The organism is Propionispora sp. 2/2-37 (genome assembly GCF_001298735.1).
Classification (GTDB): Bacteria; Bacillota; Negativicutes; order Propionisporales; family Propionisporaceae; genus Propionispora.
The window spans coordinates 1-53,739 of record NZ_CYSP01000023.1 but is presented as its reverse complement, the minus strand read 5'-3'; the positions used below and the strand labels follow the sequence as shown (position 1 = coordinate 53,739).

General features: G+C 43.7%; 51 protein-coding genes, 4 tRNA genes and 2 riboswitches. Of the genes, 8 read left to right on the top strand and 47 right to left on the bottom strand.

Features of this window, described 5'->3' with window-relative positions; all coding sequences use genetic code 11:
- A partial coding sequence (locus P22_RS18665; RefSeq protein ID WP_156319058.1) for an IS3 family transposase occupies positions 1-365 on the top strand: 365 nt, incomplete at its 5' end.
- Between the two features lie 57 nt (positions 366-422).
- Here P22_RS18665 and P22_RS18660 read toward each other — a convergent pair.
- A complete protein-coding gene (locus P22_RS18660) occupies positions 423-1,562 on the bottom strand; it encodes a two-component system sensor histidine kinase NtrB (protein ID WP_054261745.1) in 1,140 nt (379 codons plus the stop codon).
- A 783-nt stretch (positions 1,563-2,345) separates the two neighbouring features.
- Here P22_RS18660 and P22_RS18655 point away from each other — a divergent pair.
- Entirely contained in the window at positions 2,346-3,041 is a 696-nt protein-coding gene (locus P22_RS18655) for a DUF421 domain-containing protein (protein WP_054261744.1), read from the top strand.
- Here P22_RS18655 and P22_RS18650 read toward each other — a convergent pair.
- The 3 genes from P22_RS18650 to P22_RS18640 form a co-directional block, all read right to left on the bottom strand.
- On the bottom strand, positions 3,038-4,129 hold the full coding sequence (locus tag P22_RS18650) for an S-ribosylhomocysteine lyase (protein ID WP_054261743.1): 1,092 nt from the start codon (positions 4,127-4,129) through the stop codon (positions 3,038-3,040). The genes P22_RS18655 and P22_RS18650 overlap by 4 nt on opposite strands.
- Positions 4,129-5,037: an acyl-CoA dehydratase activase-related protein gene (locus tag P22_RS18645; RefSeq protein WP_054261751.1), complete on the bottom strand. Its 909-nt coding sequence runs from the start codon at positions 5,035-5,037 to the stop codon at positions 4,129-4,131. The genes P22_RS18650 and P22_RS18645 overlap by 1 nt, the downstream gene beginning before the upstream one ends.
- Positions 5,038-5,113: 76 nt before the next feature.
- The gene (locus tag P22_RS18640) at positions 5,114-5,725 is read right to left on the bottom strand and encodes a DUF2238 domain-containing protein (protein WP_054261742.1); all 612 of its coding nucleotides are present in this window, start codon (positions 5,723-5,725) and stop codon (positions 5,114-5,116) included.
- Positions 5,726-5,903: 178 nt separating this feature from the next.
- On the opposite strand from P22_RS18640, the gene P22_RS18635 reads away from it, so the two are divergent.
- The gene (locus P22_RS18635) at positions 5,904-6,380 is read left to right on the top strand and encodes a hypothetical protein (RefSeq protein WP_054261741.1); all 477 of its coding nucleotides are present in this window, start codon (positions 5,904-5,906) and stop codon (positions 6,378-6,380) included.
- A 541-nt stretch (positions 6,381-6,921) separates the two neighbouring features.
- Here the strand turns inward: P22_RS18635 and P22_RS18630 are convergent.
- The 25 genes from P22_RS18630 to P22_RS18515 all read right to left on the bottom strand — a co-directional run bounded on the left by P22_RS18630 (position 6,922) and on the right by P22_RS18515 (position 33,054).
- Positions 6,922-6,997 (bottom strand) — tRNA-Arg (locus P22_RS18630).
- Between the two features lie 22 nt (positions 6,998-7,019).
- Positions 7,020-7,093: transfer RNA gene (locus tag P22_RS18625), tRNA-Gly, on the bottom strand.
- A gap of 18 nt (positions 7,094-7,111) precedes the next feature.
- A tRNA-Pro gene (locus P22_RS18620) sits at positions 7,112-7,188 on the bottom strand.
- Between the two features lie 198 nt (positions 7,189-7,386).
- Complete coding sequence (gene sdhB / locus P22_RS18615; RefSeq protein WP_054261740.1) at positions 7,387-8,145, bottom strand: succinate dehydrogenase iron-sulfur subunit; 759 nt, start codon at positions 8,143-8,145, stop codon at positions 7,387-7,389.
- Between the two features lie 18 nt (positions 8,146-8,163).
- Positions 8,164-9,915, bottom strand: coding sequence for a succinate dehydrogenase flavoprotein subunit (gene sdhA, locus P22_RS18610; RefSeq protein ID WP_072169830.1), 1,752 nt, complete (start codon positions 9,913-9,915; stop codon positions 8,164-8,166).
- Positions 9,916-9,984: 69 nt separating this feature from the next.
- Positions 9,985-10,605 (bottom strand): succinate dehydrogenase/fumarate reductase transmembrane subunit, encoded by a 621-nt coding sequence (locus P22_RS18605; RefSeq protein WP_054261739.1) that lies wholly within the window; start codon positions 10,603-10,605, stop codon positions 9,985-9,987.
- Positions 10,606-10,662: 57 nt separating this feature from the next.
- Positions 10,663-11,220 (bottom strand): Fe-S-containing hydro-lyase, encoded by a 558-nt coding sequence (locus P22_RS18600; RefSeq protein ID WP_054261738.1) that lies wholly within the window; start codon positions 11,218-11,220, stop codon positions 10,663-10,665.
- Positions 11,221-11,234: 14 nt separating this feature from the next.
- Complete coding sequence (locus tag P22_RS18595; RefSeq protein ID WP_054261737.1) at positions 11,235-12,077, bottom strand: fumarate hydratase; 843 nt, start codon at positions 12,075-12,077, stop codon at positions 11,235-11,237.
- Between the two features lie 352 nt (positions 12,078-12,429).
- Positions 12,430-13,674, bottom strand: coding sequence for a diaminopimelate decarboxylase (locus P22_RS18590; protein WP_054261736.1), 1,245 nt, complete (start codon positions 13,672-13,674; stop codon positions 12,430-12,432).
- A gap of 126 nt (positions 13,675-13,800) precedes the next feature.
- A riboswitch (Lysine riboswitch) is annotated at positions 13,801-13,977 on the bottom strand.
- An 81-nt stretch (positions 13,978-14,058) separates the two neighbouring features.
- Positions 14,059-14,532, bottom strand: a complete 474-nt coding sequence (locus P22_RS18585; protein ID WP_054261735.1) for a metallophosphoesterase — start codon at positions 14,530-14,532, stop codon at positions 14,059-14,061.
- Positions 14,529-15,125: an XTP/dITP diphosphatase gene (locus P22_RS18580; RefSeq protein ID WP_054261734.1), complete on the bottom strand. Its 597-nt coding sequence runs from the start codon at positions 15,123-15,125 to the stop codon at positions 14,529-14,531. The genes P22_RS18585 and P22_RS18580 overlap by 4 nt, the downstream gene beginning before the upstream one ends.
- Positions 15,122-15,862: a ribonuclease PH gene (rph, locus tag P22_RS18575; protein WP_054261749.1), complete on the bottom strand. Its 741-nt coding sequence runs from the start codon at positions 15,860-15,862 to the stop codon at positions 15,122-15,124. Before rph ends, P22_RS18580 begins: the two co-directional genes overlap by 4 nt.
- 14 nt (positions 15,863-15,876) lie before the next feature.
- Positions 15,877-17,193 carry a histone deacetylase family protein gene (locus P22_RS18570; protein ID WP_054261733.1) on the bottom strand — a complete coding sequence of 439 codons (1,317 nt, stop codon included), beginning with the start codon at positions 17,191-17,193 and terminating at the stop codon, positions 15,877-15,879.
- Between the two features lie 14 nt (positions 17,194-17,207).
- A complete protein-coding gene (locus tag P22_RS18565; RefSeq protein ID WP_054261732.1) occupies positions 17,208-18,866 on the bottom strand; it encodes a hydantoinase/oxoprolinase family protein in 1,659 nt (552 codons plus the stop codon).
- Between the two features lie 113 nt (positions 18,867-18,979).
- Positions 18,980-19,654, bottom strand: a complete 675-nt coding sequence (locus P22_RS18560) for a coenzyme F420-0:L-glutamate ligase (RefSeq protein WP_054261731.1) — start codon at positions 19,652-19,654, stop codon at positions 18,980-18,982.
- 12 nt (positions 19,655-19,666) lie between these two features.
- Positions 19,667-20,215, bottom strand: coding sequence for a hypothetical protein (locus tag P22_RS18555; RefSeq protein ID WP_054261730.1), 549 nt, complete (start codon positions 20,213-20,215; stop codon positions 19,667-19,669).
- Between the two features lie 117 nt (positions 20,216-20,332).
- Positions 20,333-21,139 carry a glutamate racemase gene (gene murI, locus P22_RS18550; RefSeq protein ID WP_054261729.1) on the bottom strand — a complete coding sequence of 269 codons (807 nt, stop codon included), beginning with the start codon at positions 21,137-21,139 and terminating at the stop codon, positions 20,333-20,335.
- A gap of 41 nt (positions 21,140-21,180) precedes the next feature.
- The gene (locus P22_RS18545) at positions 21,181-21,594 is read right to left on the bottom strand and encodes an acyl-CoA thioesterase (RefSeq protein ID WP_054261728.1); all 414 of its coding nucleotides are present in this window, start codon (positions 21,592-21,594) and stop codon (positions 21,181-21,183) included.
- A 759-nt stretch (positions 21,595-22,353) separates the two neighbouring features.
- Positions 22,354-22,521 (bottom strand): hypothetical protein, encoded by a 168-nt coding sequence (locus tag P22_RS20810; protein ID WP_156319057.1) that lies wholly within the window; start codon positions 22,519-22,521, stop codon positions 22,354-22,356.
- 182 nt (positions 22,522-22,703) lie between these two features.
- Positions 22,704-23,741 (bottom strand): glycosyl hydrolase family 18 protein, encoded by a 1,038-nt coding sequence (locus tag P22_RS18540; RefSeq protein WP_054261727.1) that lies wholly within the window; start codon positions 23,739-23,741, stop codon positions 22,704-22,706.
- A gap of 13 nt (positions 23,742-23,754) precedes the next feature.
- Positions 23,755-25,620, bottom strand: a complete 1,866-nt coding sequence (locus P22_RS18535) for a polysaccharide deacetylase family protein (RefSeq protein ID WP_054261726.1) — start codon at positions 25,618-25,620, stop codon at positions 23,755-23,757.
- Positions 25,621-25,623: 3 nt separating this feature from the next.
- Positions 25,624-27,279 (bottom strand): glycosyltransferase family 2 protein, encoded by a 1,656-nt coding sequence (locus tag P22_RS18530; RefSeq protein ID WP_235814722.1) that lies wholly within the window; start codon positions 27,277-27,279, stop codon positions 25,624-25,626.
- 306 nt (positions 27,280-27,585) lie between these two features.
- Positions 27,586-30,228: a polysaccharide deacetylase family protein gene (locus tag P22_RS18525; protein ID WP_054261725.1), complete on the bottom strand. Its 2,643-nt coding sequence runs from the start codon at positions 30,226-30,228 to the stop codon at positions 27,586-27,588.
- Positions 30,229-30,239: 11 nt separating this feature from the next.
- Positions 30,240-31,562 (bottom strand): nucleotide sugar dehydrogenase, encoded by a 1,323-nt coding sequence (locus P22_RS18520; RefSeq protein WP_054261747.1) that lies wholly within the window; start codon positions 31,560-31,562, stop codon positions 30,240-30,242.
- A gap of 25 nt (positions 31,563-31,587) precedes the next feature.
- On the bottom strand, positions 31,588-33,054 hold the full coding sequence (locus P22_RS18515) for an S-layer protein (protein ID WP_172675877.1): 1,467 nt from the start codon (positions 33,052-33,054) through the stop codon (positions 31,588-31,590).
- 89 nt (positions 33,055-33,143) lie between these two features.
- Positions 33,144-33,230: riboswitch (cyclic di-GMP riboswitch) on the bottom strand.
- Positions 33,231-33,603: 373 nt separating this feature from the next.
- Between P22_RS18515 and P22_RS18510 the strand changes: the two genes are divergently transcribed.
- Entirely contained in the window at positions 33,604-34,260 is a 657-nt protein-coding gene (locus tag P22_RS18510; protein ID WP_054261723.1) for an HAD family hydrolase, read from the top strand.
- Between the two features lie 66 nt (positions 34,261-34,326).
- Here P22_RS18510 and P22_RS18505 read toward each other — a convergent pair whose 3' ends face one another.
- Together P22_RS18505 and P22_RS18500 are read right to left on the bottom strand one after the other, a co-directional pair.
- Positions 34,327-35,247 carry an aldo/keto reductase gene (locus P22_RS18505; RefSeq protein WP_054261722.1) on the bottom strand — a complete coding sequence of 307 codons (921 nt, stop codon included), beginning with the start codon at positions 35,245-35,247 and terminating at the stop codon, positions 34,327-34,329.
- Positions 35,248-35,294: 47 nt separating this feature from the next.
- Positions 35,295-36,476 carry an iron-containing alcohol dehydrogenase gene (locus tag P22_RS18500; protein ID WP_054261721.1) on the bottom strand — a complete coding sequence of 394 codons (1,182 nt, stop codon included), beginning with the start codon at positions 36,474-36,476 and terminating at the stop codon, positions 35,295-35,297.
- 133 nt (positions 36,477-36,609) lie between these two features.
- Between P22_RS18500 and P22_RS18495 the strand changes: the two genes are divergently transcribed.
- Positions 36,610-37,023: a MerR family transcriptional regulator gene (locus P22_RS18495; RefSeq protein WP_054261720.1), complete on the top strand. Its 414-nt coding sequence runs from the start codon at positions 36,610-36,612 to the stop codon at positions 37,021-37,023.
- A gap of 225 nt (positions 37,024-37,248) precedes the next feature.
- Here P22_RS18495 and P22_RS18490 read toward each other — a convergent pair whose 3' ends face one another.
- Complete coding sequence (locus P22_RS18490) at positions 37,249-37,836, bottom strand: nitrogen regulation protein NR(II) (RefSeq protein ID WP_054261719.1); 588 nt, start codon at positions 37,834-37,836, stop codon at positions 37,249-37,251.
- A gap of 214 nt (positions 37,837-38,050) precedes the next feature.
- Here P22_RS18490 and P22_RS20185 point away from each other — a divergent pair, with 214 nt between their 5' ends.
- Positions 38,051-38,224: a YjfB family protein gene (locus P22_RS20185; RefSeq protein WP_082378561.1), complete on the top strand. Its 174-nt coding sequence runs from the start codon at positions 38,051-38,053 to the stop codon at positions 38,222-38,224.
- A gap of 53 nt (positions 38,225-38,277) precedes the next feature.
- Here P22_RS20185 and P22_RS18485 read toward each other — a convergent pair whose 3' ends face one another.
- The 7 genes from P22_RS18485 to P22_RS20180 form a co-directional block, all read right to left on the bottom strand.
- Positions 38,278-39,642, bottom strand: coding sequence for a sn-glycerol-1-phosphate dehydrogenase (locus P22_RS18485; protein ID WP_054261718.1), 1,365 nt, complete (start codon positions 39,640-39,642; stop codon positions 38,278-38,280).
- A 24-nt stretch (positions 39,643-39,666) separates the two neighbouring features.
- Entirely contained in the window at positions 39,667-40,482 is an 816-nt protein-coding gene (locus P22_RS18480; RefSeq protein ID WP_054261717.1) for a PTS system mannose/fructose/sorbose family transporter subunit IID, read from the bottom strand.
- A gap of 2 nt (positions 40,483-40,484) precedes the next feature.
- Positions 40,485-41,258 carry a PTS mannose/fructose/sorbose/N-acetylgalactosamine transporter subunit IIC gene (locus tag P22_RS18475; RefSeq protein WP_054261716.1) on the bottom strand — a complete coding sequence of 258 codons (774 nt, stop codon included), beginning with the start codon at positions 41,256-41,258 and terminating at the stop codon, positions 40,485-40,487.
- A gap of 27 nt (positions 41,259-41,285) precedes the next feature.
- Complete coding sequence (locus P22_RS18470) at positions 41,286-41,759, bottom strand: PTS sugar transporter subunit IIB (protein ID WP_054261715.1); 474 nt, start codon at positions 41,757-41,759, stop codon at positions 41,286-41,288.
- A 30-nt stretch (positions 41,760-41,789) separates the two neighbouring features.
- Positions 41,790-42,197 carry a PTS sugar transporter subunit IIA gene (locus P22_RS18465; RefSeq protein ID WP_054261714.1) on the bottom strand — a complete coding sequence of 136 codons (408 nt, stop codon included), beginning with the start codon at positions 42,195-42,197 and terminating at the stop codon, positions 41,790-41,792.
- Positions 42,198-42,492: 295 nt separating this feature from the next.
- Complete coding sequence (locus P22_RS18460) at positions 42,493-45,186, bottom strand: sigma-54-dependent transcriptional regulator (protein ID WP_216598113.1); 2,694 nt, start codon at positions 45,184-45,186, stop codon at positions 42,493-42,495.
- Between the two features lie 501 nt (positions 45,187-45,687).
- The gene (locus P22_RS20180) at positions 45,688-45,852 is read right to left on the bottom strand and encodes an Arc family DNA-binding protein (protein WP_082378560.1); all 165 of its coding nucleotides are present in this window, start codon (positions 45,850-45,852) and stop codon (positions 45,688-45,690) included.
- A gap of 127 nt (positions 45,853-45,979) precedes the next feature.
- Here P22_RS20180 and P22_RS20805 point away from each other — a divergent pair, with 127 nt between their 5' ends.
- Positions 45,980-46,138, top strand: a complete 159-nt coding sequence (locus tag P22_RS20805) for a CopG family transcriptional regulator (RefSeq protein ID WP_156319055.1) — start codon at positions 45,980-45,982, stop codon at positions 46,136-46,138.
- 315 nt (positions 46,139-46,453) lie between these two features.
- On the opposite strand, the gene P22_RS18455 is transcribed toward P22_RS20805, so the two are convergent.
- The 8 genes from P22_RS18455 to rpe (P22_RS18420) form a co-directional block, all read right to left on the bottom strand.
- A tRNA-Arg gene (locus tag P22_RS18455) sits at positions 46,454-46,528 on the bottom strand.
- A gap of 107 nt (positions 46,529-46,635) precedes the next feature.
- Entirely contained in the window at positions 46,636-47,955 is a 1,320-nt protein-coding gene (locus P22_RS18450) for an MFS transporter (RefSeq protein WP_054261713.1), read from the bottom strand.
- Positions 47,956-48,078: 123 nt separating this feature from the next.
- Positions 48,079-48,594 carry a transcription repressor NadR gene (locus P22_RS18445; RefSeq protein ID WP_054261712.1) on the bottom strand — a complete coding sequence of 172 codons (516 nt, stop codon included), beginning with the start codon at positions 48,592-48,594 and terminating at the stop codon, positions 48,079-48,081.
- 184 nt (positions 48,595-48,778) lie between these two features.
- Positions 48,779-49,957 (bottom strand): ROK family transcriptional regulator, encoded by a 1,179-nt coding sequence (locus P22_RS18440; protein WP_235814721.1) that lies wholly within the window; start codon positions 49,955-49,957, stop codon positions 48,779-48,781.
- 232 nt (positions 49,958-50,189) lie between these two features.
- On the bottom strand, positions 50,190-50,867 hold the full coding sequence (locus P22_RS18435; protein WP_054261710.1) for a transaldolase family protein: 678 nt from the start codon (positions 50,865-50,867) through the stop codon (positions 50,190-50,192).
- A gap of 48 nt (positions 50,868-50,915) precedes the next feature.
- Positions 50,916-51,587, bottom strand: coding sequence for a ribulose-phosphate 3-epimerase (gene rpe, locus P22_RS18430; RefSeq protein ID WP_054261709.1), 672 nt, complete (start codon positions 51,585-51,587; stop codon positions 50,916-50,918).
- A complete protein-coding gene (gene rpiB / locus P22_RS18425) occupies positions 51,587-52,042 on the bottom strand; it encodes a ribose 5-phosphate isomerase B (RefSeq protein WP_054261708.1) in 456 nt (151 codons plus the stop codon). Before rpiB ends, rpe (P22_RS18430) begins: the two co-directional genes overlap by 1 nt.
- A 20-nt stretch (positions 52,043-52,062) precedes the next feature.
- Positions 52,063-52,731 (bottom strand): ribulose-phosphate 3-epimerase, encoded by a 669-nt coding sequence (gene rpe / locus P22_RS18420; RefSeq protein ID WP_054261707.1) that lies wholly within the window; start codon positions 52,729-52,731, stop codon positions 52,063-52,065.
- A 237-nt stretch (positions 52,732-52,968) separates the two neighbouring features.
- Here rpe (P22_RS18420) and P22_RS18415 point away from each other — a divergent pair, with 237 nt between their 5' ends.
- Positions 52,969-53,712 (top strand): GntR family transcriptional regulator, encoded by a 744-nt coding sequence (locus tag P22_RS18415; RefSeq protein ID WP_054261706.1) that lies wholly within the window; start codon positions 52,969-52,971, stop codon positions 53,710-53,712.
- Positions 53,713-53,739: the final 27 nt, after the last annotated feature.

Here is a 53,739-nt window from a genome sequence, read left to right as displayed (position 1 = left end):
TTTTCGGACAAGTAATGGACATGTTGGACAAAGCCTTTGCTAAGATACCTGATGATACAAGTCTTATTTTTCATTCAGATCAAGGATGGCAGTATCAACATAAGCAGTACCAGTTTCGCCTAAAGCAAAAGGGAATACGGCAAAGTATGTCCAGAAAAGGGAACTGTTTAGATAATTCTGTAATGGAAAACTTCTTTGGATTATTAAAATCAGAACTGCTTTATCTGAGGAAATTCAGTTCTATGAACGAATTTAGAGTCGAATTAGAAAAATATATTGATTACTATAACAACAAACGGATTAAGAGCAAACTAAAAGGACTGAGTCCTGTACAATACAGGATTCAATCCTCGTTAGTTGCTTAACGTCAATTTTTGTCTAACTTTTTGGGGTCAGATCATGCTTGCCGGTTTCTTTTTACTTTACTGTAAATTGAGCATCTGTTGATGCACTACTGTTAAACGGCGGATACGGTCATCGACAATCGGCAGATAAATATGAACCCTTGTTCCCCCCTGCTCGTCCACATTAATATTGATAAAGCCTCCATGTTCACTGATAATCCGGTGAGCAATAGGCAACCCAAGCCCCATGCGGTCTAGTTTTGTCGTATAAAACGGTTCAAAGATGCGAGATAAAATCTCAGCGGGAATTCCGCTGCCGGTGTCATAAATACCGATTACCAGCATATTTAACTCTGAGTTCAGCCACGATTTTAAAGTAAGCATTCCCTCACCCGGCATGGATTCAAAAGCATTCTGCAAGACGTTCACAAAAGCCTGTTCAATCAAATTGCGATCCACATTCAGTTTGGGTAAATTTCCGGCCAGTTGTTTGTTAATCCCGATTTTCTCTCCGCCCAAATCTTTAAAAGACAATAATAGCGCATTATGTAAGATTTTATTGATATCTACCTCCGGTTCCTTCTTAACCGGCGGTTTAGCGAACAGTACCAGCTCTTTTACTACATCGTTAATATAGGATACTTCTTCCAACAATACTTCCAGCGTATCACGTCTTACGGTATATTGATCATCCTCCAAACGCCCCAGCATGACCTGCAAATAACCACTTAAGGTGGTAAGAGGCGTCCGCACATGGTGTGCCACCCCGGCAGCCAGCTCGCCGAGCGACACCAGCATCTGGGTGGTTTGAATTTGTTTGATGGCGGCCCGGACAGCAGAAACATCCTGCAAAATCACAATAATACCGGCCAAATCGCCTGTATCACCAACCAGTTTTAAAGCATTGATATGCAGATAAAGCGCTTGATCATTGACATTAATTTTAAGGTTTGTCGCATAGACGCTTTCCTGTTCGCTGAGATCAAAAATTCGCATAAATTTGTGACCCAATCCCTGAAAGACGTTCTCTGCTTTTCTGCCCAGCGCTTTCGTTCGTTCAATTCCGCAAATTCGCTCCGCTTCCCGGTTAAGGTTTTTCAGCCGCAACGACCGGTCAAGATATAAAATACCGGTAGTCGTCGTCTCAAAGTATTCTTTATATTCATCTTCGCGAGCAAAACTCACCAATCTTCCCGCAGCAGCCTCTGCTGAATACATGATCGCGCACCTCATCTCAAATATTGAAATGCTTATAACATTCTTGTAAAATATTGTATTTCCTGCTTTTTTTGTCCAGTTACTTTTCGTAAAAAACCGACAGAAAACTGCTTAAGCTTCTGCTAAATGTCGAAATAAAAACTACCGTTTTTACGGAGAACCAATAATAAAGCATTTATATTTTACAACTTTTAACATTTATTGAGGCGTATAGTTTCCTTAACTTTTCTTTTGTACCATTTTTTTACATTTATTATATTATTTTACGGATACTGCCATTTTACGTCAATTAGTTCCTGTCGGTTTTCGCAGGTCCTTCTCTATTCATATAATCAAAACACTCCAACCCGGAAGCACCCCGAACTTCCCGGCAGGGAAAATTTCTGCTCTTAAAGCGCATAGCTTTACAACCATAAGGAAATTGTCTGTCCCAGGTAATATAAAAATGACAACATGAGTAACATAATACCGCTTTGCTGCTCATAACAACCTTCCCTTTTCCCTATTCTCCCGAGATGTACATTAATAAGTATAGCATGTTCAACTCTGATTTGTGCAACCTAATTTCCAGGAACAATTTTGTCTGTTTTTTGCAAAAAGGAGAATATCTTTTAGTAGCTTCCTTATCCTATATTAATGTACAATCTGTGTTAAGGAGGATATGTTTTAAGGGTCCTCATACAGCTTGCAAAATAATCAGCAATGCCAAGCGAAACAGGATGTACTCTGTAATTCTAGTTTTCTTTTTGCTTTATTAACACAAAATTAATTTGAGGTGACATTATGAACTGGAGCGAAATATTACGCGATACCTGGCAGACCGCATTGGTCTTTGTCAGTTTACTGGCTTTTACCCGTTTCTTAGGCAATACTCAGATTGGCCAGCTGACCTTTTATGAGTATATTAGCGGTATCACTATCGGCTCGATTGCCGGCAACGTAGTCGCCAGCGACCCGGATAAGGTGGCCAGCCACTTTTATGACCTGATTTTATTTATTATTCTTACTTATTTTGTCTCCTATATTACCATACGAAGCCGTGCCTTACGTAAAATCATCGACGGTTCTCCGACGGTTGTGATCGAGAATGGACAAATTTTAGCCGAAAACATGCGCAAACTGCGCTATGACCTGGATGAACTAAATGGCCAGTTACGACAGCAAGGTGTACTGGACCCGGGGGAAGTACAATATGCTATCATAGAAACTTCCGGAAATCTCAGCGTGATAAAAAAATCCGACTATCAGCCTCTAACTAAAAGTGATTTAAAGTTAAAGTCGGCAGACCCTTCTTTTCCCCTGGAACTGATCATGGACGGGGAACTGATTGAGCAAAACTTGCAAGGACAGTATTCTGAAAGCTGGTTAAAAAATCAACTTTTTCTACAGGGTATAACCGACTTATCCGAAGTAATCTACGCCGCAATTGACTCCAAGGGACAATTATTTGTTAATCACAAAAATTCCGATCATAATTAATCGTAGTTGTTTTGCCTCCTGCCTCTTCGGTAATGTAACAAATCCACGAAAGCTTCCAGCCTGGTCATGATACCGGCTTCGCCCGACTGTTCATCAAAAGCCAACGATAATACGGGAATACCGGTTTCCTGGGAAACCCGGGGTAAAATATTCTGCGCAATCACCTCCGGCATACAGGAAAAAGGGAAAATATGAATCATGCCATCGTATTCTTCGCGGGCCAGACTTACCGTATGTGCAATGCTTTTTAAGGCATGACCACCCACATAATGTCCCAGATAGGGCTGTGCCAATGTTGCAAGTTCGCGGAATTTTTTCAAATATTTTTGTTTACGAAACAAATGTCCCTGCACATAATCACTAAGTTGCATGGTTTTAAACACTTCTACTCCCATATTCCCCAGTTGTCTTTCTAAATCCAAATTAACGTAAGGTTCCAACATAACATATAATTCACCAATAATGCCAATCCGTACCGCTTTAAACCCGGGACGTAAAGAAATACGCTGTAACCGATCGTCTGCCTTGTGACAAACAGCATGCAATTTCTCTAGTGTATCAGCACCATCTATCTCTCGGACTGCATCCCGCCAGACAGTATCTGCCGATCCCCGCTCACTTTCGCAGGGGCGAATGCCATACACCTTTCTGCGTAGCGTATCCAGGGCATTCATTTTACCAATCGCCAGGCAAAAAGCATCATATATCTTTTTCAGATTGCAGCCAGGACCGGCAATGCGCCGCAAAGCATGTACAACATCATTCAAACGCGCTTCAACGACAAGCATTTCAAAATTATACCCTAAATCATACAAAATGCTACGCTGTACCTCGGCGTAATATCCTAAACGGCAAGGTCCGATTCCCCCGCAAGTAACAAGGGTGTCGGCTCCCTGCTCCAAGGCCTCAATAAAATTTCCCAGCATCACTTTAAAGGGCAAACAGACCGCCTCCGGTGCATAGATGTTCCCTAACGCCAAAGTTTGTTTCGATATCGGCGGCGGAGTTATCACTTGCCGACCCAGTCCAGTGAACAGGGCTTTTAAAACAATATTCATATCACCCATATGAGGGAACGAAACCAGCATTACAAATTCCTCCGTAACAACATATCCGTAAAAGCTTCCACTCTTGTAACCAAACCGGCTTCAGCCGTGTGTTCATCAACCGATAACAGCATGCAGGGGACCCCCAGTACTTTGGCTCTCCGACTGATCACTTCACCAACCAGCGTATCCTGCCCACAGGCAAATGAAGTCATAATAACAATCCCGTCTACTGTCCGGGGCTGTTGCATCAGCCAAAAAGCGGCACCTGCCAAATGACACCCGCCAGACCAAAAAATTTCCTTTCCAACCTCTTTAGACATTTCCGCCGCCTGTGCCGTATTTACCATTTGAGGTGTGATTACCTCCGTCCCGCTATTACGCAGCCTGTCAATAATATCCATGCTGATTAGTCGGTCGTAAATAACATACGGATGTCCAATCAAACCAATCCGGCACTGCTTATTGTCAGCAAGGGGGACATGCAGCGGGGACCGCTGTCGTTGTCTGCAGGCCAGGCACCAGGCTAAAAGACTGGCAGACCTCCCGTATCCTAATGCAGACCCAATTTGTATGATAGCCTGATACAGACTTACTTTATTCCGGCGGAGATCAATGCTGACGTCTAGTACTGCCGGCAATGGACTAAGATTACTCCGGATCAGGTCCGGTATACCGATAATTTCCGGACAAGTGTATTGTCTGGACGCAACGCTGATGATTCGGGGAATAAACAAATAATCCACTTGACCGCATAATTCACAAACATGACCAAAAAAAACTTTGACCGGCAGGCAGACTCCATCCAGTCTACAACCACGGTTTAATGTCATTTTGGAGGTTTCAGACGAAACTACAACCTCTGCCCCTAGTTGTTGAAAAAAATTTTTCCATTGTGTACCGTATTGAAAATACAGTAGTCCTCTTGGTAACCCAATTCGTATTGCCAATACCATCACCATTCCTTAAAAGGCACCGGTTAACTATGCCGACTCCAGAAGATAATTCCTGCACAATGTCGCAAGTCTATCTTTTCATTAATGAATTACCTTCAGCCAAATATTGCATAATCTTAACATCCAATTTCCCCACAGCAAGATGGATAGCCGCAAACAGCGCGCCAATCGTATCCGCCAGTAAATCAAGATCTGTATCTAATAATCCTGCCTGACCACGAATCGCCGGCTGCGCCGTATAATCTACAAAAAACTCTAATAATTCATACAGCGTGCCAAAACTTATCCCCAGAAGAACAATAAAAAGATAGGCAAAGGATCTGTTCAGTGGTTTTTTTAATAATAGTTGAATGACTAAAAAGTAAAAAAATAAGGCAAAAGAATAGGTGCCGAAAATATGCAGTATTTTATCAAAAACACTCGAGGTGATGTAGTACTCTAAATAGTAGCCGAAAAAACTGTCACAAATAATAGAAAGCATCACCACAACGCGTATATAATTGCTCATATAAAGGCCATATTTCATTTCTATTGCGGTGTAGACAACCCATAAACAAGTCGTCATTGCCGCACTGCGCAAAAACTCGAGTTCTTGTTTAGCTGCCAAACCAAACATAATAGCGCTTTGAATGGCAATAAACAAAACGGTGAGAATTATCCCCCATTTTTTTGTTTGCTCCATAGCCGCTTCTCCTCTCTGTCACGTATACACGTTTGCCTATTCTTCGCTGCTCTTTAGTCTGCCCTAATTTATGAAAATTACTAATCCTATACTTTTAGAAATCCGGCATCATAAAGGGAATACCGGTCTTACCTGCAGGACATACTATTGCAAAAGCAATCCCGGGAGGAGTAAGTTCATGGATTTGGTAACCCTTTTATTCTACCCGTCCTATTTATTGATCATGTTTATCTTCACGCTGATATTTATACCGAAAAAGGATTACAAAGAATTTTTCATCTACGGCCTTCTGATAGGTGCACTCGGGGATATGTTGATAGTAGGTCTAATGCAGAACTTTCTTCAGGTCATGTGGTTTAAGAATATGGCTATTTTTGCTGTACTGGGACAAAATCTTCTTTCTCCCCCCAGCTGGCTTGTTACCGTCATGCTCTTTCTCCGCTTTTTGCCCCATCGCCGCTGGTTCCGCTATCCGTATATCTTTACGTTTGCCTGCACCAGCGTCGCCTATGGCCTCCTCGTAAGAAACGCAAATCTGTATGACTTTCAGGCATGGCTCTATCCCATCCCCGCTTTTTTTATATTTCTAGGCTGGTGGTCTCTTGCCGCTTATCTATTTTTAAAAACAAGCTCTCTGGCCAAACAGGAGAATTAAAAAAAGCAGACCACATGATCTGCTTTTTTATGCTTTTTATACATTTATGCCTTACGATGCCGGTAAATCAAACATCCCCCCGGGGGCGGAAAGAATGTTCCATTGCAAAAAATACATAATTATATAAATAATCGCTATTAGCAAGAACAAGGCATTTATCCTACTGTTTGCCATATGCTCACCCTGTTTTAGCATATCATGTTCTATTGTTCTTTGTATTAATTTTATGTTATGAATTGGTTAAGAAAGATGAATAACGACGCTAGCCAGCAAAACTGCCATAAACAAATTCATGGCTGATGATGATACGATCCTTTTTTTCATTATCGTCACAGCAAGGATTGCCTCCATTATCAAAATGTCCAGAGTGTCTCTGCCATGCACTTAGTATGTACTACCTTCTATTATTCTTCCAAATTAGATAACGTACAGACTGTCTGCTATGAAAGCCCTATTATCCATAGGGCTTTCATCACATACTAAAAGCAAGAGAAAAGAAAAAGGATTCCAATTTCTCGGAATCCTTAAATTTACTATATTATGGCGCGCCTGGCACGATTCGAACGTGCGACCAACCGCTTAGAAGGCGGTTGCTCTATCCTCTGAGCTACAGGCGCACTAGCCAGCCTCTAAAAAATATGGAGCGGGTGAAGGGAATCGAACCCTCGTAGCTAGCTTGGAAGGCTAGTGCTCTACCATTGAGCTACACCCGCAGCAATTGGAGATCCATATGGTCGGAGCGGCAGGATTTGAACCTGCGACCCCCTGGTCCCAAGCCAGGTGCTCTACCAAACTGAGCCACGCCCCGTTAACCACAAGATACATTATATTATATTTATAGCAAATTGTCAATGTTTTTTTGCTACCATTTCATTTTTTATGTAAATTGAACGAACATTATATCAAGCTCTATTATGTTAGCATACGATCGAATCATTTGTCAATTGTATCTCCCAACATATTGATTAGAAAAAACGCCATCCTCTCATGAGGATGGCCGTCTATTCTACTTATCGAACATGTTACGTAAAGCTTGCTTGTTTACGTCTCGATTTAATTTAGCAATGTAATCCGTTAATTTAATATCTTTCGGGCAGGCCTGCACGCAGTTTTGGCTGTTACCGCAGCTGCCGATACCACCCTTTTGCATTAATGCACCTAAGCGTTCTTCTTTATGGTATTCACCGGTAGGATGAAGGTTAAAGAGATGGGCTTGCACCATAGGGGCTGGTCCGATAAAATCTGAGCCGGAGTTTACATTTGGACAAGCATGCATGCAGCAACCGCAAGTCATGCAGCGGGAAATTTCATAAGCTGTATCAGCAGTTTTGGGATTCTGACGCGGAGCATCATTATGAACTTCCCAGCTTCCATCTACTTTTACCCACGCCTGTACACGCTTTAAGCTTTCAAACATTACCGAACGGTCAATCATAAGGTCGCGGATAACAGGGAAAGTTCTGGCAGGAGCCAATCTGATCGGTTGTTCAAGATGATCAATCAGGGCTGCGCAAGCTTGTTGTGCCTTGCCGTTGATGACCATCATGCAGGCGCCGCATACTTTTTCGAGACAGTTGCATTCCCAAACAACGGCAGTTGTCTTTTTGCCGTCTTTTGTTACAGGGTTCTTTTGAATTTCCATAAGAGCTGCAACCACATTAAGTGCAGGGCGGTAGTCAACTTCAAACTCTTCTGTATAAGGTTGGGAAGTAGGACCATCTTGTCTTTCTATAATAAAATGTACTTTTTTCTTTGTTTCTGCCATAATTATTTTACCTCCTTCTTACTCTTTTTTAGCAACAGCGTAGTTACGAGGACGGGGCTTAACCAATGAATGATCAAAATCAGCATAGCTGATCTTAGGTTCTTCTGTTGCCGGGTCGTACTCAGCGATTGTTATTTTCATGAAGCGCTCATCATCACGCTCTGGAAATTCGCGTTTAAAGTGCGCCCCACGGCTTTCATCACGCATACGTGCTGCTTTTGTTACAACTAGAGCGTAAAGAATCATATTGCGGAGTTGTCTTACGAACATAGCTTCCTGGTTGGCCCAGTCTCTTCTATCGGATAAACCGATATTATTCCAACGCTCGAGAATTTTCTTGACTTCCTCGAAACAATAATCCAGGTCTTTGTTCACACGTTCAATGGTAACGTATTTGTTCATTAAATCGCCAAGTTCATGGTGGAGTTCATGCGCATTTTCCGATCCATCCATTTTTAAGATAGCTTCATATTCATCGCGACACTCTTTTGCTGCTCTCGCCAAATCTTCATCAGTAAGTTCTGAGCCTTTTTCTCCTTCTTTGGCCCAACGCATGGCTTCCGGACCGGAAACAGTACCGGAATAAGCAGCGGAAAGAAGCGAGTTTGCGCCAAGACGGTTTGCACCATGATATTGATAGTCACATTCACCAGATGCCATAAGGCCAGGAATGTTTGTGTTATGTTTTGTATCTACCCAGATGCCGCCCATGGAATAATGGACAGACGGATAAATCTGCATCGGAACTTTACGGGGGTCATCGCCAACGAATTCCGAATACATTTCCAAAATACCGCCTAGCTTACGTTCAAGATATTCTGCCGGAATGTGCGAAAGATCAAGATATACTTTATTTTCGCCATTAATACCTAGTTTTTGATTTACGCATACATCGTAAATAGCACGTGATGCCACGTCACGAGGTACAAGATTGCCATATGCAGGGTACATTTCTTCTAAGAAGTACCAAGGCTTACCATCTTTATATACCCAAACCCGTCCGCCTTCTCCACGGCAAGCTTCAGACATCAAACGGTTTTTATCCGAACCAGGAATAGCTGTTGGATGAATCTGAATAAATTCAGGGTTACCAATATGAGCGCCCTGCTGATATACAGCCGATACTGCCGATCCGTTACAGATCGTCGAAGCAGTGCACCTGCCGAATACCATACCAGGACCGCCTGTTGCAAGGATAACCGTATCAGCGCGGAAAGCTTTGATTTCCATAGAATTCATATCTTGTGCTACAATACCGCGGCAAACGCCTTCTTTATTTTTAATAATTTTAATAAATTCCCAAAACTCATATTTCGCAACAGCACCTTTTACTTCCCAGGCACGAACTTGTTCGTCAAGGGCATAAAGAAGCTGCTGGCCTGTTGTGGAACCAGCAAACAAAGTACGTTTATTTTTCTGGCCACCAAAATTACGAAGGTCAAGTATACCTTCTGCTGTACGAGTAAACGGAACACCCATACGGTCAAACATTTTAATTAATTTGGGAGCGGCTTCACACATACCCTTTATTGCAGTCTGGTCGGCAAGGAAGTCACCACCATAAACAGTATCATCAAAATGCTCATAAGTGCTATCATTTTCACCCTTTGTATCCATACAAGCATTGATACCGCCCTGTGCACAAAGAGAATGAGAGCGTTTTACCGGACAATATGAGAATAATTCAACTTCGCCGCCGGCTTCACAAATCTTCAAGGTAGCCATTAACCCAGACAAGCCACCACCAACAACAATAATTTTCTTTTTCACTTGGGTTCTCTCCTTATTATCAATATACAATAACCATGTTTAGAAAGTTCGACTTAACAATGCTTCCAGCTACGCAACGTACGCTGAAAGAGCTACCAGTCCAACCACTGACAGTAAGATGCATAAAGCCCAAGCTGCTTTATTAACCATGCTCTGGGCACGGGGTCCTACCGCAATGCCCCAGGTAATACAGAATGTGAATAAACCATTGGTAAAATGATAGATAGCAGCAAGCACACCGATAGCGTATAAAACGAATACAACCGGATTGCTTAAATACGTATGCAAAAGTGCATAACCGATTTCTCCATTGCCCATGGCTTTAATGTAAATACGCAGATAACCTACATGCCAAATTAAGAAGGCAAAGGTATACCAGGCGCTCATTCTTTGCAAATAAAACTGCCAGTTGCGGCTATAACCGTATTGCGCAATATTGTTTTTGGCCTGCAGGGCAATATAGGCACCATAAATACCGTGGAACAAAAGCGGAATAAAAATAAATACAGTTTCCAGGGTAAGCAGAACAGGAAGAGGAATACTGGCTAAATGGGCAACGGTGGCATCAAAAACTTCCGGTCCCGCCAAAACGGTAGAAAACGAGAAAATATGCTCCAGCAAAAAAACGCCAATGGGTGCGACTCCACAGATGGAGTGTAGACGTCGAATATAAAAATCAGTATTGCTCATGTTGAAACCTCCTGTAATATGGGGTGTGAAAAACACACAAAAATTCAGCCTTCACTCCTAAAGTCTGCGGTAAGGCTTCTGTCCTTCTTCGTAATAGCTATTTCCCTCCGAGTCAATAACTACGATAGCGGGGAAATCTTCAACAGTTAAAGCCGCCACCGCTTCCGGACCCAATTCAGGATAAGCCAGCACTTCATATTTCTTTATTGATTTTGCAATCAAAGCTGCAGCACCACCGACAGCAGCAAAATAGGTAACACCATGTTTTTTCATGGCGTCCACCACAGCTGCGGAACGTGATCCCTTACCGATCATTCCTTTGATTCCCTGTGCCAGCATCGTCGGCGTATAGGCGTCCATACGTCCGGATGTAGTCGGTCCTGCCGAACCAATCGGGTCGCCCGGTTTAGCCGGAGTGGGTCCCAAATAATAAACAATTTGATTATTCCAGTCAAGCGGCAGTTTTTCCCCCCGCGCCAAAGCTTCGGTCATCACCTTATGAGCAGCGTCACGCGCACTATAAATGGTGCCTGAGATCAGTACACTATCGCCTGCTTTTAGTTTACGCGACTGCTCTTCCGTCAATGGAGTGGTAATACGAATTTTTTCTTTCATTTACAGCACCTCCCCTATAGTTCGATTTCAGCATGCCGGGTAGCATGACAACTAATATTTACAGATACAGGTAAGCCGGCAATGTGAGTCGGATACCATTCAATGTTGACCGCTAAAGCCGTGGTTGTCCCGCCCAACTGCGGCCCAATACCGATTTTATTGATAAGTTCCAGAAGTTCTGCTTCCAGTTTGGCATATTCAGGATGCTCATTACGCTTGTTAATGGAACGGACCAATGCCTTTTTGGACAAAATAGCCGCCTTTTCCATTGTACCGCCAATACCAACCCCAACTACAATCGGCGGACAGGGATTTTCCCCGGCATGAATAATTGTATCCAGCACAACTTTTTTTACGCCTTCCACTCCGTCAGCCGGCACAAGCATTTTTAATGCGCTTTTGTTTTCACTGCCAAACCCTTTAGGAGCCAGTTTAATTTTCACTTTGTCACCAGGGACAATCGACGTATGCAACACCGCCGGCGTGTTATTCGTCGTATTTTTGCGGTTAAACAAAGGTTCTGCAACTACTGATTTGCGTAGATAACCTTCTGTATAGCCTTTGGCTACACCGGCATTCACCGCATCCTCCAGACAGCCTCCGGTAAAGTGAACATCTTGCCCGATTTCCATAAAAATAACCGTCATGCCAGTATCCTGACAGATCGGCCTGTCCTCATTTTTGGCAATATCGGCATTTTTGATAATCTGGCCAAGAATGTCTTTACCTAATGGAGACTCTTCGGTCTGTTGTCCTTTTAACAATGCGCTGTAAACATCGTCCGGCAAATAATAGCAAGCCTCCATACACATCTTGGCTATTGCCTGCGTAATTTGATCAACTTCAATCGTGCGCATCCAATACCCCCCGTTATTTTTTATTTGTACGTTAACTTGGTCCGCAATGGCCTCACTTTAGCATGAATCCGGAGTAAATCTTTGTAAGTTCAGGTTTTCACTCACCAATCCAGCCTACCGTTAACCAGTACAATCTATTGAGTAGTATATCATAGATAAATTGTTTTGCCAATTTATCTATACAAAACAGTCGTAATTTTATCTTGAAAAAAACACTGCTATCTGTTATTGTTTTATACTTCCGCCAAAATCGGCTACGTAAGTATTAAGATAATTTAAAAGTTATTTTACCTCCAGTGTGGTTTTAATATAAAAAGAAGTGTCCACCTCTCAGCAAGACACTTCTTTTTTATCAAAAATTCAAAGTTGCAAAATAATCTTCGACGGTCTCGGCCCGGCGAATCAGCTTCACGCTGCGATCAGGCCTCAACAGCAATTCGGCCGACCGCAGCTTGCCATTATAGTTGAAGCCCATGGCATGCCCGTGGGCACCGGCATCATGAATCACCATGACATCACCAATGTCAATAAGCGGCAGCTTGCGGTTAATGGCAAACTTATCATTATTTTCACAAAGTGATCCGGTCACATCATAAATGTAGTCTTGTGGCCAGTCTTCTTTACCTACTACCGTGATATGATGATATGCGCCGTACAGGGCCGGACGCATCAAATTGGCCATGCAGGCATCCAAGCCAACATAATTTTTGTAGATTTCCTTTTTATGAAGTACGGTACTGACCAAATAACCATAAGGTCCGGTAATCATGCGTCCGCACTCCATAGCCAGTTTCAAAGGATGCAGGTCATTCGCCACGATTTTTTCCTCATAAGCTTTTTTAATTCCCTGCCCAACGCTTTTTAAATCTACCGCTTCCTGTTCCGGACGATAAGGAATACCAATCCCGCCGCCGAAGTTGACAAATTCAATGCGGATATTCAGGGTACGGTAAATTTCCAGTACCAGATCAAACATCATATTGGCGGTTTCAATAAAATAATTAAAATCCAATTCATTGGAAATGACCATGGTATGAAGGCCAAAACGTTTTACACCTTTTTCCCTCATAATAGCAAAAGCGCTTAACAATTGTTTTCTTGTCAAACCATATTTGGACTCTTCCGGATTGCCGATAATGGAATTGCCGCCCTCGCGCAGAGGTCCGGGATTATAGCGGAAACAAATCACCTCCGGAATACCGGCATGCCGTTCCAGATAATCAATGTGGCTGATGTCGTCCAGATTAATAATAGCTCCCATTTCCCGGGCCTTTTTAAATTCAATAGCCGGGGTGTCATTGGAAGTGAGAATGACCTCTTCCCCAACCATACCAGCCCGTTCCGCCAGCATAAGTTCCGGCAGGGAACTGCAATCGGCCCCCAGTCCTTCCTCACGGAGAATCTCCAGAATAGAAGGATTCGGCGTAGCCTTTACGGCAAAATATTCTTTAAAGCTGGGCGCCCAGGAAAATGCCTCCAGCAACGACCGGACATTATTGCGAATTGCCTGTTCATCGTAAATATGAAAAGGAGTCTTATATTCTTCAATCACTCTCATAATTTCATCTTTGGTAAATGGTAGCTTTTTTTCTGCCATACTGCCTAAACCCTCCCAGTCTAAAATAAGCTAAATAACTTCGTTATTTTACAAAAAAATACAAAAAGCGACTTGCGTACAATCTCACAAATCGCTGAAACGGCAAATCAACCTTCACCCCATCGTGTAAGAAGTAGCGCTCCCCTTGATGCCAATCATCAAGCGACAGTCTTGCATCTATTAAATACAAGCCCAGCGACAGCCTCCGGCAGACTGGCACTTCGGCGGCTGCCCCTTTCCCCATCCTCATCGTCTGCCAGACTCAGACAGGTACTATTGATCATCCGCACCTCTACTACAAACCATATGAACTTGTAATTTATCATACAGTATCCATTATATCCTGTCAATACACTTTAACTTTAACTTTAACTTTAACTTTAACTAACAGATAGCAATAATTTCAGCTTCTACTTTCCCCTCTTTTATGGTTAATATGCCACAGGAGGGTGGATTGCTGCGCGGAAAACCGGCGCTGCCTGGGTTAAAAAGCAATAATTCGCCTTCCCGGGTAATATCCGGTATGTGACTGTGGCCATATACCACAATATCGGCACCAATCTCACGGGCGCAACGGATAAGCTCCTGACTGCCGTACTTCACATCATAGCGATGACCGTGAGTCAGCCAAATTTTTAATTCCTCTACTTTAATATATTCATCTATTTTGGCTTTGGTATAACCATCACAATTACCGGCTACGGCTATAAGCGGCACATCGGTAAGCCCCTGAAAAAAGCGTATGTCCTGGCTGTTATCACCGGCATGGAGCCACATGTCAACAGGTCCCACGACTTTAAGAGCCTGCTGTACGGCAATAGCCCGTCCATGTGTATCACTAATTACGCCAATTCTCATGGAATGTACCCCGCCAATTTTTTTGTCATTTGTTTGATTGCCATACCGCGGTGGCTGATCTTATTTTTTTCGGCCAGTGAAATCTCCGACAACGTTTTGTTAAGTGCAAGCACAAAAAACAACGGATCATAGCCAAACCCACCGGAACCACGTTTTTCTTTTAAAAGAAGTCCCTTGCAAAATCCCTCGGCAGTCAGCAAAGTATTGTCTGTATCTAAAAAAGCCAATACACAGCAAAAACGGGCCTTTCGCTCTTCGCCTTCTTTCCCCTGCATGTCCAAGAGCAATTTTTCGTTATTTTTCTCATCGGTAGCCCCTCGTCCGGCATAACGGGCCGAATACACCCCGGGTGCTCCCTGCAGTGCCGCAACTTCCAGTCCGGAATCGTCGGCCAGGCAGGCCCTTTGCGTATACTTGACATAATGCCGTGCTTTGGCAATGGCATTTTCGGCAAATGTGCAGCCAGTCTCCTCTGCCTCCGGGATATTTACAAAATCTTCAAGTGAAAGTACCTTTACCGGCAACGCTTCCAACGCCGACTTAAATTCGGCTACCTTGCCTTTATTATAACTGGCTATAACGACCTCTTTCATGGTTCGCGCCCTACTTTCCAAGCCAAAGCCCCTAAAATATCCTTTTGATAATCAATCAATTCATTAATTCCTTTTTCGCCAAGCTCCAGCATTTCGTTCAGCTGTTCCTTACTGAAATCACTTTTTTCTCCGGTCCCCTGCACTTCAACAAAGTTTCCGCTTCCAGTCATAACCAAATTCATGTCCACCGCGGCCTGGGAATCTTCTTCATAACACAAATCCAAAACCGGTTTTTCACCTACAACTCCCACGCTGGTAGCTGCCAGAAAGTCTTTTACAGGGAAAATTTTATCCTGTTTATAGATGCTGTTGACCGCATCCACCATGGCAACAAACGCTCCGGTGATGGCCGCGGTTCTTGTGCCGCCATCGGCTTGGATTACATCGCAATCCAGCCAAACGGTACGCTCACCCAGCGCTTTCAAATCCACCACACTGCGAATAGCCCGGCCAATCAGGCGCTGAATCTCCTGCGTGCGGCCTGTCAGTTTCCCCTTGGCCGCCTCACGGATATTGCGTGTTTGTGTCGACCGCGGAAGCAAAGAATACTCTGCCGTAATCCAGCCTTCTCCACTTCCTTTCAGAAACGGGGGAACCTTCTCCTCTATCGTTGCCGCACAAAGAACTTTGGTATTCCCTATTTCGATTAATACCGATCCCTCTGCATATTTTAAATAGCCGCGGGTAATTTTCACCGCTCGCATTTCATCCACATTCCGACCATCAACACGTTTCAAAAACATCACCGCCATTACAATTTTTCCAAGTTGTTTTGCTGCATGTCCTGGACAAAATAGTTACCGAATCCACCGCGTTTTTTGACGGCTAAAACAGCATCGTAGGCCTCTCGGCGGCAAACAGGGCAGGCTTCGCGGGTAATGACTGCGGCAAATGCCGATTGATGCCTGTAATCCTCAGCCGAGGTATCAATCGTAAAATATCCCGTACACTGCGGACATAAGCGAACAGCTTCCACCTGCTTCTCACTGATACCGCTTTCGTCATAATAAATGTTCCGCTGGCGCCGCCAGAACTCTCCTGATTTTAACCGTAGTTCCCTTCCAAGACTTTCTTTTTGGGCCCATACCTCCCGCCAATAAGAAATCAGTTTCGTAAGGTAGCCCCTATTCTGTTCGGCTCTTAACCGCTTATTTTCCCTGCTGTCCGGTTCCACAACCTTGCCGTAATCGATTCCGGCCATTGCCAAAATAATCCCGACATTAACATAAGGCAACGCATCTTCAATAGAATACCCACCCTCTAAAACAGCAATATCGGCTTTGAGTTTATCGGCCAACCGGGCATACCCCTGCGCCGAAATTGCCATACTGGCCAGCGGATCACTATAATGATTATCCTGCCCGGCAGAATTGATAATCATGTCAGGTCTAAAATCTGCCAATATCGGCAGCACCAACTCATCCAGAACATAATGCAGCCCCTCATCCGAGGTACCGGGCGGCAACGGCAGATTAATCGTGGTGCCGAAAGCCCCCGGACTGCCGGCTTCATCAACAAAGCCGGTACCTGGATACAAGGTACGTCCGTCCTGATGAAATGATATAAAAAGAGTATCCGGATCATGATAAAAAATATCCTGCGTACCGTCGCCATGGTGTACGTCGGTATCGACAATGGCTATCTTCCGTACCTGGTAGGCGCGCCGCAAATATTCCACCATAATCGCTTCTATATTAATCGTGCAAAAACCGCGGATACCGTGTACCACCCGCATAGCATGATGCCCCGGCGGACGGACGAGGGCAAAGGCACGTTTAACTTCCTGACGTTTAACAATATCAGCAGCTGTCATAGCACCGCCGGCTGACACCAAATGAGCATCGGTAATCAGAGATTTGATGTCGGGGACGCCGATATGTACGGCTTCTATATCCGCGAGACTGGCTAACCTCGGCTTATACTCCACAATTTCCGGCAAATCAAGGAGCCCCTCTTCTATAATTTGATCCCGCGTATACAGCAAACGTTCTTCCCGTTCGGGATGCGTCGGACTGATTGCCCAATCAAAAGCCGGAAAAAAAACCAAGCCAAGTTGTCTACTGTCCATGGTTTTGCCTCCCGTTAACAGAAACTATCAATTTTACCCAATACTCCCGGCATAATTTGCAAACGGGAGGTCATTATTTCCCCCACCGTCCGAAAACCCTTGACTACATTAAAATTTTCCTCATATACCTGTTCAATCTGTCCAGCATCAATTCCGGCCTGCCGCGCCCGTTCTATTAAATGCTGTTGTGCCAGACTTCTAAGCGCATTCCTGCCGGTTTTGCCTGACGGCAAGGGTTCACGCAGTCCCATTTCCGTCACGGTATAATATCCCTGCTCTGTATCAGCCCGAAAGGTTACTTCTAAGGTAGGACGGGACACGGCGGCACCAACTGCATTGGCCACCTCCGCTCCCGGAGGAACCAGATAAGCCATTTGCAGATGCTCTGCCACAACAGGGGTTAATCCGGCGGCCGCTCCGCCTACTCCTATCAGCAACTCCGGTACAAACGGTTTGCCCGTAATAATATCTTCCACACGGTATACCGGTTCCGCAGCCTGTTCTTCAATCATGTTGCTTAGAGCCTGTCCAATCACAGCGGCGGCCGCCGCCAGAACTTCTGCTGCCGCTGCTTTTGCCGATTGTCCGGCTAAAGCCACCTGATGCATAGCGGCCTGTGCCAGCCGGCAATCACCTAAAGCCATCTTGCCAGCCACAATCAACGCATCCGTAACGGTCGGTACCGGTCCGCCCATTGCCATCGGAGCCCCCCGGCGCTGCGGTCCGACACAAAGTTTCCTGTCTTGACGACGGACAAAACTATCACCACCGACTCCCACCGATTTGAGGCGGAAAGACCTGACGGCAGTAGGATAACTGCCAATATACGCTCCGCGGGCGGCAAATAAAGGAATGCCGCCTTCCCATAAAGCAATATCGGTCGTTGTCCCGCCGATATCTAAAGAAACGGCCGGTATCTGCGGCTGATTAAGAGCAATAATTCCAAGAACGCTTGCTGCCGGTCCGGTAAAAATCGACTCAACCGGCAAATCCCTGGCCACGGCCAAAGGCAAGGTTCCGCCATCGGCCTTCAATATATATACCGGTGCATGCATCCCCCGCTGTCGAACTGCAGTTTCCACCGCACCCGCAAAATCCTGAAAAACACGCCAAACAGCTGCGTTATAGTAAGCCGAATTTGTCCGGCGTAAAAAATTGAGCGATCCTGATAAGCTGGTTCCCAAGCTAATATGCCTGGGCCGTTTTCGCTCTGTCAGTTCCTGCGCCACACTCATTTCTTGTTTCGGATTGCGCACAGCAAATTTTCCGGATACAGCCAGAACCTCACAATCATGCACCTGCCGGCACGCAGCCAAAATTTCTTCCTGCCTGATTACAGCCCGTTCACGTCCCCGATGATCGGTATATCCGGATAAAACAACTGCCTTACCCGGAACGAACGGTGAAATATCCAGCCCCGGTCCAGGGATAATACACAAACCAACCGGGTCCGTCCGACCCTCGATCAATGTGTTGGTCACAATAGTTGTTGATAAGGTAATCCGTTCAACCACATGTATTTCCAGAGCTGCCATGACCTGATCCATAACCGCCAGAATACCGTCCAGCAGCCGGTTGTGAGTTGTCGGCACTTTACTCTGCGCCACAACCCGGTTATTCTGTACGACTACAGCATCGGTAAAAGTACCGCCTACATCAATGCCTACCAGCATACTATCGTCTCTTTTCTTAACAATCCTTTTGATTATGCAACCTGCCCGTCTTAAGCAATTCCAATTGCAGGTCTACAGATAAAAAAGAATAGTTTATCCCTGCATATCCCCTGTTAAGTTCTGCTATTCTCGTTTGCCCCAGCCTGCAATAAACCATAATTTTTTATGACCACAATCGGGGTACGTTGTGATGCGTTACCGAAGGGATTATCTATCAATACTTTTGCTAATTGCCTTGGATCTATACCATCAGTAACCCCTAAAACGGCTGCCCTTTTTAAATCGTTGACATCAGCTACCGCCGCACCATAGCATCCCAGACGTTTTTTAATCTCTTCAGCGACGTCCCCGGGATTCTGCGGCCCATATACCAGATGTTTGTCATATGGCGGCATAGTTCCGGTCACATCGTCAATAAGAGCCGCCTGTTCTCCTGCCAATTGATAAAAAACACCGTTTTTCCCCACCAGTTTGGCAAACATCCCAACAATCATGGCAAAAAGCACCCGCCATTTTCCCTCCGCATCCATCGCGGCCTGCATGCCATAGATGCTGGAAAGACTGCCCTTTTGTGGTACAAAACGGTTTAATATCCTGGCCAGAAAACATACTTGCATTTCTTCCGGACGGATTAAACGTCCCTGTGTAATAGCCACCACACTTTCCGCTACAGATACCACATCGTTCGGTCCGATGTCCTTTCCGGCATATTCTTCAATGGCATCCACAATATTGTCTTTATGTGTCAACAGCCGGGTGCGTACCGGCAATAATTCAATATCAGCCATGCGTTTTTCCCCCTATTTTTCCGCCTGCGCCGCAGCACCGGCACAATATGCCTTCAATAAATCCGCCGCGTCCACACCAAGGCGCGGCCCCTTGGTGATATACCATTCGCTGCGGGCAACAACCTGATATACAATATCCAGAGACATATCGACCATTTCCGGTAAGGTCTGGTCAATATCCCCGTTTTTAGCCTTCAAAATCAGCGTAACAGTGACAGCCTGTCCCGTTCCTTTCGGAACAATAAGCGCTTCCCAGTAAGCGTCCGTACGCGGATCACTCTCCAGCGACAGCCGCGAAACGACCTCCACACCGTCATATTGTTCATGAGGTAAGAAATGTCTTGTATAAGCATCCATGATAGTACCATCCTGCGATCCCTTGTTAATAAAAGGAATGGTACAGGCAAAAACTGCTTTTTCCCGGTCTGCTCCCACCAAAACAAATTCTGTCCGCTGCTCTGTCAAAAAGCGGAACTCAGCATCTCCCTGCCGGGCAATATACAACCATACTGCCAAAATCAGCAGTACTGCCAATACAATAATAAAGGTTAAAAAATCCACAACCCTGCCCCCATTTTTTCCATTTTAGCCATAACAACATCAGCTTCAGATCATAGTAAATCCGCTATTGCTATTTTATCCCCAGAATACTCTTTTTTAACAAACTCTTCTATGTGTTTAGGGAAAATCCTGCAAATTTACTAGTGCAAATTCTGTATTCGTCTCCGGAAGAATCACGTTGGCAAACCGCTTTACCCGTTCAAGATCAGCGGAAAAATACAGTTTTACCCGTCCTGTTTTTCGTTGTCCGGAAAATTTTTGTTCTTCGGCTAGCATCCTCCGGGCATCTTCGGCAGTTTGTTTTGCCGGATCAATTAAAGTTACGCCCGGTCCCAGGATACGGCCAATGACTGAACTGACAAACGGATAATGTGTGCATCCCAGAATAACCGTATCGACTTCGGCTTGCTTCATCGAATCAATATACTCATGAGCTACTGCTTCAATCACCTCTCCTTCCAATTCTTCCCGCTCAATTAACGGAACGAATTTCGGACAAGCCTGAGGGAAAAAACGGACGTCCGCATCCATACTTCTCGCGTCGCTGGCATGCTTTCCACTGGCAATGGTTGCCTCTGTGGCCAAAACCCCGATACGCTTAGATGCGCTAAGGGCTAAGGCCGCCTGTACACCACTATTTACACCAACCATGCTGTAAGCATAGCTGCCCCGCACGGCGGGAAGTCCCAATGCTGTCATCGTATTACATGCCACTACGACCATTTTTACCTTTTGATCTGCCATAAAAGAAAGAATTTGCTGCATGAACGCCATAATCTCCGACGGCGTTCTCGATCCATAGGGTGCACGGGCGGTGTCCCCGAAATATAACAGGTCCTCGTTGGGCATAACGCGGATTAGTTCCTTTACCACCGTCAGTCCACCAATTCCCGAATCAAATACCCCTATTGGCGCATTGCTCATCCCGGAACCTCCTCACCCTATTTTCTGTACCGTCGGGAATTCTATACCTCTTGTCCCTGGCCGGCTCTTAGTAAACGCTTCGCGTACTTTTCCGGCAGACGGACAATTTTTCCGCTGCCATCAGTAAATACATTTTGCGTCCACCCTTCTGCCAGCAACAAGCCGTCTTCTTCCCTTAGCACCCGGTAAGTAAATTCCATCTTGGCTCTGGAGGCTTCGTGCAAAATTGTCTCAATCAAAAGATAATCGTCGAACTTAGCTGAAGCCCGGTAATTACAACGTACCTGGGTAATGGGGAACACGATACCCTCAGCCATCAAATCCAATAACAAAATTCCCGACTGCCTCAGGTATTCCACCCGCCCCATTTCAAACCAGCGGAAATAATTAGAATGATGTACAACTCCCATCATGTCTGTTTCTACAAAACGCACTTTTTCCCGAACGCTCACCATATTTTCACCTTCTTCTAGCAATGAACTCTGGCCTGCCTCACACGCCTGTCCGGGGTTGGTAAACAACCACAAAAAAAGCACGCGCGCGCATGCCCAAAAATACCTTTACTTATTGTACTGCCCTTTTTCTCTTTTGTCAAAAACCCGCCGGTGCCCTCAGATTATCAAGTACTGTCCCGTTGCCACGCCTAAAAGCTGCTTAAAGGACGCACTGTTTTAGAAATGTAAGATGCTTTGAATGACTCTGCGTACGACAAGCTTCAGTAACCAGAAACCTGCCATTAAAAAACCTATAAAAAAGGAGCCTGACGGCTCCATACAATAACTACCGGGTTGCTCCAAGGGTTCGAAAAAAATGCCGGATGGATTTCGGCGAATCAGTCTTTTGCCTATCCAAAGGGGGTGCCGCCACCACCAAACCACACTTTGCACAACGGGTAAAATATCGTTTCTCTCGTATACCTGACGGAGTTATATCAACCGTTTCAAAAATCTTACCACCGCAACGACATTCCCCTTTCCCCAAACCTTCGCACCCTCTTTCCGCTTTTTACCTTATAGTACCACAGTCCCAAGCACAGTGCAAAAGTCCCAGATTCTTTATACTGCTAAATTTAAGACTCAAGTCTTATTTATAATGAATTTCCAGATAATTAGCCGTTTTTCAGCATTTATCATTATATACCGGCATTTTTCGCTCAGCTTCACGCCAAAATACCGTTAAATACAAAATCCCCGCATAGGGCAGGGATCCATTATCTATTTTCGAATACTGTCAGTCAAGCTTTTATAGAACTCCGTATTCTGAAAACCGTTTTGGATAAAACTATCGTACATGCCCACTCTGGCCACAGTAAGGAAAATCAACAGCGCAATAAGCAAAAAGATAAATTGGATAACTTCCCATACATCTTTTAGTTTACTCACCATATACCCCCTTCTCCACGTCTTCTATCATAACATGAATATAATTTATACAGTCTCAAATAGTGATAATTTTTTTACATTTTTCCTGATGAATTGGTATAATGGTATTGCTGCAATCCCTCCACACAATATTGTGGAGAAAGGCTAACGGCTTTTCCACTGTTAGCCTTATTTTTTTATCATTAGATTGCTTTTATTCTGTTGATGTCCATATTGCCGCCCAAACGCCACAGGCTGATATTATTAATTCCATGTTCCTTGACAATATCTATCCAGTAATTTAACGTTTCCACATCCGCATACCATACTTCATAGGAAATGCCCCCATCCTGATAAGAAAATACCAGACATTGACTGGCTTCGTCTCTTTTGGGCTTAACAGCATGCGAAAGGGCAAGCGACCTGGCTTCGGCCTCGGTCAAAAAATTTTTTTTACCATTGTCTCCCCATAGACAACCGCCGGTTGATAATGCCACCGATTTTTCACCCGGCAGGGCCTTCATGCGTGTTAACGTCTTTTGAATAAACTCTCTGTCGGCTTTTGGTCCGGGCCCGCTATGCAGCCCATACAGGTTATAAACCATTACGACATACTCAGGCCCCTGGGGAAGACTTGCCACAGCAAAGGGCACACTGGGTTCGAGTACAATCCTTACTTTTAAATTATTTTTCAAAGCTTCAGCATATAGCTTATCAACAAATCTGGAGAAGGACCGCCCAGTTTCCCCATCCTTCCATACCCTTTCATAATCAATTTCCAGGCCATCATATCCGCCCTGCAAAGTCAGGGCAATGATTTCGGCAATATGCCTTTCCATAGTCTTATCATTAGAAAACAACCTGTGAAGGATTTCCATATCCTTTAGAATAACCGAACCGTCAGCATTTTGTTTGTCATTCACTAAAGTAAGATATATTTCCTGTCCTTCTTGCTTCCTGTCCTGAATCTTTTTATCGCCAAGTTCTGCTGGAATAAACAAGCGATCCTCTTTATCAAAATAAGCACCAAAATAGGAAACTTTATCTACCTTATGCCCCAGCCGGCTTAAATCCCTTTTCCCTGCGTCCAAATCCCAGTAAGCTATCCATGCCGCTCTTTGGGCCGGTTCCTTGGCGGCTGCCGTAAAAATAGATTGACTTCCGTAATTACAGCCGGCCAGGATCACAAAAACCGATACCAGTAGGGCTGCTTTACCGATTTTATCAAACAGCCTGTCCACCCCCTTTTTCTGCTTACAAGGTTACAATAAACCAGTTTATAAGCGCTTCCCAGGACCGTTCCACCTTTAACTTGACCGCTTCCCAGCCTTGCACCCTGCCGTCAAATAAAACTTTTTCCTTTTCGGTTCCTGCATTTTCGGTAATGATTAATTTTTCAAATACGCCATCGTATACATCGTCTGCCAGATTCCTCTGGCTCCAGCCAGAACCTCCCCAGGCCGTTTCCAGGTAAACAGTTCCCGCTTGGGTATCCGACACCGGCAAATCGGTTACAGCGTCTTTGCCATCAATCGCTACGTTAAGTTTATTCCCCCTGAGTGAAAGGACCAACAACCGGTCTCCTTGCGCATGAATACTGAGAGCAGGTACATATTCCTCTGCTCCGTCTGCCAGGCCGGACACAGGTTCCAATCTCTTATGCTTCAACCGTTCAGCATACACTTTAGCCTTTTCAACAGAATCAGCATATTGAATAAAGGTTTCCAATTCCCGTATTTCCGCCGCTTTTTTATCCTGGGGAACGGATAGCCGTTCTTTACCGTCATGCTTGTCTAGGTTTAACGTAAACAATTCCCGTTCGGTACCACCGTTTTTTTCCGTTATATATAGAACATTATTGAGAAGGTATACGGATACAAACCGGTTAAAAGACTCATCCGCCCGAAGATATATTTTCTGCAAACCCAGCTTATTCCCTTTCAATCTGACAGAAAGTTTGACATCCCCGAAATCATTACTGTTTTTTAAGCGTACCAGTCCTTTATCCTGGGGAAGCGAAGTCAAAATTATCCGGTCTTCTTGAATTTCCAAAGCCCCTTTCAACGTTTCCCATGCTTTTTGCCTGCTCACATCTCCCGCAGTAAACGCCACTTCCTGATCAATATCACATTTAATCCTCATTAGTAAATGGTTGGTGTACCAATACGCCTGCGGCTGCATTCGGGTTAAATCATAGACACTGCTGTTTCTCTTATTGAAAGAAAAACCTTCCCGGTTAACATTCACGGCAAATAATTTTTTTATCCAGTATTCATTTATGGCACTTACCCTATCATTATTGCCAAAACTTCCCGTATTGGAGTGCATTAAGACATGCAGGCCTGGCACATAGCCAATAGACTGGGTATATATATCCCTTAGTCTTTCATAATCATATGAAATTCTTTCCTTCATTTTGCCGTAGCTCTCTTTGGGGACCCCATATTCATCACGGATATAATCCATCAAATAGTGATTATATTTACGCCCTAAATAAGGAGCAATACCCGCATGCTCTAAGGGATCCAATTTTCCCAGATAATTGCCATAACGGTCAAATACATTAATAAATTCCAGACGGTATCCGTTTGTCCCCATTTCCCAAAACGTGCTTTTCTCGAGGTCCTTCAATTCCGGTGGCATCAAAAATTTAGTATCTTTTTTCGCAAATTTTTCCGGATATGTCAGCATGGTTGCCTTGTAATTCAGCTCTTCCAAAATCTTCTGCGAAAAAATGGCGGTATCCCTCCTGCCGTCTTCAAACATTAAGAATAAGGATTTTTCAGGCAGTTCTTTACCGGACTGATAATAATCCAAAATATCCTGTTGCGTGATGGTTACATAGCCTAGATCTTTCAACGCTTGCAAATGTTCGCGCAAACGTTCCACGCCGATTAAATTTTGATCCCCGTTCCTTGCTACCCCAAAATAAGCAAGGGCAATAAACCCTTTATCACCGGAAAACCTTGTATTCTGTACGGTATACGGACTATATTGCTTCAGGGTGAATAACGCGGCAAGGCAGATACCGGCCACAGCAAGAAGAATAACAATTTGCAGGATTACGCGAATTACTTTTTTCCGGTCTTTCCGGGCAGTATATTCCTCATTTGCTATCATTTCTCACGCCCTCTCTTGCTTTCCGCGATTCTTTTTCAGCATTTCTGCAAGATCTGCCGGTGTCATGCGGGTTCCCCAGGTAGTTTTCCAGAAAGTGAGCCAGGCAACCGGCATTTGCCATAATAATACGGCTTCATAATATACGCAAAACCATAGCCCAAAAATCCACGTCGAACTTTTTCTTAGAAATAACTGTGCCATGCTCATGAGTAAAGCCATCAAACATAGCCCGATGATGAAAGTAACCGGAAATACTCTGTGCACAAGCGGAATGTAAACCAGGTTATACAGGACAATAAGCGGTGCCAGAACCGGTACGAGCACTCCCATATAAAAAGATAAGGCCATAAAAGGCTCCTTTCTCCACATAAACCGGGATGCAACCAGTGATTCTCTCAGCCAAGAACGTTTCCAGCGCATCTGCTGTTTTAAAAAGACAGAGTAGCCGTTCGGCACAATGGTATTACATACTGCCGTATCCTGATAACATGTCCGGTTTTGCCGCAGTATAAAATTTGTCATGCTACGGTCGTCGCCAAAGGTAGCTTTTTGTCCTAAAAACTTTTGATTTAACCATGCATCCATATAATTAATAATCAAATCTTTCCGGTAACAAGAAAGCGGACCGGAAAGACAGGTAACCGCGTCAAAATAACTTTCGGCCGCCTTCATAATGCGAAAAGCGATATAATACCGTACCGCCTGCATTTTCGTCAGGGCATTCGTATACGTATTGGCAACATCAGTCCTGCCGGAAACACCGCCCATCTTTGCATCCTTAAACGGCTGCACAATATTACGAATAGCAAACGGTTCCAGGAAACTGTCCGAATCGACAAACACAACCAGTTCATGGCGTGCCATTAACGCCCCCTTAGCGAGAGCTTCCCTCTTACCGGCATTTTTCTCCTGACGAATATAATGCAGCCTGTTGCTTATATCATAGCGTTCTTCTTTACTCTTCAGTTCTTCCACAACTTCTCTAATCTTTTCAAATGATTGGTCGTTAGAGCAATCGTCGACAACAATCACTTCCAGTTTATCAAGGGGATAATCCTGATTTACGCAACCTAGAATCGTTCTTTGTATCCACTGCTCCTCATTAAAGCAGGGAATAACAATCGTAACCCCCGGTGTATAATTCTTATCGATGGGAACCGGCCGGTAAAAAGAAGCAAAAAGATATCTGGTAAGCAAAAAGGTCGCCGCAATAATACTGTACATGTATAATATTTTATTAAATTTAAAATACAGTACGCTTTCCGCTCTCATCAACAGAATGCAGGCTGAAATAAAAAACAGAAAAAACGCAGCTACGGAAAGCATATACCAGTTTTTCTTTTTCGTCGCATACTGTGCCAATGACTCTATAAATTCTACGCCACATAGAGTTTTGCCGTCAGGATTCTGACCCAAACGAACATATTTTGCAGCTATGTTGACTTTCATTTCATAACCTTCCGGCATAGTACCGGGCGTTATGGTGAACCGCAGGTTAAATTTCGCCGCTTGGGCCAAATCCTGCGCCACTTCCGGCGAAATTTCCAATAACATGCCGGTCGTGGATATATCCACGCCTCTTCCGATACACTTCACTTTTTTATCGGGCAGAACATACTCAATAGCTACCTCATAATCAACTAAATAACGCCTGCCCATATTATCGTTTGCAATAAGATTTGAGATATTATCCGATTGATTTCCACCCTGAACCCGGCGTCTGTCGATGTTGCTTCGCAGCCCTTCTTTATCAGGAACTTTGGGCAACAGCCTGCGGTCAGGCTTGGAAACCAGTAAAACATCCTCGGTTTTTTTTACCTCATCATGAAATATTTTCACGCCCACTCCCTGCCATTTCTGCGCCGCTTTCAATAACACAGCATATTATAAACCCGCTCTTACCAACATCATACTGCTTCACTCTGTTGCTGCCGGACCTTATCATGGCTGTATCTTTTTTCTAATTCAATACCGCTTAATTTGAGAATAACCGTCTGTAAGATAATCCGACAACCTGCCAACCTTAAATTTCGAAGGATCAGAGTCATCTTTGGCCTCATTGGCAGTCAGCAGGATATCTAAAGCCACTGCCGTATACCGGGAACTGTCCGTCATATGCATAACCAGAATAGCTCCTTTTTTTAACTCTCCGTTTTGAGTGTAGATTCCCTTTTTTATTGTTTCTATCAGTTCAGAGACACTCTCGGCCTTATAGTCATATGTGCTGGTAGAGCCTGAAATGATATATTCGTAACCGGTTTCCAGCAGCGTTGCCAAGCCCATTTTACTGATAGCTAAAGTTGGCGGACGGAAAAACCGGGTTAAGGACGGCTTCCCATTAACAACAACGTCGCCTGTAACATCACTCAGTTTTTTATATGATGTAGCCAGGTCTTCGGTGTACTCTTCTTTATTTTGGGTCGCTACCTGCTTCCCCGTTTTCAAGTCACGGATGGCCATCGGTTTATGTTTTTCGGAATGACTGCCAATGTCATTCCCCTGCATGGCAATGGACCGAAGCAAGTTGGGGTTATTCAATACATTATTGGTAATCACAAAGAAGGATGCCGCTACATGATGCTTGCGCAGGACATACAGTATTTTATTAATAGACGCATCCGTTCCCCAGTCATCAAAGGTAAGAAAAATAACATTGTCTTTGGTGTGTATGAGCCCGCTTTTATCAAGACGGCGGGTATCCATTTTAGAAAAGCCGAGCATGCGGTCCTCGTAAACGACTTCATCGTTCCCGATATAGCGCTTAGAAACTTCGGATAAAAAATTATGTTGATAATTGTTTTTCCTAGCCCCGCCGGATCTTAGCCGTTCTGGAATACGCGCCGGGTCCACCGGATATTGATAAATAAATTTAGAATTATGCAGAATAGCACCTACCGGTTTTATTACATATTGCGAATCATTGGCAGGATTGCTTGCGGGATTGTCATAAAAAGTTGCATAAGCGATATTATCCACTTTACGCTGTTTAATCGCTTCAATCAGGTCGCCTGCCAGCCGGTCATTGGCATAATAGTCCATTCTAAAATGAACAATCTGACCGCGGGCCAAAGAAAATGTAGCTTTACCAAAAATTTCGGCCATAACCTGATCTGCAGAGCTGTAATCTTTATGTTTACTTTGTACTACATTGACGGACTGCCCTATCATCTGACAGCCTGAAGCTTGAATGGCTTCTTTGGTTATATCCGTTATAACTCCCCATGGCTGCTTAACCAAATTGGTAGTTACCCCAAACTGTTCCCGCAGCAAATTGCGGCTGCGTACAATGCGCTGACGGATTTCGTCGAAATTTTCTCCTTCTTTCGGTCTGATCGCTATCCCGATTTCATGCCCATTGGCAATAATTTTCCGTACGGTTTCCGGATATCGCTGCATTTCGATTTCCATTACAAAGAAGGTCGCCTTGATCCCCAAAGCCTGCAATCTATTCAGTACGTCGTCAACTGCCGTACGGTTAGACAATCCGCCAAAGGTAAAGGCGATCGCCGGTTCCGTGGTGAAAACCATTTTAATTTCTTCGGCTTTGTCCAGCTCCCGCTCTGCCGCATAAGCAGTCCGGCAGCTAAAAAAATCCGTAATCTGTTTTTGAAGGGCGGATGCTATGTTTACCCAGACAAATGCACTGTCACGTTTTATTACTCCCGGCAGGCCATTTTGCCGAAAAGTGGTTTGTCCAGGTTTGGGAACCAGATTATGTTTTGAGAAATTCTCTACAAAAGTTGTAGTATAATTTGCCTTTTGCAGTGCAGCCAAAAGCTTTTCTACCGCGCCGACAATATCTTTTTTTTCTGTCATAGGCTTTTGCTGCAATTCTTTCAGTCCCGGCTGTTTGTCTACTGCCGGTTTTAAATCCGTTCTTCCCGCTTCATTTACAGGTGGCTCAACATTGGTTTTCAGTTTAACCGAAACAATATTCCCGGGCTTTAGCTGGCTCACAAAATCATCGGCATTGGCAAGTGAATTTATTTGCTGGACGTTCAGAAAAACATCGCTTTTTACGAGACTGTTAAACCCACAAGCTCTCGCCGCCCGCAGCAATGAATCGGTATATTTTGTATCATTGCATTTTAAGAGATTCGGTTCTTGATCAGTAGTTACTTTAATGATTTTTTGTGCCCGGGAAAAATCTGCGACTAGCCGTTCCACAGGCAAGGCTTCCATCTTAGGCAGACCGGAAAGTGTGTAATTTTCTACCTTGTGTCCCTGTTGTTTAATGTCGGCCACGCTTTGCGGCTCTTCAGCGGTTTGCACTCCGTCAACAAAAAAAGTCGCCTGAGCATTATATGTATGTAATAAATTTAAAATTTGCTGAATGGTAGCGTGATCGGTTAATCCATCAAAAGTCAGGGCTATTTGACGCCTGCCGCTGCTACTATGCGTTATAACACCGGCTTTTTCCCGGCTGTTCTTCAGCCTTTCCAGTGCCTGTGCGATTTCCGTCTCAGCATGATAAACGCTCTCCATATCGGTCATATTGCGATAGTCACCAGTTGTCTGCGGAGTAAAGAAAGCCTTCAGGAAAAACACGCCTGCCAGGCAGACACCGGCAGCCACCAGCAGGAATAAGACCGTTTTCTTATTGTCCACCTAATCACCCCTTATAGACTCCAGTAGCAGTAACCCATTTCTATTATGGAACTATATGCAAATATATTTTTTATATCAACAACAACATTGGTTTCCGGCTGATTTTGCTGCTTAAACATCCCTGCAAGCTCGGTTAGTTCCAACTCTTTAAATTGACGATGTGCTACCAAAAATACCAGGCAATCCGCATCGTGAACATCGCCGATATCCACTAATTCCTCATTACACTCCCGCTGGAACTCTGCTTTATCAACAACCGGATCCACCACTTTCACCTTGATCCCATACTCAGCCAGGTGTTTACAGACATCCAAGGCTTTTGAGTTGCGAATATCCGGACAGTTTTCTTTGAAAGTGATTCCCATAATATAGATGCTGGATTTTTTTACATGCTTATCTGCCTGAATCATCTTTTTTATTACGGCATTTGCAACAAAAATCGCCATATTGTCATTGATTTTTCTGCCGGCGGCAATAATCTGCGAATGATATCCCAACAACTCCGCCTGATAAATAAAATAATACGGATCGACCCCGATGCAGTGTCCACCTACCAGTCCCGGATAAAAGCCCAGAGCATTCCATTTCGTATTCATGGCAGCAATCACATCCTGAGTACGAATGCCCATCCGGTCAAATACCATGGCCAGTTCATTCATAAAAGCAATATTAATATCTCTTTGTGCATTTTCAACCAGCTTCGCAGCTTCCGCCACTTTAATGCTGGGGGCTTTATAAATACCGGCGCGAATAATCAGCCCATAGACGGCGGCTATGTTCTCCAGTGCATCGCGATCCATACCGGAAACAATCTTTTGAATAGTTTCTAATGTATGTACTTTATCTCCGGGATTAATCCGCTCCGGCGAATATCCGACTTTGAAGTCTTCCCCGCAGGTCAGCTTTGATTCACGTTCTAAAATAGGCACACAGACATCTTCCGTAACTCCCGGATATACGGTAGATTCAAAAACAACAATTGTACCGGCCGACATATTTTGTCCAATCATTCTGCTGGCGTTAATAACCGGTGTCAAATCCGGTGTTTTATCGCCATTAACCGGAGTCGGAACAGTAACAATGATAAATTTTGCTTCTTTTAGCCTCCCTGGATCGGTAGTAAACTCCAAGGTCGAACCTTGCATTTTGGTATTTCCAATTTCACGGGTAGGATCAATCCCTTGCCGGTAAATATTGATTTTCTCTCGGTTAATATCAAACCCCAAGGTTTTAACCTGTTCGGAAAAAGCAACTGCAACCGGCAGACCAACGTAACCCAGACCAACAACTGCTAAAAAGTCTTTTTTTCTCCTTATCCTTTCAAATATTTCCAGCTGCATTTCGTTTCACCTTCTAAACTTAAAAATAGTAGGACACTTGACTCCACCAGGTATCACCCTGTCGCCCCAGCATTTTATCTGTCAGATTGTAATATTCCAGACCGCCCACAAAGTTTTCTGCCAGCGTGTAATGCATTCCCAGCCCATATCCTTTAAACCCCTGCATTTGAGTTCCTGCACCGTTCATACCATGAGCGATATAAGTCCCCTGCGGCTGATTGTAATATTTGGTAAATAGATCATAAGTCCCCGGTCTCCAGGTTTTTAAATCCCCATAGTGCAGCCCCATTACATATCCTGTGTTATGCCCGCCGCCGTCTTTTAAACTGGAACCCAAAACCATGGCTCCTATACTGAAATTACTAAAATTGTAGTTCCCTCCCAAAGTCCAGATTGTGTTTTCATCCAAGCTGCCGTTATCCATACGATAGTGATAGATGCCGGCCTCCAGATTATAATCAAAGTCATCGTACCTCGCCGTTGCAATTGCTGTATCTTTGGTATCGTCGTTTTTTCCATAACTGACCGTATACTTTACCGGCCCTTCAAAAACCGCCCTTACCCCTTTAAAACCGCTATCATAAATATTTCCTTCTGCCATTAGATAACCGAAAGAACCGGCCTGTAACGTTGACGAACCAAGTTTACCGGTTACATTAAAACGGGAAAGCTCGGCTTTATTATTGTAATCCACCAAGCTTTTCTGCCCTTCCAGCATGGCATTGGCGCGCCACTGCTCGTTAATTTGCGTATCAAAACCAAGACGGGCACGAATTCCTGAGGAATTAGCATCCCATCGCCCAGCCCCGCTATTGAATGCATAATGATACCGGATTTCACCGTCCATGTTAACTTTATTTGACGGCTGATTGCTGCGATCCCCCACATGCGTCAGTTCTTCCATTAATTCGCTGTATGTTTCCGGATCGACACTGTTGGGAGCAGGACTTGTATTTTGAATGGCAACGCTCTCTTTTACGCTGACGCTGTTCGTTGGCTTTAATTCAATATCGGCATTATTTCTAAGCAATGCCCCCTGGGCGGGATAATCGGCATTTGTAATCATTCTGGTGGTTAGTTGAGCCATATGATAGGAAAAATCAGCTTTTGCTTTTTCCATATCCAAATTCTGATCATTCATTATCCTGGCTGTAAATTTTGCCATTTCATAGGCAAATGCAGTTTTCTGCTCACCAGGTAATAGAGGCAACACTTTTGCTGTTGCCTCTGCCGTTGCATAGGCAACAGTTGCTTTGAAGTTTTCGGCATCGGCCTTGGGAGCTGATACAACGGTTGCTGTGAGCTTTGCCATCTCATAAGCAAATTCAGCTTTAAATGTTTCCTGTTTACCAAGCATAGTCTGTTGACTGCTCGCTCTCCCATTTCCCCGTGCATCTGAAGCATATACAGCATTCTTATTCAGAGCAGTTCCAGATACATCCAGAACTGCTGCCATAAAAAACAACACTATAAGAATTTTTTTCATTTCAAAATTCACCATCCTGATGATCTTGCTGCGACATTATGTATTAAAACCTCATAAAAAATACCTGGCTGCATTTATCGCTATTTTGTAAATGCAGCCAGGCAATCATAGACTTAACATCCTTAGACCCAATGGCTTTGCGTCCCATCTTTTCAGAAGGTTTGCGGACTATATTTTATCTTATAGAAACTTTATTACAAATTTAAAAGTTCGCGAAAGATTAGTAAAATCCTGCTTCATTCTACTAATTCGATTAAAACTATCAGTAAAACGCGAAAAAAGGGATTTTTTCTAATCATACTAAAAAGCTGTATCAACTGCGTTAATCCAAAAGAGAAACCCGCAATTTCATTTTTACATTTTACTGAATTTGTCATATACTTTATCCATAGACAAAATCGTAAGAATAAGAACGTGTGGTTATTACAAGAAAAGCAGTAGCCAATCTACGCATAACGAGCTCTAAATAAAACGGTTAATGCATATTTATCATGATATAAGAAACTATTGATGAAAACCCTATCTGAATGCCTGGAGGAGGAAAATATTATGTGCAAGTTGACCGATAGCAGATTATTTATCTTTGATATGGACGGCTTAATGCTAGATACGGAAACAATCTACTACCAGGCCTGGGATAAATTACTTACCGCGGATGGTTATCAGTTGAATTTTGATTTCTATAAAACGGTAATCGGCTCACCCGATCACACCTTAAAAAGCAAATACTTGGCTGAATTTGGCGACGACTTCCCTTATGATCACTATGTAGAACAATATCAAATTCTCAGTGATCAAATCTTTAAGAAATCCGGTGTAGCGCTCAAGTATGGCTTGACGGATCTACTCGCAGCCTTAACGGAAAAGGGTATTGCCAAAGCGGTAGCCACCTCAAGTCCGCGCAAAAAAATGACGGCACTATTAAAGCAGTGCGGAATTTATCAGGACTTTGATTATTCAATTTGCGGTGACGAATTAACCTCAGGAAAACCCGATCCGGAAATTTTTTTGCGTCTGTTATCTTCCAGCGGCTTTCCGGCTGCCGATGCGGTTGTACTGGAGGACTCGATTAACGGCATATTGGCTGCCTCCTCCGCTAATATCAGGTGTATTTTTGTTAAAGATTTAGTTGAGCCCGATCCGGATATATTAGCTCTTACCCACGCCTCGTTAGCCACTTTAAAAGAAGTAATCGCGCTGCTGTAAAACGCTTGTCGGTAAACGGACATCCCCGCACTGGGCCCAGTGCGGGGATGTCTATCAGTTCATTATTTAAGGCAGAGTATTGCCGGCCGCAAGATAAATTGCGTACCATTCCTCCCGTGTAAGGCTGACTTCTGTTGCTTTTACACAATCTTTTAGACGTTCAACGTTCATGGTGCCGGTCACCGGCTGCATTCGCGCCGGATGACGCAGCAGCCAGGCCATGGCAATGGTGACATTACTCACCTTATAAGTAGCGGCTATTTCATTTATCTTGGCATTAAGCTCCGGAAACTCCGTGTTATCCAGGAACACGCCCTTAAAGAAACCGTGCTGAAAAGGCGACCAAGGCTGTACCGTAATATCATGTATGCGGCAAAAATCAAGAACACTGCCGTCCCGGTTGATAGCGGAATCATCCAGCATATTGACATGCAGTCCCTGATTGATCATACCGGCATGAGCGATGCTAAGCTGGAGCTGATTTGCCACAATAGGCTGTTTTACATATTTTTGAAGCAACTTGATCTGCATGGGGTTTTGGTTGGAAACACCAAAATTGCGAACCTTGCCACTACTTTGCAAAGTATCGAATGCCTCAGCAACTTCCTCCGGTTCTACCAATGCATCCGGACGGTGCAGAAGCAGTACATCCAGATACTCGGTCTGGAGACGCTTCAGGCTGCCCTCCACCGATTCAAGGATGTGATCTTTCGAGAAGTCAAACATCCTTCCACGAACAATGCCGCACTTAGATTGCAAAAAGATTTTTTCACGAATACCGCTGTTCATACCAATGGCTTCGGCAAAAATCTCCTCGCAGGTCCCATCACCATAGATATCCGCATGATCAAAGAAAGTCGCTCCTTCTTCCATGGCAGTTTTAATAAATCGCTCGGCCGCCGGTTTTTCCAACTTGTTGATGCGCATGCAGCCGACAGCGATTGCCGGTACCTGCAATTCTGATTGTCCCAGTTGTATGGTTCTCATAACCTGCCTCCCTGGATGATGTTCTTTACAATAAAACCTTCTACCTTTCATTTTACTAGTTTATAAATCTCCAATACATCCTGCCAGTACAGTTTCTTTAATCCACCGAGGGGATACTCTTCATTGCCGTACGCAGCCCAGGTTGCTTTCTTGGCCATCAGTTCCAGCTGATCCTCTCCGATTCCAATCGCCGCTAAACTAGCAGGAAGCCCCATTTTAGCAAAAAATTCGCGTAAACGGGCTATACCTTCCAGAATCATTCCCTCGGGATCACGATAACTGCCATTTACACCCATTACATTAACTGCAAATTGCAGGAACATGCTAATATTGTCTTTGTAGACATACTGCATCCAGCCGGGAGTAAGCACCGCCAGTCCCGCGCCGTGGGCAACATCGTAAATGGCAGAAAGCTCATGCTCCATGCCATGGCAAGCCCAATCCTGCTCACGTCCCATCCCTACAAGACCGTTGTGGGCAACTGTACCGGCAAAACCGACCTCGGCCCAGGCATCATAATCTTGGGGATTCTTAATCACAAGAAGGGCATTTTTTATAATAGTTTTCAATATTGCCTCACAAAGGCCGTCAGTCAAATCAGTATGCGTAGTATTGGTGAAATAACGTTCAAAAACATGACTCATCATATCGGCCACACCGTTGGCAATCTGGTTCTTCGGCAGTGTAAAAAATAACTCCGGATTCATAACGCTGAGCAGGGGACGCAGTTTCGGGCTGCCATATCCCAACTTCATCTGTTTTTCTTCGTTGGTGATAACCGTGTCGCCGCTTGATTCGCTGCCGGCCGCAGGAATGGTCAGGATGGTGGCAACCGGAAGTGCCTTGTCAACGGGTTTGCTCTCTTCGTAAATATCCCAGACATCGCCGTCATAATATACGCCCATGGCGATAGCCTTGGCGGAATCAATCGCACTTCCGCCGCCTACAGCCAGAACCAGATCGACGCTTTCCTTTTTGCATAGCGCAATCCCCTCGTAAACAAGAGAAAGACGGGGGTTCGGCTTTACACCGCCAAGTTCCACAAAGTCCACACCGCTTTCCTTTAAAGAATCAACCACGGTATCGTATAGGCCACTCTTTTTGATACTGCCGCCCCCGTAATGCAACAAAACTTTCTTAGCATGAGGCTTCAGCAAGGCACCAATTTCCTTTTGTGTATCCCTGCCAAAGAGAATCCGGGCCGGTGCATAAAAATCAAAATTCAGCACAATCTTTTCCCCCTTACCTTTTTCATTCCCGCAAGAGTCTTGACAATCAGTTTTTAAAACCACTATGATATGATTATAAGACTTAATGTTAACTTTAAGTCAAGCATTAATTAGAAGAATCTGGGAGTTCGGCATGGGATATTCAATTAAGCAGATATCAGAAAAAACAAATTTAAGCGCACACGTTTTGCGGTATTATGAAAAAGAAGGCTTGCTACCAAATGTTGAGCGGAGTAAAAGTGGAATCCGCCATTATTCTGAGGACAACCTGGAATGGATCGGCTTAATTTGCTGCTTGAAAAAAACCGGCATGTCGATCAAGCAAATCAGGGAATTTGTGGAATTAAGCACACAAGGTAATCAGACGTTGAAATGCCGCTGCGAAATGCTGATTGATCACAAAAAACACGTGGAGGAACAAATTCAGGAGTTGTATAGACATTTGGAAAAAGTTTGCCATAAAATAGATTATTTTTCCGCACAGTACCAAAAACATATGGAAGATAATTCCTCTGAGAAAATACAGCCATCCATCAAACTTCTTTGACGGGGAACAGCAATGAAAAATCCATTTGCCCGTTAACAGGGAATTCATTAGTCATTAACGGCAAACCGGCATCCTTTTTACATAACAAAATCGAGGGAGATTGGGGTAAATCCAACTTAATGCAGTTCGGGCTCCAATAAAGCAAATTGCACCTGGCAAGAATAGGCCGGGTGCAATTTGCTTTATTATCATACCATCAGTTCTTTTTAGCTGTCTTTAAGCTTGTCAATCTCTCTTAAGTTCTTCCAGACACTGTGGACAATAATCATGCGTAAACTCTGCTTCACTGTGCTGGGCAATGTATCGCTCTAAAGAAATCCAATTACCATTTTCATCCCGTATTTTATGGCAGGAACAACAAAGCGGCAATAACCCTTCTAACTCGGTAATCAGGGAAACATCTTCAATTAACACAATGGCCATAACACTGTTGTCATAGTTTATAGAAGATGCCGTGATTAACAGAGTAAGTTGAACGATCATATCATCCCTGAAAACGTGAAAACTACCTTTATTCCGTGATATAGTCTGGCCTTCTAAAGCCAATAGTATGCTTCTTCTCAACACACACTCCACGCAAGCCGGAGTTGATCCGCAGCCCCCAGGCCGTGATGCATGCACACACCGTAAAAGTTCTCCGCATTTTCTCATTTGTACCTCGTCTGAAGCTGTACAGAAGAACCCCCTCGCCGCCCGGTTAATTGCCTGCACACGTATATCTTCGTTGGCAATTGCTACTGCCAGCGGCATTTCATTAAGAATGAAATCTTTAAAATCTTTGGTCACTACCCGGGAATATAGATTAAAGGACATGAATTCACCTGCTTTAGTGAAAAATCAGCATACAAATATTACTTATTTCGATTTTTCTGTATAAATTCCTTTAGATATTTACAATAAAAACTTGTGCAGCGAACATGGATTGCTTGTCGAAACAATGCCGAAATAGATAATTTTTAAATATAGAAGAATATATTGCCAAAATATAGCGACAGTAATAAAATGATAATTATAAGGGGGAAATTAGATGGATATTGCTGCTCTTTCGATTGATTATTCTCTTAGTAAGACACAAACCGAAGTAGGTATCCAGGTATTAAAAAAAATTATGGATACGAGTCAAACAAATAATGCAGAGATGTTAGCAATGCTGGTTCCACCCTCTGCTACCCTTGGAAACAGTATTGATGTAAGTATTTAAGTAAAAAACGCCCCGTTTACACGGGGCGTTTTTTTCGTAGAACATTGCTTTTATCAGCTAAAATCGGCCTTCATCTCTTCCGCAAACTGTTCGAGTAATCCCAAGTCATCCAATACACCTAAAATTGTATATTTAGGACGTACTTCTTTGGCCATGCGTATTGAATCGGCTGCTTCCTGTGCCGGTATAGCAATCTCCTGGGGCTTTGCCGCCGCGCCGGCACTTTCTAAAAGGGCACTTATTTGCTCTGAAGATGGTATTTCTTCCAGAATGGCTTGAATTTCCGGCCATTTTGTTTTTAATTTTTGAATCCGTGTCAAGCGCTTTTCTACAGAATACCTCTTGTCAGCTTTTATTTCTTCGATTAACCCCTGGGCATTGCCATGAAAATAATTTTCCATACCTTTTTCCCATTTGGCCTGATCAAATTTTTGGGCAAGCCCGGTCGCTTTAGCAAAATCTACTTTCGCCGCAGCAAGCTTCTTATATAATTTTGTTATCATCGTCGTGGCAACACCGACCTGAACACCATGGGGCGCTATTTTTTTGCCTTCCTCCAGCGCTACCATTTCCCAGCAGTGTGATATATGATGTTCAGAGCCAGAGGCGGGTCGGGAATTACCAATAAAACTCATGGCAATGCCGGTCAATACCAGACCTTCCATAATATGCCGGATAGCCTCAGGTTCACGCTCTTTTATTTTTTCAATATTATCTTTACATATCTGTATTGACTTATAGACCATCTTATTAATAACATCACAATAGTATTCGTCATTAACGATACGGCTGATTTTCCAATCGCTCAATGCCGAATATTTGCCCATAAGGTCACTCCAGCCGGCCATGATCATCGGCATAGGGGCTTCTTTGAGTACATCCACATCACCGATAATCGCCTTAGGGCATGCTGTAGCATAGGATATTTTTAAATTACCGATTACCAGCGCTGCATGCTGCGAGGCAAAACCGTCGACCGATGGAGCCGTGGCAACAACAATATTGTCAATCCCCAGCTTAAAGCTGACGAATTTACCAAGATCATTTAATACGCCCGCCCCCACTGTCAGGATAACATCAAAGTCATGCTCCGCATGAATGACAAGGTCACCGACAATTCTCTCGTCCGGAATGATGCGCCCTTTGATAATGTATGGCTTATAGTCAAAATTATTTTCCGTTAATACTTCCGCTACTTTGGAGGCAGCAATGTCCCAGGTAATGGAATCGGAAATTAACAGTGCCTTTTTATAGCCTAACTCTTGTAAGACTCCTGCCGTTTTGGCGATAGCTCCCTGTTCAATAACCACTTTTTTCATGTTAATCTGATGCGATTTACCACACTGACAATCCAGTGATTTGCCAAGTAAATCAGAAAGTGAACAACTATCGATATTTTCTAAAGTCAAATTCATCATGGTATCCCTTCTTATATTTGCAGGTTAAAATATTCCCAAAGCTCCGGTAACAGCGCCAAAAACAATCAATATCCCCATCAATTTAATTGGCGATACGCCGGCCCGAACCATTTTTAACACAACCAGAGTCAACACCAGCGGAATAAGACCAGGCATAAGCTTATCAAGCAAATCCGCTTGCAGGCTGAACTTTGCGCCACTTCCCAAATCATAATTCAAAGCAAACTGCAGGGGAATAAACCGTCCGACCAGTCCTCCCATAACCAGCGTTCCTAAGATGGAAGCAGCCTCAATTACACGGTTAATTTTACCGCCGGACATAATTTCCTCGACAGCCATACGACCGTATTTGTAACCATTCATCCACAAACTATAGGAAATTGAAGTCATAATAAGAAACTGGGCAAGAAGGAAAATGATGGGACCGGCAATATTATTATTATTTGTAATACCGATACAAATTGCCAGCATAATGGGCGTAATAACACCTTGTGTCAAGGTATCACCAATGCCGGCAATTGGCCCCATCAAACCAGTTTTAATTCCGTTGAACGCTTGATCGCTGATCGGTTTACCATTGGCCCGTTCCTCTTCCATAGCTACTGTTACCCCATGAATTACAGATCCACAAATCGGTTCCGTGTTAAAAAACGATAAATGACGGGTAACCCCGGCTTTCTGTTCTTCTTTGTCTTTGTATAATGCCTTTATAATCGGCAGCATAGCATGGGCAAATGCAGTTGCCTGCAAACGTTCATAATTGTAATTGGATTGGGCAAACATAAACCAATTAAACCAGGATTTAACTACGTCACTTTTCGATAATTTGGTTTCCGCCATGATTACATACCTCCTTCGCTCGTCGATTGATTATTGGAATTATGCTTCATTGCGCTAATGGTTAGCGCGAGAACCGCGCCTATGATCGAAATAATGATGATGTCCATTTTAAAATGAACAGATAAAATGATTCCAAGAACAAAAAATGGCATTGTGAAAGCGTTGCCAATCAATTTCAGGTTCATAGCGATCCCCAGTGCAGGAAGCATCGCGCCAATAACATTAAATACATGCAAAATATTAGGGGTTAAAACACTCAGCATTCCGTTCACTGCACCAGGTCCATAATATACAACCAAAGTAGCCGGAATAAAACTTACTATAAACAATAATATCTGTGGCGGTATAACATTGATAAAAGGCAGCATGCTAAGATTTCCTTTTTCAACTTCCCGATCCGCCCAATGAACGAAGAAGGAGTTTACTGTCATTTTGGCGATCCAAAGCACAGTCGCAATCGTCCCCAGCGGAACCGATATTGCCATCGCTGTACTTACATCCAGGTTGGAAATAATCGCCAAGGCAGTTCCCGCATACCCGGCGAAAGAAGGATCGCCCATTTGTGCCCCGCCTGCCGAAATAAAACCGAGATAAATAACGTTAATCCCGGCACCAATCAGCGCCCCCTCTAATGGCTGCCCCAGAATAATGCCTGTGATAAACCCTGCCAGCAGCGGCCTGTTAAGAGTAAAAAATCCAACATACGTGCACCATGGGCTCCACGAAAGATAATAGAAAAATCCAATTAAAGCAGCCTGAAGCAATGATACTTCCATTGTTAATCCCCCTTGCATTCTTATATTTTAAAATAAAGTTTTAATATCCATCGGCGAGGCGTCCGGTACAATTTGTACATAAACATTAACGCCGCGCTCAATCAATTTTTTAAAACAGGATTTTTCATCGTCGGAAATGGAAATATTGCGATATAACTGCTTACGCCCTTGTGTCGCCCCCATCCCGCCTAAATTCAAGTCTTTAATGTTCACGCCATTGTCCATTAAAGCTTCTACCGTTTCCGGGGTTTTTACCAAAATAATGACCCGCTCCCCCGTATCTTCTCCCTTCAAAATTCCGCTTGCGTCAGCAATTGTATGAATACCGATTTTAAATGAACTTGGTGCTGCCATTTTTAAAATTCTTACCATAAAATCATCCAGCGCTACTTCATCGTCCACAACAATAATACGGTTGGCCTTGGTGACTTTGGACCAGGCAGTAACAACCTGGCCATGAATTAAACGGTCATCAATTCTTGTCAGCACAATATTTAGCATTTCAAAGCACTCCTATCTTACCTTTTTGAATTACATGCGTCCCATTTCCGCGATTAACTCTTTGACTCCTTCTGCTCCAGAATTCATGCAATGCACTGCTAAATCATCCAGATTATAAGATGCACGCATCGTTAATGCCTCCAACAACATGGGAAAGCTCAATCCCGAAATACAGCGGAACTTATTTTTGACACGAGCACTTGCCATAGCCATTGCATTGTACGGACTTGCACCAAATAAATCGACAAATACGAGCACTCCGTCTCCTTCGTCAATTTTTTCAATTGTCTGTTGAACCAGGTCACAAAACATGGCAATATCGTCGCCGCGATTTAACCCGACCGATAAAGTTCCCGGCACTTCACCGACAATTAGTGATGCGCTCTTTAACATTGCTGCGCCAAAATCTTCATGTGTCAATAATAAAATTCCAATCATGGTACACCTCCTTTACGCTTTTCTTAACTTACGCTCTAAATAAATTGCAAAAACTATGCCAATACACATCGACATGTGTATTGGCATAGTTGGCATTAAATCACCTTTAGATTAAACATACATTTTATAAGACTATTTGATTTTTTGCTTTACGTAAAATTAAGAAGGAGAAATAATATACTCAAAATCTCACTCGCAGTCAATGTGTATTGTAATGTGTATTGTAAAATATCGTAATATGTGTATCGCAATGCGTATTACAACATATAAAGTAAAATCCTTTTCTTTATGCCGGTTACTCTGTGTTAGCTAAATTATAATGAAGTAATATCATTTCTACAATATAAGCAATTTCAGTATCCGGTAGGGAAACACCAAACACCTCTTCCGCTAGGATAAAGCGTTCCTTAATGATTTGAAATAACTCGCTTTTTTCCTGTTTTACCGAAGCGAAATTATTATAAGGAAGCGGTTCTTTCCGTATGATACGTTCAAGCATGCAAGCACAATGAAAATAGAACTTCAAGCAAATGGTGTCATCTGCTTCCAGACGGTAATCCTGTATTATGCCATTAAAAATTTCCTCCAATACCTTACAGGTCTTGTGAATATTCAAAAAGACAAGAACATTTGCCAACATGGAAATCACTCTGCCCGAAAGAGGCTTAATAGAAATTTGCGGCTCAATTTCAGCAATTTTATTTGCTGAACTAACTTCCTCGACCTTTACACGTTCACCGATAAATGAACTCATTGTAAGGACACTCTCTTCAATCTTCTGTAAGGTCATATTGGGCAGCATTGCCTTACGGGCAGCCTCAATCACCATCGGGGTGCTTACCATTCGAATCATGCGGGTCGGAACCCCGGTACGCTTGGTTATAATTTCAGGAAAAGTCGTCAGTGAACCCATATCCACCAGAAATAATACCCCGCTTCCCTGGTGAATACGCTGAACAAGTTTAACTGCCTCTTCCAGCGTTTCTTCAACTTTTGATTCCATTGGCATATCCAATGCGTGAATACAATCATAACCCAGTAAAACTTTAGCCACTTCCACCATATTACTCGCTGTAGAATGGCCATGGGCCATAACGACGACTTGTACCTTGCCGCTTTCCCTAGCCTGCATGGAATGGAGAAATACCGCAATAAAAGCCGTTTCATCATTCGGAATATGAATGTGTAAGGCCCTTTCTACTCTCAATTTGATTTTTCCCGCAACTTTATATTCCTCCGGGTATTTATTGCTGACCTTGGCAATATCCGGATAAATAGTAATATGCCCCTGGCGTAGGCGCTCAATCAGGGTTTCCATGTGCAAGGCCAGACCATAAATTACTTTCGTATCAACGGCATGTCCCAACAAATGGGGTGCTGCTTTCAACTCCGCTTCGATAATATTCACAATATCCGGTGTAGCGATCTTAGACAATATCTCCTGATCCATTTTCACATTATGCGCCTTTGCTTTGCCAAGTGTCTGATGCAGTCTCAGCTGCATTTCAGCACTAATATTTTCTTTTATTTCCCTAATAGAATGCCCTTCGCTATAAAGCTTCTGCGCATTTTCTAAAATGAACTCGTAAAAATCTTCACCGATTTGATATTCGTCAAATAACATAATATCATTTAAATTTTCACTTAAATTGTTTTCATTGCCGCTAAAAGTAATCGATCCGCAATCATTCAAATTAAAATTCTGCATAATTTCCTGACGCTTTTCATCCATGGCAAATATGCCTTCTTTAAGCTGATCGGTCAATTGAGACAGCTTGACATACACTGCTTCTTCTCTAGCGGTTATATATTCAATAAACGCATTGGCACAGAGCAATTGAATATCATTGCGCAATTGCCCGATATTTCCCTGGCACTTATAAATCAGCAGAACTTTCAGAACTTCTTTCGATACCGTTAGGGGAACTTTAATTTTCATTGATTCCTCACGGAAAAACTGACAAATTAAAAGCATTCTAACTTTCAACGGGCGTTCGCTTATGCTTGGCAGCGTTATAATAAGCGGAATACGCCGTAAAAAAGTGCTTAACACGGCTGACTGTGGAGCCTCTGTCGTTGCAGCGATAATTAAAACATTTGCCGAACGTACACCCTCCGTTTCTCCCAATCGTCGATATTCCCCCCGATCAATCAATGAAAATAACATTTCTTGGCCTTCCGGCGGCAAACGATGAATTTCATCTAAAAACAGAATACCGCCATCAGCCTGATCGACCAATCCCTTTTTTTCCCGTTCCGCCCCTGTATAAGCCCCTTTAACATGCCCAAACAGATGGGAAAGCAAAAGCTGTTTATTTTCCGCATAATCAGCACAATTAAAAATGATATATGGCGCATTGGCCGGCAGCCTGCCATTTTCCACCGCATAGCGATACATAACTCCGGCAAAGGTTGTCTTACCACTGCCGGTAGGACCGATTATCAAAGTATGCAACCCGTTCGGCGGATATAAGATAGCGGCCTTAGCCTGTTTAATCTGCACCTGCAGATCATCATACACACCAAAAACGCTTTCAAAAATACCTGAGTCCTGCTTTCTATTCCCGTATGCAGTTTCTCCCTTACTTTCGGCATGCTTCCCAGACATGTTTTTCGAAATACCCAATATGCTTTCTTCCATTTTCGAGGCATCGTGTAAAAGCGAAGCCTGTAACTCAGAAAAATCTTTAAACACTACAGATTCCAAGACACAGTCATAGGCAGCTTCTAGTGGTAAAACAGCCAAATACAGTACCGGTTTTCCAGTAATTTTAACTGCTTTCTTTTCTCTAACCAGAATATTAAGTTCCATACTTACATTATTACGCAATAACTGGAGAGAATCGGCAATATCTTTTGCCGAGAATCCAATTTTGTCATTCGCTGTAATAATTTCATTTACCACAGGCTCCGTAAATTGTAATAAAATTTTTAAAACTTTATCCTTTCTCATTTCATCATTTGCTGCACTTTCATGATGTTTCAGCAATTCACATCACTCCCAGAACTTTCTGCATGGATGACATATAAGAAGACCTAGTTAAACCAAATTTTTCGTAAAACAAATTCTTTCAATGAATATAACCTTCAATAAGCTTTTACCCAAAAAACAGGAAGGCAAAGCTCAAGTTCCCAATCAATCATAGCTGAGGACTTTCTTAAAGGCAATACTCTCAAAATTAATTTACGTATCAGAATTTTCCATGCCCATCAATAAAGTCCTCCTGTTGACTCTTTTCGAAAACGGCTCGGTACAGAAAGTTAGACAGAAGTTCAGGCACTTACTATTATTTTTCTCTTATATTTCATTTTTCAAAAATAACAGATATTCATTAAAAAAGCCTTCCGCTAAAATCGCCGGAAGGCGTACATTCCCTTATAATGTACCCAGCAGCAACCGAACCTGCCCACCCGGTTCCGGAGTAAAAAACAACCACCAACAAACATCATAGAAAATGACATGGATTTTAATAAAATATAGCCTGTATACTCATTTGTCGGTTTTAGTATTTTTTAAAAACTCTTCTAATGCTATTACCATTTCATTGTTAAGTGACCTTCTGTTTTTCTTGGCAGATTCGGAAATTTGCTTATAAATATCAGCAGGGATACGGAACGTCATTCTAACATCGTCAAATTCTTTTTCTTTCTTCATTTAAATCACCCCATTTTAATGTCATTATGATACCACAATAGTTGATTTTTTGCTATAAAATCCGCAAATATACTATAGACATGACACCATAATAGTACTATTATAGTGTCAAAGGAGGAGGTTTATTATGTCAAAAGAACGTAAAATTGTTAAATACAGTGCCCGCATTCCATCCAACGTAGATAAAAAAATCAAGATTTATGCTCAGAAAATTGGAGTATCTAAAAATGCTATTTTATTACTAGCATTAAAAGATTATATGAATAAAGAAGTACATAAATTATGAATGATAAATTGCGCCCGGCCCAGGGCATGATTAACGGAATAATATTGGGAACTATATTATGGATGATTATTGGCGCCATGATTTATTTATGCACAAAATAAAAAAGCACCCATATTATATGGGTACGTCTCAGACAAAACCGCTATCGTGCCAAAAGTGCCAGGTAGCGGTTTAATGTTATCATTATTAAAGTAACACAAAGACCAACTACATTGGTAAAAATATTTTATTTTTTACACAATATAAGCACCAAAATAAGCACCATTACGCAAAAACACCTCACAGCATAATTGCCGCGAGGTGCGTATTTACTAGTGGTGCGCCCGGCAGGAATCGAACCTGCGCACCCGGTTCCGGAGACCGGTGCTCTATCCCCTGAGCTACGGGCGCATATAATAACACTCACTTAAACACGAATATTATTATAGCATACCTTCTAATTAAATGTCCACTATTTTTTATGTCAAGACAGCATATACCTCTCGAAATTTTAAGGATTATCTGCTGATCTCATCCAGGGTTTTTCCTTTGGTTTCCTCTCCTGCCAGCCATACGATCACACCGACAGCCAGCATAACGGCAGTAAACATAGTAAAGATCATTTGGAAACCGCCCTGTCCTGCCAACATATAGCCTACAACGGTCGGGGCCAAAATCCCGCCAAAACGGCCAACAGCCGCTGCCCAGCCGGAACCTAAAGCCCGTATCCGGGTGGGATAGAGTTCCGGAGTATACGTATATACAACACCCCAGGCCCCCAGATTAAAGAAGGACATCAGGCTTCCCCACAGCAGTACCAGCGCCGGGCTGCCGCCTTGTCCAAAGAAGTAGGCGGATACGGCACTTAGTGCAAGAAAACTGCCTAAGGTAGCTCTGCGTCCAATTTTATCAACCAGATAGGCAGCAGCAAAATACCCCGGCAACTGAGCCAGTGTCATAATTAATACGTATTCAAAGGTTTTCAGCACCGTATACCCCTGTCCTACCATTAGCGAAGGCAGCCAGGTAAAAATACCGTAATAGGAAAATACGATACCAAACCATAATATCCACAGCACCAGCGTTCTTTTAAAAAATTCCGGCGACCATATATCGGCAAAGGCAGCCCAGCTTACTTCCTGCTGCGGTGGAGCAACCACGCGGTTATCCACCGGCAGACCGGCGCTGAGTTCAATGCGTCTCACAATGGCATGCGCCTGATCGACTTCGCCTTTATCCAGCAAATAGCGCACCGATTCAGGGATCCATTGCCAAAGATAAAATACATATAAGGCCGGAATCGCTCCTATAAAGAAGGCCATTTGCCAGCCATAATGCGGAATCAGCAGATAGGCAATCAGCGCTGCAGCCAGCCAGCCCAGCCCCCAAAAGCTTTCCAGCAAAACAATAAACTTTCCCCGGCTGGCAGGAGGTGCGTATTCGCTCACCAGAGTGACCGCTACCGGCAGCTGCCCGCCTAAACCAAAGCCAACCAAAAACCGGAGTATCAATAACGATTCATAATTCCAGGCTATTCCACATAAACCGGTTGCTATGCTATACAAAACCAGGGTGAAGGCAAACATCTTTTTACGGCCGAGCCGGTCGGCAGCCGTCCCCGCCAAAACAGCCCCCAAAGCCATTCCTATAAGTCCGATACTGCCGATATAGCCCATTTCAGTCGAAGTCAGTCCCCATGCTTTCGCCAAAGAAGGTAATACAAAAGCAATAATCCCTGTGTCCATAGCATCAAACATCCAGCCTAAACCGGTAATCAACAGTAATTTATAATGGAAACCGCCTACCGGAATGCGTTCCAAACGACTAATAATATCCATCCGTCATCCTCCTAAAACCGTTTGTATTGACACCAGTCTTGTCACAATGTTTATTATAGTTCGTATCCGTTGCCATGACAATAATTATCTTTGCCAATTCCGGTTATGAAGATGTACAGTAGGTCAGTGAATTAAAATCCCCGCCGCTTTCAACGCTCCCTCTATCTCCCGGAAAACTTCCTCCGAAGGAACTTCCACCGTGTGCAAATGTACGCCGCCCGTCACAATCGAAATCGGCTCCGCTCCGCTATTCGTCAGTGCAGCTAAAAAATCTGCGATATCCCGGCGTGACGACAGCATCAGGTTGGCCCGTATTTCTCCGTATACCGGATGTTCCACAATCACATCCCTGACCTTGCCGCCGTGATCAATGATAATCTCCAGTTCTTGCGCCACTTGCCGGCGGCTATGCTTGCAGGCCAGTGTCCCGGTGAGCGGCTGGGATACATTCTCCATTGGCAAAACATACCCTTGCGGAGTCGCATAAATATTAACTCCGGCAGCCCGTAAAATAGCGATATCACCAACAATAATCTGCCGGCTTACTCCCATTTCCCGGGCTAAAGTACTTCCGGTCAGCGGCTCCTTAGCCTGCCTTAATGCATTTAATAATTGCGCCCTGCGTTCTTTTGCTTCCATCATCTCACCCCGTTACTAATTATAGCATCTTTCCATATTCTCATTATAAAAGGAAGATTCCTGTTTCACCACCTGTTTACTTACTCTATTCTGCAGCTTTGCCATCTTTCAAAACGAGATAACAAAAAACGGGCCTGTACATTCCAGCCCCGCCTTGCTACTTTATTTACATTCCTCTGATAGGTTACAAAACTTCGGCCAAAGCCGTATCAACGGCTCCCTTTAAGGTGCTTTCTTCAATGGTGGCAAAACGGATTTCACCGGCCCGGAACGAATTTCCCATGGCCCGTTCTTCCACTGTCTGCAGAACGGTTTCCTCAATATAGTACTGAGCCCGCTCCAAACCGCCGCCAATGACCACCATCTCCGGATTAAAAATATTAAAAATGTTAGCCACCCCCATCCCCAGATAACGGGCAACCTGCTTAAGTACAGCTATCGAGAGTTCATCTCCGGCGGCAGCCGCCTGATAAACGGCTTCCGCACTAACCTGTTCTAAATCGTTCTGCACCAAATCAGAAACTATAGATCTTTGACCTTCTTTGATCGCCCTAACCACCGATGCCTCCAAAGCCGTTTCCGAAGCCAACGCCTCGAAGCAGCCATAATTGCCGCAACTGCATACCGGACCGGCGACATCAATAATCGTATGCCCGATTTCCCCGGCGCTGTTCGTCATGCCACGATACAACTCTCCATTAATAATAATACCGGCACCAATGCCGTGTCCCACCTTTAAAATGACTACATTGCTTGTTTCTTTGATCAAATCATGGTAGTAAATGCCACGCGTGATTGCTTTCACATCATTTTCCACAAAAACCGGTAATTGAAATTTATCTTCGATTATGGACTTTAGAGGAATATTACGCCAGCCGATTGAAGGGGCGTAAAGCGAAATTCCTGCCGCAGAATTAACCGGACCGCGTACCACCACGCTAATGGCCGCTATCGGTGCTTTGGCTTCCGACCGGCACTGTTCAATTGCCTCCAGCATCCATTCCAGTATCTCATTAGTCTCGGATTTCTCTATATTACGCGTTATTTTTTGAATAATTTCCGCTTCCGCATCAGTCCGGTAAATTTCAATATTTTTCGAACGAATCAACACAACAACAAGTTCAGCAAAGCCCGGATTGGTTTTTAACAGCAAGGGACGGCGCCCCCCACTGGATTCTCCGATCATGTATTCCAGTATGAGATCCGCGTCCAGCAATTTATTGGCTATATTAATCACAGTGGGAGGTGTCAAGTTCGTCAAACGGGCGATGTCAATTCTCGAGATAGGGCCACGTCGCCTAATAGTATTCAAAACGGTCAAATCATTAACGCTGCTGGTAACTTTGTCAATACATACTGCCACCAAAATACACTCCTCCCACTAGATTTTTTCATTTTTCTGTAACTTTTTTATAACATTTATTAAGTTTACCTTATTACACTTCTATTTTTTTTCTTTAAATCCTTCTCAGCTTGCAACTTATTAAATAATATTATTAACATATGGCACTAATTTGAGGTAAAATGTTTCACAAAAGAAAAAGCCGAGTCAAATAATCGACTCAGCTTATAAATGCAGCAAAAACCAGCACAGCTTACTTAGGGCTGATTAACGTTCCCTTGCCATAGACAGCTTCCCAATCTTCAACAAATTTGTTGACACTCCAGTCGGTCAACGGGTGTTTGGTCAGGCTCGCAAAAACGTCTTCACTGACAGTTACCGCCTGTGCCTCCACTAAACTGCATTTATGGACCTGGTCAACATTTTTAAAGCTGGCCGCCAAAACTCCCGTTTCAAAACCGCCTGCCTGAAAAATATGAACGATATCGGCAACGACCTGTACACCATCTCCACAAATATTATCAATCCGGTTGACATAGGGAGCAACAAAGTCGGCTCCCGCTTTCGCCGCCATAAGTGCCTGTTGCGCCGTAAACACGGCTGTTGCCGTAACGCCGATTCCCCTTTCATGGAGCAGGCGCATGGCCTTATATCCTTCCGGAATCACCGGAATTTTGATGAAAGTGTTTTTTCCGAGTTTCTCGACCAGACAGCCGGCTTCCACCAGAATGGTTTCGGCAGTCTGGCTTAACACCTGGGCATGAAGTGAACGCTGTGGTCCGATAATGGAGCGAATTTCCTGCAATACTTCCAAAAACGGTCTTTTCGTTTTGGCTAAAATAGTCGGATTGGTTGTTACCCCGTCAACAGGGAAAAGATCCACCGCTTTCTTTATATACTGTACGTCTGCCGTATCCAAAAGAATTTTCATGCTAATCTTCCTCTCTTACCTATAATTTTATCGACTGAATAAGCCGTCCTAACTTATTTTTTTAACCGAATCCCGCATCTGCTGAACCAGCAAGACATAATCGGCATCTTCACCTTTAAAAATAGAAGAAGTCCCCGCTACCAGCACGTTAGCTCCCGCTGCTACCGCCGGTGGAATGGTCTGACTATTAATATTTCCGTCAATTTCGATCAAAGGATTCAGGCCCCGTTCCCAACACATTTCCCTCAGTGTCCGGATCTTATGCAAAACGCTGGTAACAAACTTTTGCCCGGCAAACCCCGGGTCCACTGTCATAACAAGCACCATGTCAATTTCGTGCAATACATGCCGTAGTGCTGGCAGCGGTGTCGAGGGATTAAGCGCCACGACCGGCTTCACTCCGATTTCCCTAATCATATCCAATGTCCGGTGGAGGTGACGGGTAGCTTCGGCATGAACCGATATAAATTCCGGTTTACAGCCGGCAAACAATTTGATATATTTTTCCGGTTCAACCACCGCTAAATGAATATCCAGCGGTATACTGGTATAAGCCCGGATTTCCTCCAAAACATAGGGGCCCATGGCCAGGTTGGCCACATAAGAACCATCCATCACATCACAATGCAGCATATCCACCCTGGCTGCTTCTAAGCGGTCAAGCTCCCGGGCCAGATTCAGCTGGTTGGCACACATAATGGAAGCAGCTATTTTAATCATCAGCAACCCCTCATTTCTACTTCCAGCTCACTTATTTTCTGTAACCTGGGTATAAACCGTCCTCCACTGAAAGGGATGTCCAACCACAGCGTTGTGATCTCTTCCGCCATACGCTGGCTGATGATGCGGCTGCCCATGCACAAGACATTAATGTTGACATCGCTTTTAGCATATTTTACCGAAAACAATTCATTACACAGCCCGGCCCTGGCACCCGGCACTTTATTCGCGGCAATCGACATGCCTATGCCTGTTCCGCAAATCAAAATGCCGCCATCAACCTGTCCGGCAGCCGCTTGCTGGGCTACATGTTTGGCTATGGCCACATATTCCGGCGGTTTATCACCGGTATCCGGACCGCAATCCAAAACTTCAATGGATCGCTTTGCCAGGAAACCTTTCAATTGCTCCTTCATATCATATCCGGCATGATCAGACCCTATTGCGATTCTCATATTCCCCCTCCTCTAAACAGCTAGTTATTGTATTTTTCCAATATTGCCGCCAAGGCCTGCACATTGTCTCTGGTCTTTCCTTTTTGAAACAGGGAAGAGCCTACCACAATATTATGGGCCCCCGCTTTAACGACATCCTGTATATTCTCTGCATTGATACCGCCATCAACCTGAATTTCGAACCCATACCGGCCGGACTGCTTCGTTGCCAGGAGCTGCGCTATCTTTTCCTGCATGGCCACGATATGTTTTTGACCGCCATAACCGGGATTCACCGTCATAATCAAAACCAAATCCAGTAGATCGTACATATAATCCAGGACTTCCAGCGGTGTAGCCGGATTCAGGGCCACCCCCACCTGCTTACCGCTACTTCTGACCATTTGAATGGTTTTATGGAGATGGATGCAAGCTTCCGCATGAACGGTTATTAAATCCGCACCGGCATCGGCAAAGGTTTGTATATACCGTTCCGGGTTCATAACCATCAAATGAGTATCAAATTTCATCTTCGTCAAGGGACGCAGCATTTTTATCTGATCAGGTCCAAAAGCAATATTGGGAACAAAATTCCCATCCATTACATCAATGTGCAGGGCCGTGATATTATTTTCTTCTAAAATTTGTATTTCTTGAGCCAAATATCCCATATCCGCCGCCAGCAGCGAGGGGGAAAGAACAACGCTCATGTCAGAACCTCCTATTCTTCTTTCCTGCATTTAATCGAATACAACAAATATGATAGTACATACTAACATATACTTACATACTCGTATTGTAACAGTTCAATTCGCTATTTGTCAATCAGTCAATCACCGGTTATAATACAACTAACATATACTTACAGCAGATATGCTATAATATAAGATACATTCTCCCGGGGTTCACCGGTATCACAAAGTTTCGTATTGTTCAGGAGGCTAATTTTGAGTTTTGCAAATAAAGAATTAAACAAAAATGTGCCCGTACCACTTTATTATCAGCTTAAGCAACTGCTTTTAAACGAAATACGGACGGGAAACTTTAAAGAGCACGACTGCCTGCCCACCGAAATAGAACTTTCCAATATGTTTGGTATCAGCCGTCCTACAGTCCGGCAGGCCATTAACGAATTGGTTAATGAAGGCTACTTGTCGCGCTTAAAAGGTAAGGGAACTTTTGTAACCAAACCTAAAATCAATCAGGAATTTGTCCATATCATTGAAAATTTTAACGAAGGTATGCTGCGGAAGGGTATCAAACCCAAAACTAAAGTACTGAAGTTAAAGCTAATTCCGGCAGATGAGGAACTCTCTCAGGCTCTTGCGGTTGAACCGGCTGATAAAGTCATTGAACTATCGCGACTGCGCTATGCGAATGATGAGCCGATTGTGCTGGTTAGCACCTATATTCCCTATGCCTTATGCCCGGAAATTATGGAAATAAACCTTAAAGAACAATCCATTTACAAAACCTTCGAGAAAAATAATCTGTTTATAAAAAAAGTAAGACGTTTCTTCGAAGCGCAAAAAGCAAACGAAACCGATGCGCAGCTGCTTGAAATTCCGGAGGGTGATCCCATCCTGTATTTTGAGACCAAAGCCTACCTGCAAAGCGGGGCAGTCATTGAGTTCTCTAAACTAAAATACCGCGGTGACCGTAACAAATTCATCGTGGAATTGATAAAATAAAAAAACAAGGTCACTTTGACCTTGTTT

Coding starts and splice junctions, on each gene's coding strand:
- P22_RS18650 (WP_054261743.1), bottom strand. CDS start 4,129: ATGCTGGTTTCGTTCCCTCATATGGGTGATATGAATATTGTTTTAAAA.
- P22_RS20185 (WP_082378561.1), top strand. CDS start 38,051: ATGGATATTGCTGCTCTTTCGATTGATTATTCTCTTAGTAAGACACAA.
- P22_RS18570 (WP_054261733.1), bottom strand. CDS start 17,193: ATGGACAGTAGACAACTTGGCTTGGTTTTTTTTCCGGCTTTTGATTGG.
- P22_RS18535 (WP_054261726.1), bottom strand. CDS start 25,620: ATGATAGCAAATGAGGAATATACTGCCCGGAAAGACCGGAAAAAAGTA.
- P22_RS18505 (WP_054261722.1), bottom strand. CDS start 35,247: ATGAGAACCATACAACTGGGACAATCAGAATTGCAGGTACCGGCAATC.
- P22_RS18490 (WP_054261719.1), bottom strand. CDS start 37,836: ATGTCCTTTAATCTATATTCCCGGGTAGTGACCAAAGATTTTAAAGAT.
- P22_RS18580 (WP_054261734.1), bottom strand. CDS start 15,125: ATGAAAGAGGTCGTTATAGCCAGTTATAATAAAGGCAAGGTAGCCGAA.
- P22_RS18510 (WP_054261723.1), top strand. CDS start 33,604: ATGTGCAAGTTGACCGATAGCAGATTATTTATCTTTGATATGGACGGC.
- P22_RS18655 (WP_054261744.1), top strand. CDS start 2,346: ATGAACTGGAGCGAAATATTACGCGATACCTGGCAGACCGCATTGGTC.
- P22_RS18560 (WP_054261731.1), bottom strand. CDS start 19,654: ATGGCTGATATTGAATTATTGCCGGTACGCACCCGGCTGTTGACACAT.
- P22_RS18480 (WP_054261717.1), bottom strand. CDS start 40,482: ATGGCGGAAACCAAATTATCGAAAAGTGACGTAGTTAAATCCTGGTTT.
- P22_RS18545 (WP_054261728.1), bottom strand. CDS start 21,594: ATGGTGAGCGTTCGGGAAAAAGTGCGTTTTGTAGAAACAGACATGATG.
- P22_RS18590 (WP_054261736.1), bottom strand. CDS start 13,674: ATGGCAGAAAAAAAGCTACCATTTACCAAAGATGAAATTATGAGAGTG.
- P22_RS18445 (WP_054261712.1), bottom strand. CDS start 48,594: ATGGAAGCAAAAGAACGCAGGGCGCAATTATTAAATGCATTAAGGCAG.
- P22_RS18470 (WP_054261715.1), bottom strand. CDS start 41,759: ATGCTAAATATTGTGCTGACAAGAATTGATGACCGTTTAATTCATGGC.
- rpe (WP_054261709.1), bottom strand. CDS start 51,587: ATGATTAAAATAGCTGCTTCCATTATGTGTGCCAACCAGCTGAATCTG.
- P22_RS20805 (WP_156319055.1), top strand. CDS start 45,980: ATGTCAAAAGAACGTAAAATTGTTAAATACAGTGCCCGCATTCCATCC.
- P22_RS18515 (WP_172675877.1), bottom strand. CDS start 33,054: ATGAAAAAAATTCTTATAGTGTTGTTTTTTATGGCAGCAGTTCTGGAT.
- P22_RS18600 (WP_054261738.1), bottom strand. CDS start 11,220: ATGAAAGAAAAAATTCGTATTACCACTCCATTGACGGAAGAGCAGTCG.
- P22_RS18475 (WP_054261716.1), bottom strand. CDS start 41,258: ATGGAAGTATCATTGCTTCAGGCTGCTTTAATTGGATTTTTCTATTAT.
- rpe (WP_054261707.1), bottom strand. CDS start 52,731: ATGAGCGTTGTTCTTTCCCCCTCGCTGCTGGCGGCGGATATGGGATAT.
- rpiB (WP_054261708.1), bottom strand. CDS start 52,042: ATGAGAATCGCAATAGGGTCTGATCATGCCGGATATGATATGAAGGAG.
- P22_RS18585 (WP_054261735.1), bottom strand. CDS start 14,532: ATGAGAATTGGCGTAATTAGTGATACACATGGACGGGCTATTGCCGTA.
- P22_RS20180 (WP_082378560.1), bottom strand. CDS start 45,852: ATGAAGAAAGAAAAAGAATTTGACGATGTTAGAATGACGTTCCGTATC.
- P22_RS18660 (WP_054261745.1), bottom strand. CDS start 1,562: ATGTATTCAGCAGAGGCTGCTGCGGGAAGATTGGTGAGTTTTGCTCGC.
- P22_RS18605 (WP_054261739.1), bottom strand. CDS start 10,605: ATGAGCAATACTGATTTTTATATTCGACGTCTACACTCCATCTGTGGA.
- P22_RS18485 (WP_054261718.1), bottom strand. CDS start 39,642: ATGATGAATTTGACTTTAGAAAATATCGATAGTTGTTCACTTTCTGAT.
- sdhB (WP_054261740.1), bottom strand. CDS start 8,145: ATGGCAGAAACAAAGAAAAAAGTACATTTTATTATAGAAAGACAAGAT.
- P22_RS18465 (WP_054261714.1), bottom strand. CDS start 42,197: ATGATTGGAATTTTATTATTGACACATGAAGATTTTGGCGCAGCAATG.
- P22_RS18530 (WP_235814722.1), bottom strand. CDS start 27,279: ATGGGCAGGCGTTATTTAGTTGATTATGAGGTAGCTATTGAGTATGTT.
- P22_RS18435 (WP_054261710.1), bottom strand. CDS start 50,867: ATGAAAATTCTTTTGGATACGGCAGACGTACAGTATATAAAGAAAGCG.
- murI (WP_054261729.1), bottom strand. CDS start 21,139: ATGAGCAATGCGCCAATAGGGGTATTTGATTCGGGAATTGGTGGACTG.
- P22_RS18595 (WP_054261737.1), bottom strand. CDS start 12,077: ATGCGCACGATTGAAGTTGATCAAATTACGCAGGCAATAGCCAAGATG.
- P22_RS18450 (WP_054261713.1), bottom strand. CDS start 47,955: ATGGATATTATTAGTCGTTTGGAACGCATTCCGGTAGGCGGTTTCCAT.
- P22_RS18635 (WP_054261741.1), top strand. CDS start 5,904: ATGGATTTGGTAACCCTTTTATTCTACCCGTCCTATTTATTGATCATG.
- P22_RS18640 (WP_054261742.1), bottom strand. CDS start 5,725: ATGGAGCAAACAAAAAAATGGGGGATAATTCTCACCGTTTTGTTTATT.
- P22_RS18565 (WP_054261732.1), bottom strand. CDS start 18,866: ATGCTGGTAGGCATTGATGTAGGCGGTACTTTTACCGATGCTGTAGTC.
- P22_RS18495 (WP_054261720.1), top strand. CDS start 36,610: ATGGGATATTCAATTAAGCAGATATCAGAAAAAACAAATTTAAGCGCA.